We start from the raw sequence: 57671 nt of genomic DNA on the forward strand, positions 1-57671 counted from the left end.
ATATTATAACATAAATATGACAATCCGATAAATATCATTTTAAAATTATAAAAGGGATAGATAAATCTATCCCTTTAGGCTGACTTTGTCAGCCGGTTAGGTGGCGCTATGGCGCCACGCCGCAGTCAAGAGGACACGAGTCCGGGGTCTCGTTCTGGGAGCAGAACAGATCCCCGCACACTTCCCCGCAGTCGGCCGGGCACGAGTTCGTGGTCTCGCTCGCCCGACAGACGGAATCTCCGCAAACGACGCCGCAGTCGGCTCGGCAAGAAACAGTATCTTCACCGAGGCCGCAGAAGCCGTCGCCGCAGGACGAGCCACAGTCGCTCGCGCAAGTGACCGGCGTTTCAGGCGCCACGCACGCGCCGTCTCCGCAAATCACCCCGCAATCGGCCGGGCAGTTGATGGTGTCCTCGCCGACTCCGCAGAAGCCGTTGCCACACGGTTCTCCGCAATCAGCCGGACACGTTCTGGTGTTTTCGTTCGCGCTGCAGAGTGTGTCGCCACACTCCCAGCCGCAATCGGCTTCGCAGTTCACGGAACTCTCGAAGCCGTTGCAAATGCCGTCTCCGCAGAGCGACCCGCAATCCGCGGCGCAGTTGATCGAGGTTTCGACCGCCGCGTCACAGAAAGCGTCGCCGCAATTTTGGCCGCAATCGCCGGCGCAGTTCGCCGACGTCTCGCCTCCATTGCAGACATGGTCGCCACATCGGGTACCGCAGTCTGCTGGGCAATTCAGCGTGGTTTCGCCGGGAGTGCAGTCGCCGTTGCCGCAGACGCTTCCGCAATCTGCCGGACAAGTGGCGCTGTTTTCGTTCTGCGAGCAGTAGGCGTCGCCGCATTCCTGTCCGCAGTCCTCCTCGCAGATGGACGAATCCTCGCTCGCCCCGCAGGTCGTATCGCCGCAAGCGTCGCCGCAGTCGGCGGGACAGCTGGTCGTCGTTTCCGACTCCCCGCATGTACCGTCGCCGCAAGCATTGCCGCAGTCAGCCGGGCATGTCACCTGCGTTTCCGCGCCGTTGCAGGCATCATCACCGCAAACATATCCGCAATCGCTCGGACACGTCACCGTGTCTTCGCCGACACCGCAGATCTTGTTGCCGCAATTCTCGCCGCAATCGGCCGGGCACGTCCGGGTGTCTTCGTTCGGCGAGCAGTATGCGTCTCCGCATACCGCGCCGCAATCGCTTTCGCAGCTCACCGAGTTTTCCGACTCGCCACATACCATGTCACCGCAGGAATCCCCGCAGTCCACGGCGCAGCTTGCCGAAGTCTCGCCGGCCGCGCAGAAACCATCGCCGCATTCCAGGCCGCAGTCGGCCGGGCAATTCAGCGTGGTCTCGGTCCAGTTGCAGGCACCATCCCCGCAGGACGAGCCGCAGTCAAGTGGACAAATCCACGTGCCTTCGCTCATCGAGCAGTAGCCGTCACCACAGGATTCCCCGCAGTCCGGCAGGCAGGTGGCGCTGCTTTCGTTCTGCGAACAGTAGGCGTCGCCGCACTCCTGTCCGCAATCCGGTTCGCACGAGGACGAATCCTCGTTCCTGCCGCACGCGCCGTCCCCGCAGATATCGCCGCAGTCATCGGGGCAGCTCGTCGAGCTCTCGCTCGATCCGCATGTCCCGTCGCCACAGCTGTCTCCGCAGTCCGCCGGACACGTCGCGGAATTCTCGGCGCCGTTGCACGACGTATCGCCGCAGGTCGAGCCACAGTCCGCCGGACAAGAGGACGTATCCTCTCCGTTGCCGCAAACGCCGTTTCCACAACGCTCACCGCAATCGTCCGGACACCTGACCGTGTTCTCTCCGCTACCGCAGAAGCCGTCACCGCAGTTCACGCCGCAATCGCTTTCGCAGCTCGCCGGAGTCTCCGACGATCCGCACACCGTATCACCGCAGGCATCCCCGCAATCCACGGCGCAGTTCGTCGAAGTCTCGCCGGCCGCGCAATAGGCGTCGCCACACTGCGCCCCACAGTCCGTGAGGCAACTCCAGGTGGTCTCGCCCCAGTTGCACACGCCGTCTCCGCAGCTCGGCCCACAGTCGGCCGGGCAGTTCATCGAGCCTTCGCTCGAAGAACACCACCCGTCGCCGCAGGATTCCCCGCAGTCCGTCATGCACGTAACCGTGGTTTCGGTCCCGTTGCAGGTTCCGTCACCACACTCAGTGCCGCAATCCAGCGCGCACGTCACCGTGTCCTCGCTGGTATCGCATGCCCCGTCTCCGCAGTACGGCCCGCAGTCCGCGGGACAGCTCGACGTCGTCTCCGACGCTCCGCACGTCCCGTCGCCACAGGCGTCGCCACAGTCGCTCGGGCAGCTCGCCGGAGTCTCGGCTCCGTTGCATGCGGCGTCCCCGCAGTTCGTCCCGCAGTCATCCGGGCACGTCACCGAGCTTTCACTCGATCCGCACGCCGAATCTCCGCAGAAGTCACCGCAGTCCGCCGGGCAACTTCCCTCGTCCTCCGTAGCCGTATCGCACTGACCATCGCCACACTGCGTGCCGCAATCGGTCGCGCAGGTCACGCTGGTCTCGCTTCCGTTGCACCTGCCGTCTCCGCAGGTGACCCCACAGTCAAACGGGCAGCTCCACGTGCTTTCGCTCGTCGAGCAGTAGCCGTCGCCGCAGTAGTCCCCGCAGTCCGCCGGACAGGTCGCGCTCGTCTCCGAGTCCGGCGAGCAATACGCATCGCCGCACTCCACTCCGCAGTCCGCCTCGCAGCTTGCGCTGTCCTCGGTCGAACCGCAGGTGCTGTCTCCGCAGACGTCGCCGCAGTCCGCCGGGCACGTGGTCGAACTCTCGCTCGATCCGCATGTCCCGTCGCCGCAGGCGTCGCCGCAGTCCGCCGGACACGTCACGGACGTTTCCGAACCGTTGCAGGCGCTGTCGCCGCAAACAAATCCACAGTCCATCGGGCACGTAATCGTGTCCTCCTCAGGACCGCAGACCAGGTTGCCGCACGGCTCGCCGCAATCTGCCGGGCAAGTCAGCGTCGTTTCGTTCGGGGAGCAGTAGTTGTCCCCGCACTCAACGCCGCAGTCCGCCTCGCAACTCGCCGAGGTCTCCGACGATCCGCATGTCCCGTCGCCGCAGCTGTCGCCACAGTCATCGGGACACGTCGCCGAGCTCTCGCCGTTGTCGCAGAAACCATCGCCGCACTGCGTGCCGCAATCGGCCGCGCAGCTGATGGTGGTCTCCGCTCCGTCGCACCGGTCGTCGCCGCAGCTGGTGCCGCAGTCAGCCGGGCAGCTCGCCGTACTCTCGTTCGCCGAGCAATAGGTATCACCGCATGCCTCGCCGCAATCGGCGGGGCAAGTCAACGTCGTTTCGGAGCTCGACGAGCAATACGCATCGCCGCACTCCACTCCGCAGTCCGCCTCGCAGCTTGCGCTGTCCTCGGTCGAACCGCAGGTGTTGTCTCCGCAGACGTCGCCGCAGTCCACCGGGCACGTGGTCGAACTCTCGCTCGATCCGCATGTCCCGTCGCCGCAGGCGTCTCCGCAGTCGGCCGCACACGTCGCCGGGGTTTCCGCCGTCGGGTCACAGTACGTGTCCCCGCAGACGAATCCGCAGTCGCTCGGACACGTCACCGTGTCCTCGCCCACTCCGCAGACCCCATTGCCGCACGGCTCCCCACAGTCAGCAGGGCAGCTCACGTCGCTCTCCGTCGGGGAACAGTAGTTGTCCCCGCACTCAACGCCGCAATCCGCCTCGCAACTCGCCGAATTCTCAGACTCGCCGCACAGGCCGTCACCGCAGGCATCCCCGCAGTCGGCCGGGCAGCTGATCGTGGTCTCGGATGCGCCGCAGTAACCGTCGCCACAACCGTCCCCGCAATCGCCGGGGCAGCTGGCGAACGTTTCGAGACCGTTGCAGGTCCCGTCACCGCATTGCTGACCGCAGTCAGCCGGGCAGTTGATGGTGTCTTCGCCGACGCCGCACACCGTGTTTCCACACGGCTCGCCGCAATCGGTCGGACACCTCACCGAGTTTTCGCTCGGGCTACAGTAGTTGTCGCCACAGACTTCGCCGCAGTCCGCCTCGCAGCTCACGCTGGTTTCGGAAGCGCCGCAGGCGCCGTCAGCGCACACATCGCCGCAGTCCGCGGGACAGGTGACCGTCGTTTCCGACGCGCCACAAGTACCATCGCCGCACGTGTCGCCGCAATCGGCCGGACACGTCGCGGGAGTCTCGGTATCGTTACAGGCGCCGTCGCCGCAGAAATGGCCACAGTCCACAAAGCACGAAACCGTGTCCTCGTCCGGACCGCAATAGCCATCGCCACAGGAGTCGCCGCAATCCTCGGGGCAGTTCGAGAAACTCTCGCCGCCGTTGCACGCGCCGTCGCCACAGCTCTGTCCGCAGTCAGCGGGACAGGAAACCGTGGTCTCGGCGCCATCGCACCGGCCATCACCGCAGGAAGTCCCGCAGTCGGCCGGACAGCCCGACGTTGTTTCCATGGTCGAGCAGAAGGTGTCTCCGCAGGCCGTGCCGCAGTCAGCCTCGCAGCTGACCGTGTCTTCGGACAGGCCGCAGATGCCGTCGCCGCAGTCATCGCCGCAGTCGAGCGGGCAGTCCGTGCTGTCCTCGTTGGTCGCGCAGAAGCCATCACCGCAGAGCTCGCCGCAATCTGCCGGGCAGGTCACGGAGCTCTCGGTGCCGTTACAGGTCCCGTCGCCGCACTGCATGCCGCAGTCGGCCGGACAGTTGATGCTGGTCTCGCCGACGCCGCAAACCGTGTTTCCACACGGCTCACCGCAGTCGATGGGACACCTAATAGTGTTCTCGTCCGACCCGCAGTACCCGTCGCCGCAGGAATCCCCGCAGTCCTCCGGGCAAGTGGCCGAGGTCTCGGTGCCATTGCAGGCGGTATCGCCGCAGGCAGCGCCGCAGTCGGCAGGGCAAGTGACCGAATTCTCATCCGGCCCGCAGTACCCGTCGCCACAGGCGTCGCCGCAGTCCTCTGGACAGCTGGCGGGATTCTCAGCGCCGCTGCACGCGTTGTCGCCGCAGTCGTCGCCGCAATCCGCGGGACATTTCGCCGCGGTTTCATCGAAACCGCAGTAACCGTCGCCGCAGGAGTCCCCGCAGTCTTCGGGACAACTGGAGTAGGTCTCCGCGCCGTTGCACGTGCCGTCGGGGCAGAATTCCCCGCAGTCCGCGAAACACGACGAAGAGCTTTCCTCAGGCCCGCAGTACCCGTCTCCGCAAGCGGAGCCGCAGTCCTCCGGGCAATTCGCAGTGGTCTCGGCGCCGCTGCAAGCGTTGTCGCCGCAGTCGTCGCCGCAATCCGCGGGACAGCTGGCCGCGGTTTCGTCGAAACCACAGTAACCGTCGCCGCAGGTATCCCCACAATCCTCCGGACACGTCGCCGGCGTTTCACCGCCATTGCACGCGCCGTCGGGACACAGCTCTCCGCAGTCCGAAAGGCACGTCACCGTGCTTTCGTCCGGACCGCAGACGCCGTTACCGCAAACCTCGCCGCAATCGCTCGGACACTTGACCGTGTCCTCGAGACTCGGCGAACAGAATGCGTCACCGCAGGTCGCCCCGCAGTCGATTTCGCAGCTGGTCGTGGTTTCCGACGCGCCGCAAACTCCGTCACCGCAGTCGTCCCCACAGTCGGCCGGACAGACACCGGAATTCTCACCGGGTCCGCACGTGCCGTCGCCGCAGTTCTCCCCGCAGTCGGCCGGGCAGCTGGCCGTCGTCTCGAGCCCGTTGCACGAGCCGTCGCCGCAGCTGTTGCCGCAATCGGCAACGCACGAAGCGGTGGTCTCAGTCAGGGCGCACACCGTGTTGCCGCAGTACTCGCCGCAATCGGCGGCGCACTTGACCGAATCCTCGTCCGCGGAGCAATGGCCGTCTCCGCAGGACTGACCGCAGTCAGCCTCGCAGATGGCCGAGCTCTCCAAGGCGCCGCACGAAGCGTCGCCGCAGACGTTGCCGCAGTCGGCCGGACACGAGATCGTGTCTTCGTCCGGGCCGCAGAAAACGTCGCCGCATTCGTCCCCACAGTCCTCAGGGCAGGCCGCGTTGGTTTCCGTGCCGTTGCAGGCGCGGTCGCCACACTGCATGCCGCAGTCCTGGGGACAGGACACGGTGGTTTCGCCATCTCCGCACACGGTGTTGCCGCAAGGCTCGCCGCAGTCGGCCGGACAACTGACCGTGCCCTCGTCGGGAGAGCAGAAGTCATCGCCACATACCACTCCGCAGTCCTGCTGGCAGTTCCAGGTACGCTCGGTGAGGCCGCAGAGGCCGTCACCGCAGTCATCGCCGCAGTCGAGAGGACAATTCGTCGTCCCCTCGCCCGGGCCACAATCGCCGTCACCGCAGTACGTGCCGCAATCGGCAACACAGTCCAGAGAGGACTCCGTGCCGTTGCAAACTCCGTCGCCGCAGAGACTGGCGCAGTCTGCCGGACAACTCATGGTCGTCTCGGCATTGTTGCACGTCCCATCGCCGCAGGCCGTGCCGCAATCGTACGGACAGCTGGCCGTGTTCTCGACTCCGTTGCAGGAGCCGTCGCCGCAGGCCGTGCCGCAGTCGTGCGGACAGTTCTGCGATGTCTCGTGCGCCGGGTCACAGAACCCGTCGCCGCAGTAGCTCTGGATCGGGGGCGCGCAGCCCTCGTCCACGAAGCCGTCGCAGTCGTTGTCCAGTCCGTCGCTGCAGACCTCGGGCGCGCCGGGGTAAACCGACGCGTTCAGGGGCGCGCAGTCGACGTTGTCGGGAGAGCCGTCGCCGTCCTGATCGGGCGGAGGCGGCTGACCGCAGTCGGCCGGACAGGTCACGGTCGTCTCGCCGTTGTTGCACGTGCCGTCGCCACACCACATGGTGGGCTGGCCGCCGCAGTCGGCCGGACAGCTCATTGCCGTCTCGCCGTTGTTACAGCTGCCATCGCCACACCACACGGTGGGCTGGCCGCCGCAATCGGCCGGACAGCTCATTGCCGTTTCCGTGCCATTGCAGCTGCCGTCGCCACACCACACGGTGGGCTGGCCGCCGCAATCGGTCGGACAGCTCTGCTGGGTCTCGCCGTTGTTGCAGCTGCCGTCGCCACACCACATGGTGGGAGACTGGTTGCAGTCGGCGGGACAGTTGACGGGGGTCTCGATGGCGCTACAAACGCCATCACCGCAGACCGCCGGATTCGAACCTTGGGAGTTGTCGTACTCCCAATCGTTCGGCACGCACCGATGATCATCGGTGCAGTAGTGCCCTTCCGGGCAATCCACTCCGCCATTGCACTGCTTGTTGTCATCGCCACAACCGGCGAGAAGCAGCGCGACCAAGGCCACCAGGAACCAGAAACGTGCCTTCATGGTTTTCCTCCCGTGTTCGGCACTGTAAAGAAACGCGAAACTCAACTCTTGAGTTTTCGGTTGTCAAAGGTCAGCCAATTTGGCTGGAAGCAATGAAAAAGCAAAAAATTTTTCACTATTTCCAGCCAAATTTCATTCCCAAAGACGCAATTTTTGCACCTTATTAGGACAGCTAAACTTAACAAAAAAACATAGTTTTGTCAAGTTTTTTGGGCTATTTTTTAAATACACAATTTTTTGCCAATTTGTCAAGTTTATTTTTTAATAAATTTAGCCAAAACTTCCACTTATGAAGTCGATTTTAAACGGATTAACTTACAATCAGAAAAGCGGCTCCAAACATGTTGGAACCGCTTCCTTTCCACCCGCATTGCGGGTAAATAAGTTAACGATTACTGATTTCCTCCGGCGGCCGTGGCCCCGGGGAGGTACATTTTCAAGGCCGCCCCGGTGCCGGTGCACCAGAGGTAGCCGCCGGCGACGGCCTGAGGATCGGACTCGTCGCAAATTGCGCCGTAGTCCGCCCAGTCGATCGGGTGGCCGGAGTTTGACGAGTCGTACTGGACGTACGTAAACTCGCAGACTCCGGAGTAAAGGATGTCGCTCGGCTGGAATCGAAATTCGATCCAGCCATCCATGTCACCGTCGTAGAACGGCCCCATCCTGCCGTCCCAGACATACGTGATGCCCAGCTGGGGACAATCCCCCAGGATCCAGACCTCCGTGTCGTTGCTCACGTATTTACGATTGAGCTTGACACAGTTGGCCTCGTACGGGCAGGGCTCGGCCACGACGTCGTCGCCGGTCTCAGTGGGAGCAGACGACCCGCTGCATGCCTCCCAGTGGAAGGTGCAGTCGGCGTTGCACCACAGCGTCCCGGTCCAGCCGTGCTTGGCGCACGACTCGCCGTTCAGCTTGGTGTAGTCGCACTCCTCGCCGGCGTCGATGACATCGTTGCCGCAGGTCGGCGACGAGTCTCCCCCGCTGCATGCCTCCCAATGGAAGGTGCAATCGGCGTTGCACCACAGCGTCCCGGACCATCCGTGCTTGGCGCACGACTCGCCGTCCAGCTGGGTATAGTCACATTCCTCGCCCGCGTCGAGTACGCCGTTGCCGCAGGTCGGCGACACCTCCCCGCCGCTGCATGCCTCCCAATGGAAGGTGCAGTCGGCGTTGCACCACAGCGTCCCGATCCAGCCGTGCTTGACGCACGACTCGCCGTCCAGCTGGGTATAGTCACATTCCTCGCCTGCGTCGAGTACGCCGTTGCCGCAGGTCTGCGACACGTCTCCACCGCTGCACGCCTCCCAGTGGAAGGTGCAGTCAGTGTTGCACCATAGCTCTCCCGACCAGCCGTGCTTCGCGCACGACTCGCCGTTCAGCTTGGTGTAGTCACATTCCTCGCCCGCATCCAGGATATCGTTTCCGCAAACCCCGGAAGGGTCAGGATCGGGGTCGGGCATGGGATTTGGCGAACACGACTCGTCGGTCAAGCCGTCGCAGTCGTTGTCCACTCCGTCCCCGCACTCCTCGTTGTAGTACTGGCACGCCCCCCACTGCCTGTTCTGGCAATGGGTGATGCCGATCTTGCAACCGGTCGGGGTGTAGCACCAATCGACTTGATTGGTCTGGCACTCGACCGTCGACAACGGCCGCTCGTTGACGTTGACGTCCACGTCGTTGTTGTTGTCGACATTGACGTTGTCAACGGCCTCGCACACGCAGGCGTTGACCGTGACGTCAACGTGCGTGCCGTCCGGACAAGTGACGGTCGCTTGCCCGTCTCTCGCGGGCGCGCTGGTCTGCTCAGCGAAGCAGAACTGCTCCGCCTCGCTCCAGCTCGCGCCGGTCGGACAGAAAGCGCACTTGCCCGTCGCGGTCAGGTGAGCCCCGACCGGACAGGTCTTGCCCGCGCCGCTCTCGTATGGCGGCGCGTACGCATTCTGGCCGGTGACTGCCGGCTGGTACTCGTAGCCAGCTTCCACACAAGCGCCGTCTTCGGCGCAGAAGTGCCCCGAAGGGCAACTGTTTTCGAAACACCCCCCCGCGTCTCCGCAGGAGGCAACCAGGAAACAGACGAAACCAAGAAAAATCAACCGTTTCATGAAACCTTCTCCTTGCCGCGATTGCGGCTCCGTCTTGAACTTTTAGGCAACTTGCCTATGGCTGAAAAGTAAACAAAAAGCCTCTCAAATCTACCTTTCAATCACAGGCAAATTCCGCTAAATTAACATATAAGTATATCATATTTAATCAAAAAAGTCAATAGTAAATAGAAAAAAACTCCAATTTTAACTTATTTTAGACAAATTTTTAAAATTAGAAGACGCTCTCGGTAAAGACCAAGAGCGTCAGTTGTGCATCCCCTCGTTGAGGGGGGTTGTTTTGATTCTTGCTAGAAGTGCAACTCGCCGTCGAGCCAGCAGCTGGTGGCGTCGCACTCCACCTGGAGCCCGCACTTGAAGACGGTGCAGTATAGCCCCTGGCCGCAGCACGCCAGAGGATTCGCGTAGTTCGCGCAGTCTCCGTACTGCGCGAAGTCGAACGGATCCCCGTCCATGCTGTTGTCCGGCTGGACGTAGGTGAACCGCAGGGTTCCCACGCCGGCCGGGACGATGAATTCGTAGTACCCGTCACCATCGGTATCCGTGAACGGACCGAGGCGATCGTCCCAATCGTAGCTAGGGCCACCGAACTTGGTCGAGCCCTCGACCACATGTCCGGCTTCGTCGATCTCATCGCCCAAGACGTAGATCTCGGGCGAGTTGCTCGTCGGGAATCCCTTGTACAGACCGATGACTCGGCCTCCCAGGGACTTCACGATCTCCGTGCACTCGAAGTTGACCGGGCCCGGACAGGCGCCGCAGTCAACCGCGCAGGTGGAGCATGTCTCCGTGCCCGCGCAGAACCCGTCTCCGCAGATGACGGGATCCTCGGAACCGCACGCTTCCAGGTGGAAGGTGCAGTCCGGGTTGCACCAGAGCTCACCGGTGTCAAACCCCAGTGACTGGCAGGTCTTGCCGTTGAGCTGGTAGTTGTCGCACTGCTCCGTGCCCTCGAGCACGTTGTTGCCGCAGATCTGAGTCGGCGTGGGCGGCGTGTTGGAACAGCCGCTCACGTCGAAGTGACACGACTCCAGGCACCCGAGGGCGCCACCACCGTTGTAGCCGAGCGTCAGGCAGGTCGCCCCGCCGAACGCCAGGCCGTCGCATTGCTCGCCGCTGTCGAGGAACCCGTCCCCGCAGTGGCTGACCGGCGGCTGCGCGCACCCGTCGTCGGGCACACCGTCGCAGTCCTCGTCGATGCCGTTGCCGCAGACCTCAACCGCGCCCGGGTGGACGCTGGCGTTGAGGTCGTTGCAGTCCTGCGACGCCGGCGACCCGTCGTGGTCGCGGTCCGGGTCGCAGTCGGCCGGACAGTTGTCGAAGCTCTCGCCGAGCTCGCACTGCCCGTTGCCGCAGATCGGTCCGCCCGACGGCGGGCAGTCCTGCGGACAGTTGGCATTGTTCTCGCCATTGCCGCAGGTTCCGTTGCCACAGATCTCTGTGGCCGACAGCGGCGGGATGATGTTGTTGACGATGACGGTACTTCCGCCCTCAGGCTTGTCCGCGCAAACGCCGTTGTTGTTCGCGGACACGCCGTCCTCGTCGCAGTGACCGACCTCGGCGCGCGCGTCGTCGAAGACGCAGCGCGTGCCGGGCAGGCACTCGTCGTTCGTGATGCACCCGGGAACGCACTTGAACGCGTTCTCCGGACACGCCAGCTCCTTGACCTCTCGACAGACAGTGCCGCAGGAGCATTGCCCCTGATCGGCTCCGCTGACGTTGGTCCCGCAATCGGGGTAGTTCACAGCCTCACAGCTGGGGACTACGGTGTAGTTTTCGTCCGTGCCGCAACCGCTCAGCGCGGCCGCGACGACCAGAGCCACCAGACACAACATGCTCTTCATGTCTCTCTCCTGTTGGGTTGCAATTTCGCGTGTTGTCAAGGTTCGTGCTGCCTCACTCGAGGCATTTTAATGACTCGCATTGATGCGGGGCATGAAAATGATTCAAGTGAAAGGAAAAGATTTCTCCACTCCGTCGTCCTTCGCCAAAGCTTCGGACGACTTCGGTCGAAATGACAAGAGTGTAAATCCTGAACTGCGCCTGCTTCTTTTCAGAAACAAACGCGGTTCAGGAGACCAACGAATAAGTGATTCGCTGGCTCCACTCCACTCCTTTCCGCCTTCAGTTGAAGGCCACGATTACGGCTAGTCGCCTAGTCGCCGTAGCCGTAGTAGGACTTTTTTGTCCCAGCGACGTGATGGCAGTGGCCAGTGCCGCAGACGATTGCGGTAATCAGTAGCCCAAGGCCGGCAGCGCTCCCAGCGGTGATACCGAAGATCTCCCAGCCCGTGAGCTTGCGCCCCTCCACGATAAACGTTGTGTCGTCGTGGTACTCGAGCGTCTGGTTCTGGTCGCTCTGCCCCTTGACCGCTCCGCTCTGCCGTCGCAGAAGCTTCTGCGGATCGGGCGGGACCAAGATGTTCTTGCCGTCCGAGCAGGTTACGCTCAGACTCTGGTTTTCTGCGGCGACGACCTTCGCCGCCGGGCACACAAGAGTGCTCCCGTCTTTGCAGGAGAACACCAGGCCTCCATCGGAGGTCGGCGTCGGCTCCTTGACGATCGGGCAGACCATCTGCCCGCTGTCCGGCTGGGGCGACGCGGCCGTCGCCTCGTTCGAGGAACGGCGCGTCGTCGTTCTCGTCGAGGTCGTCGCGCAGGACGCCATCAGAAACGTGACGCACGTGAACATTGACGCCATTCTCGCGAACCTCTTCATTTCGAATTCTCCCCCGCCGCTCGTTGCGACGCGTGGAATGTTTCCGATTCTCATTCTCAGAATCTGGGAATCTCCCAAACTGTACTCGCTTCAGAGCGAAACGCTTACGGTTTGAGAGCCGAAAGGATTTACCTCTCGGCCGCTCCTCCTTGTTGATGTGATGTGATGCAGCTTCGCGGAAGCTACTGGGACTTGCCCTTGTGCAGGTACAAGTTCCAATCGACCTTGCGCTCGGCCGCGGCGGTCTCGGGAGCGTCTCCGCCCCCCATGACCGTCACGTTCGCGTCCTCGGCCTCGACGTTCACGGTCTTGTAGACCACGATCGTCTGCCTACCGGCGGAAGGAATGTACTCCGGCCGCGGCAAGGGCATGGGCCGCGCGATGAGCTGCGTCTTCTGACGGGGACGCCGCGCGACCTGCGTGACCTTCACGCAGTCACTCTGACAGCCATCCGCCGTCGGCCGACACCGGAGCCGGTACCCTGGAAGGCACTGGCTCGGCGGGGCCGCGGTGAGCTGCACGGGTCGCTCGCCGCAACCGTCGCCGAAGCATTTCTGCTCCAGCGCGTCGAGCCGCCGTCCGTGCTCCTCGATCTCCGGCTGGACGACGCCGATAGCGTCTGCCAGACGCCCCACCTGGCTGGGCAGAACTTCCAACGAATGGTTGAAGTCCTGCCGCAAGGAATCGACATCGGCCATGTTCTGGGCAGCCAGCGCCGCCGTGTCTCCGACCACAGGAATCAATCCCGCAATCGAAGCGGCATTCTGGCCGCCCAGCGACCTTGCCTCCTCCGCCTTGACCCAGGCGGCGCCGCCGGTCTCGCCAACGGCAGACACCCTCTGGCTGTTGTAGAACAAGTAGACCAGGACGGCGACCGAAGCCGCCGCCACCACAGCCGCCAGAATCTTTCGTCCCATGATGAATTCCTCCTTTCATGGGTTCGTAGGTTTCGTCCGTAAACTCGCCACACATCGCTTTATTCTTACCTCTAAAAATAAAACGATTTAAGGCGAGAAACCCCTTGTTTTAGCCACGATTCTGGCTATTTTATTTAACCGTTCAGTATAGCATGCTTTTAATTTTTTGTCAATACTTTAAACTCCCTTTTAAAAAACTCCAGGCGCGTTCATGGAACGCGCCTTTTAAGGTGAAAAAACTACTAGATGATCATCGCCAGGAGAGCCCCGAGACCCATGGCGATGATGGAAAAGGCGATGACCTTCACCAGCAGGTCGCTGTCGCCGGAGCGATCATCGCCCTCCCCGGCCTGTCCGGCGGAGCCTTTCGGACCTTGCGGACCGACGGGACCCTGCGGACCTTCCGGACCGGCGAGTCCCTGCGGACCTTCCGGACCGACGGGTCCCTGCGGGCCTTCCGGACCGACGGGTCCCTGCGGGCCTCGGGGTCCTTCCAGACCCTGCGGGCCGGGCACGGGTTCCGGCCTCCCCGAATCGTCTTCGACGATCGGCGGAGGCGCTTCGGGTTCTTCCGGCGGCTCCACCACACGGGTGGTGAGAGCCGCCGGATCCACGACCGCGATGAGGCGGTGGCACCCGGGACAGATGAGCTCCTGCCCGGGCAAGGCCTGCTCCCGCGCGACCTCGATCTGCCGGTCGCAGGCCGCGCAGACGAGAGGAACGAACTCTTCGCCCTCCTCGTCGTCGCCGTCGCCACCATCCTCGTCATCGGTGGCGTCGTCGCCGTCGCCGTCGTCGTCGTCGGCTGCGTCGCCGTCGTCGTCGTTGTCCGGAGGCGGAGCATCCGCCCCCACCGGCATGTCCAAGCCGCAAACGTTGCACTGCGACGCGCCCGCGGGCACGGCCGCGCCGCACTCGCACTTACGGCCGGAGGGCTCGGGTACGGACACGATCTCTCCTTTCTCGTTGATGCGAAATACCTGCCCGCACGTCTCGCAAATCCCCTCCGCGCCGGCGACAGCCGACTCGTCAGGGATCTCGCCCACCGCCCCGCAATCGGGGTTAGGACATTTGATCTCCATCTCTGTTTCCTTTCCCCAAATCCCATGGATTCGGGTTTTTTTATCATCCAAGTCCAACACGGAAAATCATAATATATTATCACATTAAGTAAATTCTGTCAATAGATAAAAGAACTCATTTCAATTAAAAAAAGCTATTTCCCTTGGGAAAATAGCCTTTGCTAGTAGTTCAACGCATTAACCTGATTGACGAGCGCTTCGAGCTGAGCCGAAATCCCATCAATCTTTTGCTCAGTCGACGGCGTCTGCCGCTCCACCTTCGCGGCCACCACAGCCTCCTTTGGGGGGGCAATGATTTTGTCCGCGGGGAGCGGCGAGAATTCGCACTGAAGCGCGGCCGAGGAGACCGATTCCAGCCGTTTTTGCGTCTCCTCGATTTGCCGAGAAAGCGCGGCGATCCGAGCCTCGAGACGAGCAAATTCTTCTCGCGACCCATTTGAATCACCGGCCTTTTCGAGCGCCTTTTGCGCCCGCTTCAGCTGTTTGCCTTGCTCTTGCAGGGTCTCGCCTTGGGCTTTCATTTCTTTCGAAATTCGAGCCAGTTTCTTGCTCATATCGCCTGCCGCGTATTGCCGAGCCTCCACAGCGGTGAGGCGTCTGCCGAGATTCCTGCCGAGCTTACGAAACGGTTCAGCCCATTTCTTCCCGGCCGCGGCAAGAACGGCCAGAGCCTTTTGCGTCGCGTTCTGGATTTCAAGCCGAGCCGCGGCCGCTTCCTTCAACGCCTGGTCGACGGCCTGCTCCTTCTTGGCATACTTCTCCGAGAAAGAGCTCATGCCTTCAACCACGCGCATAACCTGCGGCAAGCTTTTTTCCAGCGCGCTCTGCGTGGCCTGACTTTTCTTGACGCTGATTTCAGCCTGCTTGCCGATGTCTCTGACCTCGATCAAAGACTTGTCGAGGTCTTGTCGCTTGATCGCGCTCGCGTCAAGCGCGGTAATCCTCCAACCCAGCTCAGAATAGTGCCTTTCCTGCAGGTAGAAAGCCACAATACCCGGGCTGCCAAGCACGACGGCGATGAGGATCGCCAGGGCTGGTCGCCAGTCATAGCTGACGCCACCATCAACGATCTTGTCCGGGTGGGATTCCACTCCGCCGGGCACAATATTATGCCAGTCATTCTCTGCCGGCAAAGCCCCCGACGGCGCGGCCGGCTGATCTTCAGCCGACTCTCCAGGAGGCTCAACAGTCTCTTCGTGTTGGAGAGCCGCCGCCGCAGGTGCCTCGGCATGAACCTCCACTACGAAATCCGCCGGCTGAGCATCCTGATGGATCAAGCCGTATTCAGCTATCGCAGCAGCCAGATCATCCGTGACGGACTCCTCATCATCGGTCTCAGACGCCGCGGCCGCGTCAGCGGACACCGGAACCAAGTCCCGATCCGTCGGATCCGGCGCTTGAGCAGGGCGACGCTGAACCGGTGTCGAAGTCGGCATCTGATCAAATGCCTCGAACGTCCCCTCTCCGTCAACCAAGCGTAGCATTATGCCGCAGTTGGGGCATGGTTCTTCATGCCCCTGATTCAGGTTTTCCACTTCAGCGGGTTTGACTTGCAAAGTCGCCTCGCAAATGGGGCACTTCCATGGCGTTTGCATGATACCTCCAGAAAACGGTTGCGGGTTTGCTGATTTTCCGACATCTTAACTTAATACAAAAGCTAAATTTAATCAAGCACAACAATAAAAACACCGAGAGTCATCCAACTCTCGGGTTTTTAAATATATAATTTTTTTTAATGTTTATTGCGCGTTTTCTTGATGAGTTTTGGGCATAATATCGATTTCTTCTTCCGGATAATATGAATAAGTTTCGATTTCCGCTCGTTTTTTGGCGGCGGATTCCAAAGCCTCTTCCTCCTCAACATTTTCGATTATTTTAATCGGCCGTCTCTTTTTTTTGCCGCGACCGGTCGCGTTCGGCGAAAGAGCCACATAAGAGATGCCGATAATGGCGCCGATCAATATTCCCAAAAACGCGTTCAACACGAAATTGGGCTTGACCGGATATCTCGAAACCAAAACATTATCAACGATTTTAATACTGACATTGGAGGAGCCGATATACTCTTGGCCTTGCTTGGCCAAAACATCGGCCACGGCATTGGCCAATTCTCCCGCTTTGTATTGACTGCCGTCATAAACGATAATTTGCAAAATGCCCGTGCCTCTTTTTACCTGAGTTTCCACGGTTCTGGCCCATTCTTGTCGTCTTTTGTATTCCAAAGGATCAAAAGAACTTCTCGAGACATCATAGCCCGAATTCATGACTTTATCGAAAAAAGTCGAAGTATAAACCAATTGAGACAAACTGTCGGCCACTCTTTCCGCGGAACGCGAAGCGCTGTAAATATCGTAATTCACGTCCCCCGTTTGAATAATCAAAAGACTGATTGAAGCCGAATATTTAAGAGGTTGAAATAAACTGAAAATCAACGTTAACAACAACACAAAAGAAGTTATGAGAATGATTACCCCTTTTCTTTTTGAGACTTGAGATAAAATTAAAATTTCATTTGATTGCATACCTCCTGATTATAACACAATATCGCATTCTTGGCAAGGTCGATTTATTTTTACTCTAAAATGACGGTTTTTTCAATATTCTCAACTCCTCGCAAAATTTTCATCACAATCTCCTGCCCGGGCTTGTATGATTGAACCAATTTCGTCAAAGTATCGCTCGAAGTGATGGTTTCACCCTCGATTGAAATTATTATATCTCCCGGCAATAAACCCGCTTTCTGAGCCGGACTTTGCGCCATAACGGCCGGCCACAAATCGGAAGCGAAAATTAAGGCGCCGTTTTTCACATCAGCATATTTGTCCCAGCCGATTGATTCGCTCAAATCAATGAAATGAACGCCCAAAACCGGCCGAACTATTTTTTTCTCCGAAACGGCTTGCTTGATCACCATTTGAATATTATCGATGGCCAGAGCCGTGTTTTCGGAAGTGACAATGCCAAAAACCTGGCCGTCCAAATTAACCAAAGGCGCGCCAAGCCATTTCTTATCGAGCGTCTCAATCAATTTTATTTCTTGATAATGAATTTCCGAAGAATGTATTAAGTCGCCCTTTTTCTCGGCGGAAGAAAAATATAAACGTTCTATGTTCGTCGGCAAAATATTATTTCCGGAAATAACCAAAGCCGTCTGGCCGCTGGATAAATATTCCCGACTTATCAAATTGACCACGGGCAAATCCTTGGCGTCAATTTTTATAAAACACGCCGTCGTGCCGGAATCGCAAACGGTCTCTTCGATCGAATAAACTTTTTTATCGAAAGAAACCGCCACTTCCTCGCCGCTTCCGCCCAAAACGCTTTTGTCCGTCAATATCCAACCGTCCGCGGTCATGATCGCGCCGACGCCCCGCGCGTCGTTTTCCAATAAAATATCATCGTACGAATTTGATTTTCTGCGAAACGCGTAAAAATCAACAATGGCCGGCCTGACGCTTTCAATGGTCGAATACACGGACAAATCTTTTTCGGACAAAATATCTTTTAATTTTTTATCCTGCTTGGCGGTCAACTCGTCCAAACGCTGACTCAAAGTTTGAATTTTTTGTTCATCTGGAACTCCACCGGAAAGGAAAGAGTCCAGCCATAATTCCCCCAAGACTCCGGAAATGAAACCGAAAATCACGGACACGATTATCACGGACAAAATTTGCGCGTAAAACTTGGAAAAGAATTTTTTCATATTTAATTATATCCACTGAGCAGTCAACAAAATCACTGCAAAGCAAACTGCGCTGATTATTACAAAATTAATGATTCTTTTTTTATCCAAACTGCCGAGCAGAAAAAATCTCGCCAAACCGGTCATCAAATAAAAAGCGATGGTCATCACCAAACCGTTGACGAAATAGCTGGTCGGCAAATAATACAAGGCGCCGAAAAGCTCCACCAAAATAAACGAAATCGAAAAAACAAAAATCCTGCCATCGGAAAACTTTATTTTGTTAACCCAGAAAAGTTGATACGTCAACAGACAAGAAACCAACAAGACCGTCAGCGCCAAGAACAACGAATTGATTTTCAAAAAAACCACCATGGCGTAGACGAACGAACAAAACAGAAAAACCGTCAAAATATTCAAGTACCAAGAAAAATTTTCCAATGAATACGGCTGGTATCTGGCCGGATAAAATTTAAAATCCAATATTCTGCCCAAATACAGGAACAAAACAATCCCTGAAAAAACAGCAAAAAGATGCAGAGTCCAACCTTTATTTAAAAATAACGAAAAACTGATTGATGAAATCACGTAAATCAACGGACTGATTACCAGCCCCCAAAACCCGGGACGCAACTTCCAGCGATTGAACATCAATAAGGCGAAGAAAACGAGAACCGCGCTGAGCGAGCCGAAAATCCAGAGCAGATTTTCATTCAACATGATAATCTCAATGGTCAAGACAAGCATTATGGACGTCAAAAATTGCGCTAACTTGTTGATTAAAAACATAAATTATTCAGTCGCCCTTTGCTTCATCCTATCCAAGGCGTCTCTTTCTTCAAATAATTCCTTAATCAAAATACTGATGGCCGTGGCCACGGGGATGGCGAGCACAGCGCCGATCACCCCTCCCACTTTCGCGCCGATAAGCAAAGCGATCACGCTGATGATCGGATTTAAGCCCACCGCCTTTTGCATTATTTTGGGCACCAGCAAATGATTTTCCAGCTGTTGAATAATTACGAACAAAATCAGTACGAGCAAAGCCTTGAGCGGCGATTGAGCGAACGCCAGAAAAATGGCGGGAATCGAGCTGATGATCGGCCCGATGTAGGGAATAAATTCTCCGATGGCCGCTATCAAAGCCAAAATCAATGCGTACTTCACGCCCAAAATCAACAACCCTATGTATGAAAAAATTCCGATTATCAAACTCAAAATCAACTGGCCTTTAAGCCAAGCGCCAATTTTCTTCTGGATCTTATTGATTAGCATCACGACAAAATCTTGGTATCGAGATGGCAAAACGGCTCGCAAAGTTCGTTTGATGGCGTCTTCTTCCACGGTCATGTAAAACGTGATCACCAAAATCACCAAGAACGAAAACAGCCCGCCAAAGATGCTGGCCACCGTTGAAAAAATACTGCCGGCCGCTTTGGTCAGGGAAGAACTGATTGATGACGCGTTGTCAGCGGATTGCTCAAATCCGAATTTGTCGGAATATTCTTTGACAAAAGAAAAAGCTTGCGTGACTTTTTCATAATATCGAGGAAAATTGTCCGCCAACTCGCTTACCTGATGGGCGATCGGCGGAATGATCAAAACAACGGCGGATCCGACGATGGCGATGGCCACCAAATAAACCAACAAAACGCTGACGCCTCGAGGAATTTTTTTGTTTTCCAAATAATCAACCCAAGAATCTATCGCCGAGGCGAAAATCAAAGCCACGAAAATCAGAGCCAGCACGTCTTTGATCAAATACAGAAAATACAAACTCAAAACAACCAAAAAAAACTTAACAATCGAAACAAAGGAGATATTTATCGTCCTGTGATTTTTCATATTTTTGATAAATGAAATGATGTTATCATTATACAATAATTTTTAAAAAACAGCTAATAACGCCGCGGCGGCAACCGAGCTTGACAAATTTCGTCTTTTTTGCTACTATAATCAACTCTGCGATAAATTCGCGGAATTGTTCATTAATATCGCTCCGCTAGGACGCACATTTGGGCGTTATTTCAAATAAAATCCAAACGTGTGCCCTAGAGGGGCAAAAGGCCCCCCTCGTGGGGGACGAATGCTATTAATTACTAACATCAACCCACAAGGTTGACGTTGGATTTAGCCTTCCCTCATGAGCGCACTATAAAAAGGACAACAAGACAAACAGGAAAAAAATAAGAAAAGAGAAAGAGAAGAAAGCAGTACAAAAGAAGAAAGAAACCCCAGACGGTCCAACCCGATGTTGAAAAAACCCATGCAACCCCACCCACCCATGCTTACCCCAAACCTTTTCAACATTACTCCCGTCCCGCCCCAACCCACCTTGTACCCGCTTCTCTCAACCTTTCTCACTCCTGACAATGCACCTATTGTCCTTTTTTCTTTTTAAACGTATTATTTATAATATTGAATATGAAACCCGTCTATAATAAACAAGCGCATTTCGATTATGAAATCCTGGAGAAATTCGAGGCGGGTTTGAAATTGACGGGCGCGGAAGTAAAAGCGGTCAAAGCCGGGGGCATTAACTTAAAAGGTTCCTATGTCACGCTCAAACAACAACCCAAAACCGAGGTTTTTTTAATCAACGCTCACATTTCAAAATATAAACCGGCCGGCGAGCAACCGGAATACGACCCGACAGGGTCTCGCAAACTGCTTTTGCGCAAAGAAGAAATCAATAAATTAACGGGTATTTTACGGCAAAAAGGCTTGACATTCGTCCCTCTTCGGGTGTATACTAAGCACAACCTCGTTAAATTGGAATTCGGCGTCGGCCGAGGCAAGAAACGATTCGAGAAAAAAGACAGCATCAAAAAAAGAGAGAATGATCGAAAAATTGAACGAGCGATGAAGCAATATTAATGATACGTGTTACGTGATGCATGATACGTGGATAACGGGGATGATCGGCTTCGACGGGAGTCCTGAAATCAAAAGCGCGAAATGAGCTGTCAGCCGCTCATTAAACTGCTGGCAAATCCAATAAGTGCAACAAATGTACTGGCGAAAGTCAAAAGCTTATTTCAAGCTCCGGCTTTTGCTCCCGTTCTTGCCTAAAAGTGAGAACCGTCCGCTTGCCGATACTCGATGAGCAAACCGGACGTCAATATCGAGTTAGGCCGTCGCCATGCCAAAAGCGCCGACTGAAATAAAACGGCTCGGCCCGCTCGGAGTTTCGTTTATCTTTAATCCGGCGGTCTTAAATGATAAGATAAACTATTTTCGTAGATGCTTTTTATTTCAACTTCCAGACGCGGGTTCGATTCCCGCCATCTCCACCATTCGACTCGCTCCGCTCGCTCATGGTGTTCCACCACCTGCAAATCAAATTAATTACATTATTTTCTAAAAAAATGAGAAGGTACTATAAATTCGGCAGAAAGCCGCAAAAGCAAAGAGTCAAATACCCGATCAACGAGGCCATCAAGGCTCTCGAGGTGAATGTCATTGACGAAACGGGCAAACCGCTCGGCATCATGCCGACCGCAAAGGCCATTTCCGATGCCGCGGAACGGGGATTTGATCTGATCGCGGTGTCGCCCAAAGCCGTTCCGCCGGTGGTCAAATTCGCGGATTACGGCAAACTGCAATACCAACAAGAAAAATTGTTAAAAAAACAAAAGACTCTACAAAAAAAAGCTGACCTCAAGGGCATACGGCTATCGGCCAAAATCAGCGACCATGACGCGGAATTGAAAAGAAATCAGGCCAACAAATTTCTGGAAAAAGGCCACAAAGTGAAAATAGAAGTGATTGTTCGAGGCAGAGAACACAATCATCTGCCAATGATCAAAGAAATGATTTATAAATTTATCAATAATTTATCCGTTGAACACATAATCGAACAAGATTTGGCGAAACAGGGCAGCAAATTATCAGCCGTTGTGGCTCCAAAATCTTAAAATTATATGGCAAAAATGAAAACAATTAAAGCGGTCAGTAAAAGAATCAAAGTGACTAAAAATGACAAGTTGATCATCCGCAAAGGAGGACAAGATCATTTTAATTCCAGAGAAAGCGGCAAGACCGGCAGAAACAAGAAACGAGACATCCAGATGTCCGGCGTCAACAAAAAAAATGTCAAGAATTTTATTCCGTACAATAAATAAACTTAATCACTAATCATCATTTAAGATCATATGCCTAGAGTAAAACGCGGGAAATCGCATTTAAAGAAAAGAAAAAGTCTGCTTTCCAAGACCAAGGGTTTTAGACATGGGAAAAAGAAATTAATCAAGCAAGCAAAGACTGTCGTACTCAAGGCCGGCAAATCAGCGTTCAAGGACAGACGAGCAAAAAAAAGAACGGCCAGAGCGCTCTGGCAAATCAAATTAAACGCGGCCGCCAGAGAACACGGGCTCAGCTACAGCCAATTCATCAAAAAATTAAAGGACAAAAAAGTTGAGCTCGACAGAAAAGTCTTGGCCGACCTGGCTGAGAATCATCCGAAAATATTCGAAAAGATCATCAAAGAAATTTCATAAAACCATAAAAAAATCAGCTGCTAAGCTGATTTTTTTATTATCGTTTGATATTCTTCGTATAATTTCTTGAATTCCTCTGAAATCTCCAACAAATTTTTTATCGCTTCCCTTTCTTCGGCCGAAGGCTTCGAAAGATCAATGTAAAAATCTTTGGCAATCTTCTTTTCCAAAATCTTCTTGCGCTTTTCCGGCCGCGCCGCTTTGTCAATGAGCGGAGCAGTACGCTCATCTCCCGACGGCCGATGCCTGTTTTTTATTTGGCATGACGCGGGCAAAAGTTTAAAATAACCCGGCAGCAATTTTTTTACAAAAAAAGGATTGGACGGCCGCTTGTCTTTGGTCAAAGATTGCGCCAAGGCGAAATATTTTTCCAAATAAGGGAAATGTCCGAGTTGGACGACCAAACGGCTCAAAACATGTTTTTTGATTCCTCTTATGCATTCCGCCAAATTATTTATTCTCTCTTTTTCTGTTTCAGCTCCAATGGCGTCCATCATCTCATTTAATGCCGCTTCTTCCTCGGGCGTCATATTTTTCAAAAAATCTTGAGCGTAAACATCCATTTCTTTTATTTTGCCCAAAGCTTTTTCTTTTTCACCCCTTTCCTTCTCCATTCTTAAACATTTCAAGCGAGCGGCTGATTGTGAGAATAAACGCGACTCCCCTTTTTCCATCTCTACGGTCTCTTCTTTTTCACCGGCTTTGCCGGTCCTGATTTTTTCCAAAATCTCATTGACCAAACTCTCATCGTCATTAAGTTGTTTTTTGTTTTTGTTCCGCATAAATATTGATTGGGAAAACCGATGCTTCCTTAAAACATTATAGCCGATTTTGGCAAAAGCATAAAGCCGAATGTGTTTTTTTTCACTAAAACGGACTTGACCGATTAAAGAAGTTTGGCTATAATGATAACGTCTTTGACGCAAAATTCAGGCTGTTGGATCGGTGGTGTAGCTGGTTAACACGCCGCCCTGTCACGGCGGAGATCGCGGGTTCGAGTCCCGTCCGATCCGCCAGCCTGAATCTTGCGTTTTAAGCAAATGAAAAACCATCGCCCAAGCGATGATTTTTTTATGTCCGCAAATTTGGGTTCAATCGATTGAACCCAAATTTGCGGCAACGAAACTTCATGGAAGCATCGCCGCCTACTGCCTTCTTCCTTTCCTTTGACAGTAATAAAAGGTCAAGCCGCCGGCCATCGCGGAAACCGCCCAAATGCCGAGACAAATGGCGGCAAACCGCTGACTAGGCAACGCTGACGCGTCAGCGATTCCCTTGATCAAGATGCCCCAGATCAAGAGAAACATGACCGTCAAGCCGACAAGCCACCCACGAACCGCGCCTTTCATGACTCCTCCAGGGTTTTGTCCACGATTCTGTATTATATCATGTTTTATCAAAAAAGTCAATACCACAAACAAAAAAATCCCCTTCGTGAGGATTTTGCATAATTTGACAATCACCCTGAAAACAAATAAGCTTTTCGAGAACCGCCAAACAGGAGGACGACCGTGAAACCAAACTCCAACAATGGAAATGGCTCGCCGCGCGATCCACAAGCCTGTTTTTCACAGCGCATTTTCGGAAAACGCAATGCTTGGGCCATTGTTGACCCAAGGGCACGCGATGTGTATTTGATAAACGTGGGAAAACGATCCGCCGCGGAAGCTCGCTGGTCTTCGACTCGCCAGCTACTCGAGAAAAAAGCGCCGGATTTCCCCGAATGGGCTAAAAGCAAAACCATCCGGTTGTTCAAGGACTATGGCTTTCACAAACCGCGATGATCGGAAATTAATCAATTTCCGATTTTAAAATTCTTTTTTGATCCGCTCTATTTGTTTATCAATTTTTTTCTTAATTTCCGTTCTTTGCCCTTTTCGAAGGGACATAAAAATAATGAAAAACACTGAGATCAACGCGACCAAAACGCTGAAAAGCTGAGCCCAACGAACGCCGAAAACAATCGGGCTATAGTCGACTCTCAAAAACTCCATATTGAATCTGATGATCGAATAGCCCAGAAGATATGAAAAGAAAATTACGCCATTTTTTATCGAGATATTTTTTTTAAATCTCAGCCATACCAAAAGCAACAACGCTCCGAGCAAAACGATGTTAAGCAATGACTCATACAAAAACGCGGGATGGAAATATTTATCGGCCAAATATTCGACCGGCCGAAAGGCGGACAAAATCGGAATGCCCCAAGGCAAATCGGTTGGCTGGCCGAAAAGCTCCTGATTGAAATAATTGCCCCAGCGTCCGATAATCTGCGCGCACACCAAGCCGATGGCTGATAAATCGAAAAGGTCTTTCCAATTAACTTTTTTCATTCTGGCAAAAAAATAAGTCGCTAAAAAAGCTCCGATCATGACGCCATGCACCGCGAGTCCTCCTTGCCATATTTTCAAAACATCAAGAGGTCTGTCTTTATAAAATTCAAAAGCGTAAAGCACGTAATAAATTCTGCCTCCGACAAGACCGGCGATGGCCCACCAGAAAACAAGATCAAACAGCCAATCTTTTTTTATTTTAAAATATTTCGCCAATGCTCTGGCCAAAAACAATCCGGCCAAGCCTCCGAGAACCATGAGCAAGCCGTACCAATGGACGTCCAGCGGTCCAATGGAAAAAGCGATCGGCTTGGGAGAAAATGTGTGCAAAAAAATATTCATAAAAAATGGATTAATTCAATTGATTGCATTATAGCACAACAAAATATTTTTTTTAATTTAAAAAGCCTTTGGCGTGGCCAAAGGTCTATGGGCGGCAGTCGCGAAGGCTCGCCTGCAGGATCGCGAACGGCGATTGCATCAGCGGCGGTGGATCCGCCTGCGAGCGCGGGCGCGCGGCGCTTGTTCGAGCCGGTTGCCAGTCCGGATCAGGGACCTCATCGTAGCGAGGCCCGCGACCGAACTCGAAATCCTCAGGGATCGTCCGGAGCCGCTTGTTCGTCAGATCCTCTCGATAGTCTCTCGGCATGGATTCCCTCCTTGGGTTGCCGGGTTGCGGGAAACAATAACAATAAAATATCAAATGGGAAGAGGCCTGTCAAGAGACAAAAAGAAAACCCCGCTTAATCGCGGGGTCTTCTCTCTTTAGGCTTTTGCCGTTGCAATACGCAACATTTATTGTAATAACAAAGGAATCACTTCCCTTGTTTATTATAATTTACTAAAAATTGTTTTTGCCGTCAAGATCTTCAATTATCAATGTGGATAACTACTTCATTTTCAGCTCTTTTTGAACATCTCGCCAGCGAGCCTTCAATTCTTTGTTGATTTCATCCAAAGTCTTGTTGGCGGTTTTCTTTTTCTTTTTGTATTCCGCGACCACGCCATCAACGATTTTCTCATACTTGTCTTTGGTCATGCTTTTCGCTTTTTCCACTTCGCCGATGATTTTACCGCTCATTTCTTTGGCCAAATTTTTAATGTCGGCTCTCGTTTGCTTGCCTGACTTGGGAGCCAGCAAAATAGCCGCGGCCGCGCCGATCACCGCGCCGATGGCGGCTCCGGCCAAAAATGTTTTCTTTTTCATATTTGTTTGCTCTTTAAATCACTCCCCGGCAACGGCCGTAAACGGCCTCGCCGATGAATGAATTTTTTATTTATTCTTTATGTCTTAATTATATCACATTTTTTAATTCATCATAACCAATGACTCAACAATTCGGAAAATGCCCGCTTGATTCTGGCGAAAAAACCTCTATTCTTCCAACGATACTTGGCGAACGGCTCGGAAAACTCCTGCCAGCCGTTCAATATTTTTTCGACATCGCCGACCATCTTCTTATCGCTGATGTACGCATTGGCTTCTCGGTTGCGATAAAAACTGCCCTGGTCGATATTGCTCGAGCCTACCATGGCTTCGCGGCCGTCAACCACGAAAGCTTTGCCATGCATCATTTTCGAAGTGAAATGAAGTTTGACGCCGATCTTGTCCATTAATTCATAATATTTAATCGCCGTCCAATTAACGATTCGCAAATCAGTTCGAAACGGCAAAATCAAATCTATTTTCACTCCCCTCTTTCTGGCTCGAGAGATCGCTTTGATCAATTTTCTGTCAGGCAAATAATAAGGCACGGCCAATTTCAAATATTTTTTGGCGTGGTTGATCGAACGCAGAAAATTCGCTCGAATGCGGGAACGTTTGGCATTGGGCACCTGAAAAAGAAATTTTATTTTTTTGCTTTTCTCTATTTTCGGATGGAGCAATTTTAAAACGTTCTTTTTATCTCCGCCGGCCTTGATATATGACTTGGCGAAAGCTCTGGTCAAAGACCTGGCCAATTTCCCCACCACCATCAATTGCAAATCCAGCCAATCGGCCATGAAATTCTGCACATTAACGCCGCCGAGAAAGCCCTCATTGCTATCGACCACCAAAATCTTTCTATGCGTCCTCTCCCAAAAGGCTCGCCAAAATCGGATAAATTTACCCAACGTTACTTGATTGTAAATAACCAAATCAACGCCGGCATTTTTCAGCCGGGAGATCGATGAGTTTGAAAAACCGTAACTGCCTATGCCATCAATTAACAATTTCACCTCCACTCCTTCTTTCGCCTTTTTTTCCAGCAAATCGACAAATTCAATCCCGACTTCATCGTCAATGAAAGTATACGTTTCCCAATAAATACTGGTCTTCGCCTTGTCCATCGCCTCTCGCATCGCTTGCCAAGCGTCTTTGGAAACGGAAAAAAACTGATATTGAATTTGCTCTTTAAGATGATTCATATGCAATATTTTAACACAAATGGCCGAAAATTAAAGAGCGCGGCCAAAACGGACATTTATCCACTTAACAACCACCCTTCGTTTTGATAACCTTTGTATGACCATATGACCAAAAATTTCATTTCAATCGAAGATTTTAAGCTGGACGAGATTGAGGAGATTCTCGGCGAAGCGGAACAATTGATTCCATTCGCCAAAGCGAAAATCACTCCGCCGAAAGAGCATCCTTTGCACCTTGACTTTGGCAACCATTTAGCCAAAGTTTTAATTTTCATGCTCGAACCGTCCAGCCGCACCGCCGGTTCCAACGACGAAGCGGCCAGGCTCTGGGGATTTGCCAGAGACAAAATCAGCGGACTGGAAGCGACTTCGCTGATGAAAAAAGAAAGTTTGGCCGACGCCATCAGGACTCACGCCGGCACCCAATTGGCCGACATTTTGGTTTTGAGAACGAAATACGAAGGCAGCGCCAGATTCGCCAGTGAAATTTTGGAAAAAACCGATTTTCAAGTGGCCGTGCACAATGCCGGCGACGGCGCCAATCGGCATCCGACCCAATCGCTGCTCAATCTGCTGACCATTAAACAAAAAATAGGAAGAATTCACGATTTCACCATCGGATTTTTCGGGGATTTGAAATATTCGCGAACTCTCAATTCCGATCTGGACACGCTCAGGATGTTAAACGAGCGATACGGAAACATTAAAATCATCACCGTCTCGTCCGCGGAAAACAGAATACCAAGCTACCGAAAAGCCGGATTAAACATCGAAGAATATGATCACTTGGACGCCCTAAAAAAATGCAATATCATCAGCGGCACCAGGATACAAGAAGAGCGATACACCGATGAATTGGAAAAATCCAGAGTTCTCGGCAAATATATTTTGGACAAAGCGGTTTTGGATCAAATGGCCGCGGATGTTGTGATTATGCATCCCGGACCGCGAGGGCCGGAAATAGCGCCGGACATTTCCATTGATCGCAGAAACGTCATGTGGTTTCAGATGTTCATGGGCGTGGTTTTGCGCATGACCATTTTGCGCCGCAGCTTTTTGGCGCGCCACGAGCCGAATCTGGGATTTCAGAACACTTGCGGCAGACTGGAAGTACTCGACGAAGAACCGGCCGAACAAAGATTGAGAAAAAGAGAGGAACAAGGCAAACAAGACAAATATTTCAGACCGATATACAAAAGAGGCATGATCTTGGATCACATTGAACCGGGCAAAGGCGGCTTTATCAAAGAACTGATTAAAAAACACGCCGGTCTCAACGGCACGGGCGCCATTCATTTGATCGAAGGCATTGAAAACAGAAAGGACGTCATCGTCATCGAGGGCAATTTCATCCCCGACTGGTTTTTCAGCCCGGCGACTTTCGTCAGTCCGACAACGACCTTCAACATAATCAGAGACGGCCTATTCAAAAAAGTCAAAATAAAAACCGCGAACACCACCATGCCCAAAGCGTTCAAATGCCCCAATTCGGTGTGCATCACCAACGCGGACAAAGAAGCTCAATCCAGATTCACGGTCGGAGAAAATGAAATAACCTGCGTGTGTTCTTATTGCAATCGCGAATTCACTCAAGAAGAGATTATCGCGGCCACCTCGAAATAATGAATTGCGAGGCTTGCGTATTTTTTTGTTTGTTGATATAATGGAATTCGTAACTATTCATAAAACCAATAACAAGGCTGGCCATGCGGCCGTAAATATTCGTCATCCATAAAATTATATTTGTAACCATTTGTAATATAATTAATAACGCCAATAACCAAGGCTGGCCATGCGGCCGTAAATATTCGTAATGTATGAAGAAAGACATTCATCCGACATATTATAAAGACGCCAAAGTTACATGCGCTTGCGGTAACAGTTTTGTGACGGGCTCAAGCGAAAAAGAAATCAAAACCGAGCTTTGCTCCATGTGCCATCCGTTTTTTACGGGCAAACAAAAAATCATGGATACGGCGCGGCGAGTGGAAAAATTCAAAGACCGCCTGGCCAAAAAGACCACAACTGGCTCGAAAAAGAAAACCGTAAAAAGGAAAGTCAAAGATCAGAAGAAAAAAACCAAAAAGTAGCATATCAAAATCTCCTTCCGATTTTTTGTTTCGCGCAAAATTGAAAGGAGATTTTTGTTTAGATTACATAAAACGGAGAGCGGAGAGACGAGCTCTCCGCTGGATTTGGAGGTGGCGGCCGGCGCCGCCGCGACAGCATCCAACCATTCCCAGCGGAAAGATTGCCTGCCCTGCCTGCCGGCAGGCCTTTCCGCGCTTAGCGAAATAAAGACGCATTTGATATAATAAATATATGAAAGACCAAATTGATAAAATCAAAAAACAATTTCAAAAGCTGGAGCAAGATTTGCAGAATCCGGCCGTGATTAATGATCCTCAAAAAATAAAAAACGCGGCCAGTGAGCGCGCCAAGCTGACCGAAATCATCGAGGTTATCAGCGGCTACGAAAAGTCGCAAAAAAACTTGGCGCAGGCCAAAGAAACATTGGATGACAAAAATTCGGACGAAGAGCTGAAAGAACTGGCGAGAGCCGACATTGAAGACTTGGAAAATAAAATCGCGATCATGGCCGAACAAATCAAGATTCATCTTCTGCCCAAAGATCCGAGAGACGAAAAAGACGTTATCGTGGAAATCCGAGCCGGCGCGGGCGGCGACGAGTCCGCGCTGTTCGCGGCCGATCTTTTCAGAATGTATTCGAAATACGCCGAAAGCAAAAACTGGAAAACATCGCTCCTTAGCGCCAACAGAATCGGCATCGGCGGTTTCAAAGAAGTGATTTTCGAAATCAAAGGAAAAAGCGTTTTCGCCGACATGAAATACGAAATGGGCGTTCATCGCGTCCAAAGAGTGCCGGAGACTGAAAAACAAGGCCGAGTGCACACCTCCACGGCCACGGTGGCCGTACTGCCGCAAGCCGAAGAAGTCGATATTAAAATAGATCAAAAAGATCTGAGAATAGACACTTTTTGCGCCGGCGGACATGGCGGCCAGAGCGTCAACACCACTTACTCGGCTGTCAGGATCACTCACCTGCCCACCAATACCGTGGTCTCCTGCCAAGATGAACGTTCGCAATCTCAAAACAAAGAAAAAGCCATGAGAGTCTTAAGATCAAGACTGCTTGAACTGGGAGAAGAAAAACACCACAAGGAAATTTCTCAAAATCGAAAAATGCAAGTCGGCTCGGGAGACAGATCCGAGAAAATCAGGACCTACAATTTTTCTCAAGACCGCATCACCGATCATCGCGTCAAACAAAACTGGTCGAACATTCAAACCATTTTGGATGGAAATATCGGGCAAATAATTAAAACTCTCAAAGAAGAAGATGTTAAATTAAGGCTGGAAAAACAAAAATAAATCATGGGAATTGGAAAGCGGGAAATGAAAATTGAGGTATGGACATCAAACAAGCGCTGGTAGTCGCCGCGCAAAAACTGAAAACGAAAAAAGTCATCAGCTCAGGACTTGACGCTGAAATTTTGCTGGCCTTTGTTTTAAAAAAAGATAAAGCATTTTTATATACTTATCCGGAGAAAAAATTGACCGCTTGGCAACTGAAAAAATTCAATCAATTGATTTTGAAACGATCAAATCACCGGCCACTCGCCTATCTTGTCGGCCAAAAAGAATTTTACAAATTGAATTTCAAAGTAAATAACCAAGTGTTGATTCCTCGGCCGGAAACGGAACTTTTGGTTGACGAAGTTCTAAAACTCAATAAAAATCTGGTCGTCGCGGACATCGGAACCGGCTCCGGCTGCATTGCGGTCTCTTTGGCCAAAAACGGATTCAAACAAGTCTTGGCGACCGACTCTTCGAAGAAAGCCCTAAAAACCGCCAAGGAAAACGCCAAAAGCAACCAAACGGCGTCAAGGATCAAATTTTTCCCGGGCGACCTTTCCAAGCCTGTCGCCGATGGAAAACCCGAGATCATTTGCGCCAATCTGCCTTATTTATCAAATGAGATTTACAAACAAAGCGTCAAGTCGTTCCCGGAAATAAAAAAAGAGCCGAGAACGGCGCTGATTGCCGCCGAAAAAGGTCTGTATTTTTATAAAAAACTGCTATCGCAAATCGCGATTGCCAAACATCAACCTCAATACCTGTTTTTCGAAATTGATTCCGGCCAAAGCAGGGCGATCAAAAAAATTATTCGGTCTTTTTTAGAAACGAAATCAATCTTAATTAAAAAGGATTTATGCGGCCTCGATAGATTGGTTATAGTGAAACTCAAATAAACAAAAGACGGCTCGCCGCTCTCGAGCGACGGGCCGTCTTTTTATTTTCAGAAAGCTGAATTTATCTGATTTTGCCAAAAGCTTTGGTTCCGTTAAAAACGGGATGCGTTTTATTGGCAAAATTATCAGCCAATTTGCTTTTAAGCAACTCCGAAACCCTATCCGCCTGATCGCTTGAAATTACGTTCTGATCCACCAATTCCTGCAAATCCGACCTGAAATCAATCGCGAAATTATCGCGAGGACCTTTCATTTCGCCTATTTGCGGAGCTGAAGATATTTTATCGTATTGCTCCCGCGTAATGGACCCTGATGAAAGCAAATCCTGCAAATGCGCGGTTTGAATGGCCTTTCTTCTCTCGGCCATTTTGTCATGAAACTCCTGAGCCGTGAAGCCCGCTTGTTTGACCAAATCCGGCAATTTGGAGCCATTGTCAAGCGCGTCTTTTAATTCAACAACGGAAATGTCCAGCAATTCAGCCTGAGCGGCTAGAATTTTGTCCTTAAGCTCCGTGTCCCACTTGGCGGCTTGCTCCATTTTAGCCAATTTATCAATCATCTCTTGCTGAGTAATTTTTCCGGCCGTCACCATGTCTTCAAGTTTTGCTTGAAAACCTTCCAATGTTTGATCACCCAAATTCTTATTCAATCTCATGCCCAGGCCATCTTTGGAATCCTGCGCGAACATCATGGCGTCATCGAACGCCAAAGCGTTCGTTGAAAAAAGCAAGACGAAAAGCACGGAAGATGAAACGACCAACTTAATTTTTTGTTTTTTCATAAATCCATGACGAACCGATCTGAACGCTTCGAGAATTATTATCCGCAAAGACGCGATCAGCCGCCAATTTTTATTATTAAACATCTCGAGATTTTCGCAACTGTTTAATAATACAAAAACGCGGCATTTTTATTTCACCCGCGTTTTTCCGCCATATTTTGATTTATCTTTGAATCTTGATGACGTCGCTGTATGTTGATTCCAATTCGCTTAAAAAACTCTCCGACCAATCCCCTTCCGCTTTGGCGATATAGACCGTTTTTTCTTCACTCTCCGCGAAATTTATATCATAAGAAGCGAAGGATTGCGATAATTGCTCCGGATAATACGCCGTCTTGTAACAAATTCGCCAAATCGGCGGCTCCATGGCATTCAATTCTTTAACATCATCTTCCGCCTTTAAAAAAATCAGCGTTTTTTCTCTGTCTTCCACGCCGATATTTATGTCAAAACAATTTTTTGCGGCCAAATCCGATATTTTAAGATCCGCGGACGCGTCGATATCCGATAAAAAGTCTTTGATATTATTATAAGTCTCGGCGGGATTTTCTTTTAAAAAGTATTCCGAAAAATAAATACCCGGCGCCAGCGCTTCCTCGGCCGGCGCCTCTGACGCTTTAACCTTGACCTTGATGGCCTCGGCCAATTGCATTAGTTTGAATCTATAAAAAGGATTGTTTTCCTGATTCGTGGCGAATTGATAAAATTGCTCGGCCGGATCCTCGGCATCGGGATTTTCAGGTTTATTGAGATTGGCGAAATAAATCACAAAACCGGCGATAAAAATCACCACCACACCGATCAAATAAATATTGTCTCTTTTTCCGTCGTTTTTTTTATCTCTTTTTGACCACATAAAAATCATTGATACTCCGCCTCTTGATAATTATCGGGAACTATATTAATCCATGTTCTGCCGCGATTCATTTGAAATTCTTCTCCACTCTCATCGAAAAAGCTCAAACGATCCTGATTTGATTCTTTTTTCCAAACGCCGGGTTTGGCCAAACCGTCTTGGAACAACACCGCTTGTCCGCTCCCTACGGTTTGAGTGCGCAACCGGCCGTAATCGTCAATGACGGCAACCTCCGCGTAAACCACGACCACGTTTTTGGCGCTAAGGCTTTGACCGGCAAGCGTCCGATATATTTTTCCGGATTGAAATCTCAAATAACCGTTATCCAAAGGATCATATTCCCAAATCACGTCATAATTGTAAGCGTTGTAATGCACTGTCACCGATTGCGAAATCGGACGATCGTTTTTATCCGCATCGTCTTTGAACGGCCAAGCGTCGAATTCTTCTCCGTCATCCCATTCGTTGTTTCTGCGCGCGTCCCTTAAAAGCTCCGTCGAAGTATAGACGTTATGCGGCGCGTATCTATCCGCTGAGCGCCAAAAGTATCTGCCATTATAAAATTGATCCAAATTTTTCACCTCAGCCGAGCCGAGCTGATCGAGCGCTTGCGGACTGCCGCCGACGTGGGCATAGACCGCGTCGAACTCTTCCGCCCAATTTATGTAATAAGGCCGCGCCGACCTGACCGGACCGATTTGGGAAACTTCGGCCATGCCCGGAAATATCGCCAAAAACCTGGTAATCGCGCCCTCGGCCACCGCTTCGAAAACAATGCTGGCTTGATCGATTCCGGACACGGGACGGGCATCGATATTATTTTCCACCATGACGCCGAACGGACGAAGTGTCATCGAATCTTTATTTTCCAAACAAACTCCATCGAGCGGACTTTGGTACTCGCAATCCGCCGTCAAATCAGCCTTTTCTTTTTTTTCAGACGGCTCAACGGATTCCGTCGAAGACAACGCCGGCGGAATCAAATAAAAAACGCCGATGGCGATCAACAGCGCTCCGCCGTATACCAACAACCAAACAATATCTTTATTTCGATACCATTTTTCTTCCGATTTTTTCATATGCAAAAAATAAAAGCGTCCATTAAAGACACTTTTATTCTATCATATTTTTTTAAATAACGCATTGGGTCAAACGTTTCAATTATTTACCGGACGATCCTTTTTCTTTTCCTTTCTCATTTTCTTTCTCCCCTTCCTCTTCCTTTTCCTTTTCACCGGCCACTTCAACCTTCTTCATTTCATCTTCCAAAACAGCGGCAGTTTCAACTTTTTCTTCTTCAGGCTCGGTGACAAACACAACGACATCATCCATTTTGTCCAAAACCTCTATTTCCGCCGGCAGATTCAAATCTTTAACGTAAATCAAATCGTCAAAATTTTTCAACCCGCCAAGATCCACCTTCAACTCAGCCACCTTTTCAAGATCCGCGGGCAAACAACGGATCGAAAGACGATCGATATTTTTAATCACAATGCCGCCATAAGCTTTAACGACCGGCGCTTCATTGATAAATTCAATTTCAACCTCCGCTTCAATTTTTTGTCCGCGTTTGGTTTGATAAAAATCAACGCTCATCGGCGCGTCGCTCACCGAATCATAACTGATGTGTTTGATCAAAACTTCAATAGGCTTCGCTGAACCGGCGATATTGAGTTCGATCAAACCGCTTTCTCCGATCTTGTCGTACACTTTATCCAATTCCCTTCGATCGATTGAAACCAGTTTGTTCTCTTTTAATTCCGGTCCATAAATAACGCCCGGAACGAGATTATTCTTCCTTAATGATTTGACTTTTTTACCCGTCAATTCTCGATTTTCGACGGCCAGCGCGTATGGCATAATTATTTCTTTATTATTTCTAAAAATTTGTTCGAATTATTAATCTTCTCTCTGATATCCAAAACCTCATCGGCGCTCACCGGATTGCCCCGCAAATATTTCAGCGCCTCTTCACTATCCAATTCAGTGACCAGACCGACACTGCTTATACCCTTGGCTCCGGCGATAATCAACACCAGCAAACAATTTTTACATTTCCTGCATTGCAAATGAAGCAAATGCGCGTTTTCCTTTTCATCGACAACATTTATCTCCGAAGGGTAATAAACCGCTTTGCAAACCGGGCAATTGCTGATTATTTTTAATGAAGAATTTTGTGATAACATACTCTCCTTATTGAACAAGCATAACTTAAAAAAATAAATCAGTCAAGCGAATAATTACTTATCGCTGCGCACGATAATGCTCTCGCCAACGCCCAAAATTGCCAAACTTATCAATAAAAAGCTGCCTCCGGAGCTCAGCAAAGGCAAAGAAATTCCGGTCACCGGCACCATGCCCATATTCATGCCTATATTAACGAAAATATGAAAAAAGAATAATACGGTGATTCCGAGCAACGCGAACATGGCAAAGTCATTCGGCGCTTTTTTGGCCGCGATAACCAAACGGTAAAAAATCACGCCCCACAGCCCCAACACCAGAAAAACTCCAAAAAAGCCAAGCTCTTCGGCAATAACCGCAAAAATGAAATCCGTCTGGCTCTCGGGTATAAAACGCAATTGGCTTTGCGAGCCGAAACCCAGCCCCCTACCCAAGAATTGCCCGGAACCGACGGCGATCATTGACTGAGCCACATTATAACCGCTGCCGAGCGGGTCGTTCTCCGGATGCATGAAAGTGAAAATCCTGTCTTTTTGATAATCCTTTAAAACGAAAAGCCAGCTCGACATAGAGATAACGCAAACAGCCAAAAGCAACACGGCAATATATCTTTTCTTCACTCCGGTCGTCAAAAGCAACACGAACCAAATGGCGACAAGCACCATCGCCGAGCCCAAATCCGGCTGAAGCAATATCAACATCACAAAAATCAAAACGCCGGCCAAACTGACGATCACATGTTTTAATTGATTGAAATGCTGGTATCGATTGCTGAAAAATTTAGCCAAGAAAAAAATCAAAGCGATTTTCGCCAGCTCGACCGGCTGAAAACCGAAATTGCCAATGGCGAACCAACCGGTCGTGCCTCTGATATTCTCTCCGAAAATCAAAACCAAAAACAACAAAATCAAGGTTAAAATGTAAATCACGCGGCTGTATGAACGAAAAAAAATATAATTAAAAAAACTGAAAAAGAAAAAAACCGCCAAACCGATGCCCACGAAAATAAGCTGGCGATTGAATGCGGCCGCTCCCTCGCCTTCCTGATTCAAACTAACGCTGTAAATGGCGCTAAGCCCGAGCACGAGCAATAAAAAAATCGCCGTGAACAAAATCCAGTCGAATTTTTTCAATTTTTGAATGATTCCGTACATAATAACATCTTATGGCATCGGCGGCATTTTATCAATATTAAAAAAAACGCCTCAAAGAAAGCGTCGACTCAAAGTCAATTCGGCCTTATTTTTGCTCGCCGATAATTTCCTTAAACCCTTTGAAGGAATCCGGATTCAAAATATCGAGCTGGGGAATCACGGACACTTTGTTTACGGCCGGCAAAATGCCCGGCCAATTTATGGTAATGTCCCGCTGCTCGAGCGAGTCCAAACTGTCCAGATGAAAAGTGTTGATCGCGCGAAGCTGCGTGCCGCCATACAATAAAATGATCAAATCCACGTCCCAATAATTTTGAGGAGAAGAATTTTTTATTTTGAATTTGACCTGATTGATCGGCTGGCTGCCTTCGATTCCCGATTGACCGGACGGCACGTACTCGACATCGGTGACATCAAATCTGAGCAACTCGTCTTGCAACAACTGGAAATTCGGTTCTTTTTTCCATTTGAGACTATCAATCACCAATTCAGCCGCCAGCCCGGACGCCGGCCGGCTTTGATTGAGTTCGGCGATATAAGTGACCGAACCCGGTAAAACAAAAGCTGTTTTCGTTTCCGTATTCTCATTGCCGAAGACAAAATGATATCTTAACTCTCTGACATACCAATTGTCGTTTAAGTTCGATACTTTCGACAGCAAGTCATAATTATCTTTCGCTTTAAGCACCTTAACATCATCTATCTCAATGCCGGAAGGAGTGCTTATCTGATCAATATAATTCCAATTCAAACTGACGGCTCTGGGCTGATACAATCTTTTATTGGCAGAATGACTTAACACATAATAATCCAGGACGCCCCACATTCCGTACAATAAAAACGCTCCGGCCACGGTTAAAAAGAAAATCAGAGCGATATTTTTTACCGTTGATTTGTTGCCGACCCACCAATAGCCGAATTGCAATCTCGAATCAACCTGTTGCCGGGGACTTTTGGAATCGGCGATAACCTCTTTTTTTCCGGAGACCGCCATTGGCGGTTGTTTTTGCTTTCCGTTATTCACGAAAAATGGCATATCAAATTTATTATAACATAATTTTATGTGAATGGTAATTGGTAATGGGTAATTTATAAGGCGGTAGCTTGTAGCTTCTTAGCTGGTTACAACCTAATAAGCTAAAAAGCTACAAGCTCTAATTCATTCTCCATCACAAAGCTCTTAACAATCCTCTCAATCTCTGCTATAATGTTCTTGTAGTAATTTTCATAAATCAGCATATTTATGCCCCTAAAAAAACCTCCGGTAAAAACCAAAAACGACAACCAGAAAATATCCTATACGGCCGAACAAATCACTGTGCTTGAAGGCCTGGATCCGGTCAGAAAAAGACCGGGCATGTACATCGGCAATACGTCCAGCGAAGGTCTGCACCATTTAATTTGGGAAGTGGTGGACAATTCCATCGATGAAGCCATGGCCGGCTATTGCGATCATATCATCGTCAGGATTTTGCCCGACAATATGATCGAGGTGACGGACAACGGCCGCGGCATTCCGGTTGATATTCACAAACAAACGAAAAAATCAGCGCTGGAAACCGTCATGACCGTTTTGCACGCCGGCGGTAAATTCGGCCAAGGCGGGTATAAAGTATCGGGCGGCTTGCACGGCGTGGGCGTCAGCGTGGTTAACGCTCTTTCCAAATGGACCAAAGCCGAAGTAAAACGAGACGGTTATTTGTACGAGCAAGAATATAAAATCGGCAAACCGCAAAAAAACGTAAAGAAAGTCGGAGCCATAAACAAACCATCCAAAATGGATCCCCTGGATCCGGGAGAATCTTTCGACCACGGCACGCGAATCACTTTCCAACCTGACGACACCATTTTCACGGAAACCGAATTTAAGTGGGAAAAAATACTGAGCCATTTAAGACAACAAGCCTTCTTAACCAAAGGGGTTAAACTTACGATCATCGACATCAAGGATAAAAAAAATCCCGGGCTTTATAATTTCTATTTTGAAGGTGGCATCGCGACCTATGTCAAAATGCTGAACAGAAACGACGAATCCAAACACGAAAATATTTTTTACGTCAATAAAACCATGGATGAAATAGATGTAGAAATCGCTTTGCGCTATACGGCCGAATACCAAGAAACCGTGCTGGCCTTCACGAATAATATTCAAAATCCGGAAGGCGGCACTCATTTAATCGGCTTCAAAACAGGTTTGACGAGGACATTGAATTCATACGCCAGAAAACATAATATTTTGAAAGAAAAAGACGAGAATTTGACCGGCGAAGACACGCGAGAAGGATTGACCGCCATTATCAATGTCAAAATAAAAGATCCGCAGTTTGAAGGACAAACCAAAGCCAAATTGGGCAATGCCGAAGTGCGGCCCGCGGTTGACACCGTTTTATCCGAAGCCTTGGAAACATTCCTTGAAGAACACCCAAGAGACGCCGAAGCTATTATCGGCAAAGCCTTGCTGGCAGCGCAAGCGCGTCGCGCATCCAGAGCGGCCAGAGAAACCGTTTTGAGAAAAGGCGTGCTCGACGGTTTTGCCTTGCCCGGCAAACTGGCGGATTGCTCCAGCAGAAAAGCTGAAAATTGCGAAATCTTCATTGTTGAGGGAGACTCGGCCGGCGGCAGCGCCAAACAAGGCAGAAACAGGGAATTTCAAGCCATACTCCCCTTGCGCGGAAAAATCATCAACGTTGAAAAAGCGCGGCTGGATAAAATATTGGCGAACACGGAAATCAAAGCCATGATTATCGCCATGGGCACCAATGTCGGCGAACAATTTGATATTGAGAAACTAAGATACAATAAAATCGTCATCATGACCGATGCGGACGTGGACGGCGCTCATATCAGAACGCTGCTGCTCACGTTATTTTATCGATACTTCCCGGAATTAATCACCAAAGGACATATTTTCATCGCCCAGCCGCCGCTTTTCAGCATCAAACGCGGCAAGGAGATGGTCTATGTTTACACCGAACAAGAAAAAGATGCGGCCATAAGCCGCATGGCCAAAACCAAAGTCACGAGTAAAATAAAAGAAACGCCGGTCGCGGAAGACTCCTCAATCAACGAACAAGGCCTGACTATTCAGCGATACAAAGGTTTGGGAGAAATGAATCCGGATCAGCTGTGGCAGACAACCATGGACCCGGAGACCAGATTCATGAAGCAAGTGATGATCGAAGACGCGGAAAAAGCCGATGAGATTTTCGACATTTTAATGGGTTCGGAGGTCGGCCCGAGAAAAAAATTCATTCAAACCCACGCCAAATCCGTGGAAAATCTTGATATTTAAGATAATAAGCCCGTCGTAAAATGACGGGCTCATGCTTATAAAAAACGTTTTATTTGACCACTTGCGCTAATTGATAAATTAGTGTATAGTAAAAGCATCAAAAATAGCCGGTCAAAAGGCTATTTTTAAGACCAAAAAATAATCAAACAACCCAGCCGCGAAAAGAAGTGTCTTTTCCAAGCTGATAATCAACCCATATGGAAAAAACCAATCGACTCGTACAATATTTGAAAGAGTCAAAAACGGAAATGAAAAAAGTATCATGGCCCACCAAAAAGGAAACCATGAAACACACCATGATCGTCATCGGCGTCAGCTTGGGCGTGGCCTTGTTTTTGGGAGCCCTGGATTTTTTATTTTCCTGGGCAATCGGTTTATTCCTTTAATCATCGCGAATAATAAATCATTAAACATATGCCAAAACAAATAGACCGAGGACGTAATTGGTACGTGATTCATACTTACTCCGGGTATGAAGAAAATGTGGCGGAAAATCTTCAGCAAAGAATCGAATCCATGGATATAGAAGACAAGATTTTCAACATCCTCATTCCCACGGAGAAAAAAATAAAAATCAAAAACGGCAAACGAAAAATCGTGACGGAAAAAATATTCCCGGGCTATGTGATGGTGGAAATGATCGTTACCGATGACTCTTGGTATGTCGTCCGCAATACGCCGAACGTCACCGGTTTTATCGGCACTGGCAATACGCCGACTCCGGTTTCTGAAGCGGAAATCAAAGGTTTGAAAAAACGAATGGGCGTGTCCGATCCAAAATATAAAATTCCTTTTTCCGCCGGCGATCCGGTTAAAATCGTTGATGGTCCGTTCAAAGGATTTGACGGCAAAGTCGATGAAATTAATGAAGAAAAAGGCAAGGTTAAAGTTCTGGTATCCATGTTCGGCCGCGAAACTCCCGTGGAACTTGACTCTCTGCAAATAAAGGAGGTATAGTATTTTATCATGGAGCACGTAACACGTATCACATATCACGTAACATGGAGCATTTTTACAAATTACATTCACCTATAGCTTTATACCTAAGAATATTGTAATTCGTAACAAATAACCTGAAAGCTAAATAGAATATTGTAATTCGTAACAAAATTATTAAACAATAAACCAAGGCTAGCTAACTAGCCGCAATAATTTGTAACGCAACGTAAACGTATTTGTAATTATTCGTAATAAAAGATTAACAATAAACCAAGGCTAGCTAACTAGCCGTAATAATTTGTAACGTAAACGTAAACGTATTTGTAATTATTCGTAATAAACGATTAAAAATAAACCAAGGCTAGCTAACTAGCCGTAATAATTTGTAACATATGGCGAAGGAATTAATCACTAAAATCAAACTGCAAATACCGGCGGGCAAAGCCAACCCCGCTCCCCCTGTCGGTCCGGCTCTCGGACAACACGGTTTGAATATCCAAGATTTCTGCAACAGATTCAATGAAGCCACCAAAGAAAAAGGCGGCGACATCATCCCCGTGGAAATTTCCGTGTATAAAGATAGAACTTTTGACTTTATCCTGAAAACGCCTCCGGCCTCCACTTTAATCATGAAAGCGGCGGGCATTAAAAAAGGCGCCAAAAATCCGTTGACTGATAAAGCAGGAAAAATCACCAAAGAACAAGTGCGACAAATCGCCGAAACGAAACTGCCCGATCTAAACACAGACAATGTGGACAACGCCATGAAAACCATCGCGGGCACGGCCAGACAAATGGGCGTTAAAGTCGAATAATATAATTAATTAAGTGGGAGTTTCGCCGTTGCGCGAAACGATCGCACCACAACAACAAATATGTCCAGATCAAAAAAATATCTCGCGTTAAAGGAGAAAATCGACATCGACAAAACCTATTCCGTCGAAGAAGGCATGAAATTGGTTAAAGAAACGGCGCAAAGCAACTTCGACTCGAGCATTGAAATCCACTTAAGATTGGGAATCGATCCGAAAAAGGGAGAACAGCAAGTTCGCGGCACTGTGGTGCTGCCTCACGGCATCGGCAAAAAGATCAAAGTGGCGGTCTTCGCCGAAGGAGATGACGCCAAAGAAGCCAAGGGCGCGGACGCGGATTTCGTCTACAGCGAAGAAGATATCAATGAATTGAAAAAAACGGGTAAAATAGAATTCGATATCGCGGTAGCCCCGCCTTCAATGATGAAAAAGCTGGCGGTCATCGCGAAAATGCTGGGTCAAAAAGGTTTGATGCCGAGCCCCAAGAACGAAACGGTCACGCCGAATGTCGCCAAGGCGGTCAAAGAATTGAAAGGCGGCAAAATCGCCTTTAAAAATGACGACACGGGCAATCTGCATCAGCTCATCGGCAAAGCTTCTTTTGACGAAACCAAACTTATTGAAAATTACCGAAGCTTTATGAAAGCGGTGGCAGACTCGAAACCGGATGGAATCAAAGGAATCTTCATCAAAACGGCTTATCTGACTTCGACCATGGGACCGAGCGTGAAAGTGGAATTGAAATAATTTCGAAAACCGGCGCAAGCCGGTTTTTTTATATATCGACAAAGACTATAATCTCGATTTGTTTATAGCTCTGAATCTCTCAATAAGTATTTAAAAACTCTCACACAACATAGCTATGCGAGAGTTTGAACTCTTAAGAGATCAAAATCTCTTACTCTTTGGTTTAATCGACTGCACGCCAGTGTATGCATGCAGGACATCGGGAATGAGCACTGACCCGTCAGCCTGCTGGTTATTCTCAAGAATGGCAAGAACCACGCGAGTAATTGCGACCGCCGTTCCGTTGAGTGTGTGTACGAATTCATTTTTGCCAGTTGCGCTATTCCTGAACTTGATGTTCAGTCGACGCGCCTGGAAATCCGTACAGTTTGATGCGGAGGTTATTTCGCCATACCCGCCTCCCTCGCCGATGCAGGGCATCCACGCTTCGATATCATACTTCCGGTAAGCAGGGGTTCCCAGCTCCCCCATACACATAAGCAACACGCGGTAGGGAATCTTCAGATCCTGGCAAAACTCTTCCTCTATCGAAAGTATCTCTTCATGAGCGGCTGCACTCTTCGAGGGATGCACAAATTGATAGAGCTCCACCTTGCTGAACTGATGCACGCGGTAAAGCCCCCTGCTCTCGCGTCCTCCGCTGCCAGCTTCGGTCCTGAAGCAATGGCTAACACCCGCGACCTTGATTGGCAGATCTTCTTCCGAAATCACGGCATCCGCCATGTAACCACCAATGGTGATTTCGGAAGTCCCGATGAGACTCATTCCCCCTTCAGTCAATGAATAGATCTGACTCTCTGGTCCCCGAGGAGAGAACCCTGAAGCGGTGATAATCTCGTCTCGAACAAGTTCTGGCGTCGTCATTGGAACGAAGTCATACTTGAGCGCAAGCTCAAGCGCGTAACGGATGAGCCCCAACTCCAAGAGCACTGCCTCGTTCTTAAAAAAGTAGAACTTGGAGCCAGCGACTTTCCCCGCAGCCTCAAAGTCCAGGATATCCAGACTCCTGCCGAGTTCGATATGATCGAGCGGCCTGAAGCCGAATTTAGTAGTCTCTCCGACGAATCTGATAGCGACGTTGCCTTTCTCGTCCTTACCTTGCGGCACATCCGAAGCAGCAAGGTTCGGGATTTTCCTTGCCTCCCCAAGATACTCCTTCTCGACAACCGCGATTTCCTGCTTGAGGGAAGCTATGGTTTTCTTGAGATTAGCAACCTCCAACTTGAGCCTTTCTTGAGTTGCACCATCGGCACTCTTGAACTGCCCGGAGATCTGATTAGATCGGTGCAAAGCCTCTTCGAGACTCCGCCTCTTCTGTTTTGTTTGCTCGTAGAGAGCAACAACCTGGTCGACGTCAGCCTTGGCATAACGCTCCTGCGTATTCTGCCTCACCAAATCGATGTTTCTGAGAATGAATCTAATGTCCAACATCATCTATCTCCTTGGTATCGTTGGTGCCCGGAACGGACATCTGACGAAAATATATATTAATAGTAATTAACTGTTTTGTCAACAAATTTCTATTTCATAATTGTAATCATAATATAAAACAGAGCTGCGGTTGACGATAATTTATAAATATTATACGTTGCATTACACCATCATAGTTAGTACATTAACAAAAATCCACCATTGGGAGATAGACCAAATGGATAAGGAAAACGTACATATTTTCTCGGCAGGAACACCCTGTATCGATGATGCGGAATTTGAAGTAGTAGAACGTAAAGGAATCGGCCATCCAGACACGCTCTGCGACACAATCGCTGAAAAGGTATCTCAAGCGTATGCTCAGTATTCTCTGGAACGCTATGGCATCATCTTGCGGCACATGGTTGATAAAATCGCACTGTCAGGAGGGGCTGCGAAGGTCAAATTCGGCGGCGGTGAAATGAATGAGCCAATCAGGCTTTATCTAAATTGTCGCTTCACCAGGAGATACCAAGAAGAAACAATCCCGTATCTGGAGATTGTCAAAAGCACAGTATACAACCATCTCAAAGCTGTGCTTCCATTACTGGATCTTGATCGGTGGCTCATGATTGTTGACAATACTCACTTTTCTCCAGGTCCTGGCGTTGTCTACGAAGCTGACGGATCAACGCAAAACGAACGTCAGTTTTTCTTCGAGATCCCGCAGAAAGAATTTGCCATATTTCACGACAACAGCCTTCGTGCCAACGACACATCCACGGCTGTCGCATATAGCCCTCTTAGCACTACGGAAAAGATAGTAATATTAATCGAAACAACATTAAATGGATCGGAATTCAAAAAACGACATCCCTATGTGGGTACAGACATTAAAGTCATGGCTAGACGCATAAAAAAACGCATAGCCATTACGGTTTGCATTCCTTTTGTTGCTATCTACACGCCAACCAAAGAATTCTATACCGAAAAACTCAGATTACTGCAAGATGTGATCAGACAACTGGTAATCTCAAGTTTCGGGCAGTTAGATGTTACTGTCTCGCTCAACACGAGGGATAATCCGAGCAAATCAGATTATTACCTCACCCTAACAGGGAGCGCAATCGAAAGCGGTGACGAAGGAGTGGTTGGGCGAGGAAACCGGTACAATGGGGTCATTCCCTTTACCAGGCACATGAGCATGGAGGCTTGCTGTGGCAAAAACCCTGTCTACCACGTAGGCAAGGTGTACACGGCAATCTGCTCCCTTATCTCCGAGGAAATCTTCAAGCTCATAGGGATTGAGGTGTACGTCTACCTCACTTCACAAATGGGTAGAAGTCTATCAGATCCATGGTTGGCCTGTGTTGAGGTCTGCGGTGGAAACGTAACTTCTGTTCAACGCCAAATGATTGAAGCAATCATCGAGAGCAACCTCGCCAGTGCCAACGAAGTTACTAAAAAGATCGTTAACGGAGAACTCAATTTATACTGAAAATTGCAACTTTCGCGCCTGTGTCACAGATACGGGCTCTTTTTATAGATTAAATAATCCTCCTGAACTAATATCTGTCTTTACCCCAGTGGCAGAATATATCGTACAGAATCGCTCTCCAATACATGATGCGACATTATTTTCTATAATCATACCTGCTCCTTCAGACAAACATACAATAGGCAAATTGTTATTCATTGCCCATGATTTAAAACGATTGTTCTGATTATTCTTAAAATGACATGCGACAGAAAAATCATGTAAAAGGTTTAATCCTGCATTATCTTGTAATCCTATCTTATTTTTGTCATCTTGAGTATCAATTCTTTTCCCCAAAATAATTGCTCCTGCACTTCCTCCATATACTTGCCCTCCTGATTTATAGTATTTAATCAATGCGTCAGCAAAACCTGAGTTTTTGAGTTCATCCATTAAATCCCACGTATTACCTCCGCCTATATAAATGCCGTTAAAATTTATTAAATAATTAAATTTATATTTAGAAGGATCATCAATTACCTCAAACTGAATATCATCTCTCTCATGAAGTTTAATAACGCTATTCATCCACAAGCGCACTGTGAGATAAATCTTAGAATCACGAAGAGCAATTGGCACATATAAAAAACGCCCATTTACAGGCAATGTGCTAAAAAAAAATTTGTCAAGGAGGAATGATTGTTTCTCATTGCCACCCCCCGACAAATATATTCGGTTTTTCTCCTTTATTTTTTGCATGTTTGTATCGCTCTACGTAGCTCGCAAATGTTGATTTTATGAGCATACACCAAGCGATTAAAATAGTCTTCCGTCGTTTCGTCGCGAGGTTGCGGCAGATTTAGCTTCTTGCAAACCCTCAGGTTAATGAACCTTTCAATTTCCAGCCGTGCCAACTGAACGGCGGATTCTCTAGAAACGAACGGGGTAAGGAACTGACCCCAGTAATCGAAATAGTACAACAGGATACGGAATAGATTCTTGTCAAAATACTTCTCACTGAGCATTTTGGCGATACGTCTGAACTGAAGACCAGGCCCCTTGTTTGTCGCTTGTACCCCACACAATACGATGAGTGACAACGTTCGGTACAAGTCGAACATTTCCCTTGCCCCATCTGATGTCCCAGGAATCAACAAATCGAAGTAAGAATCGGTCTTATTTATTGCCCAGGCAATTCTCTCAAGACCAAACCCAACATCGCTAATGGGAATCGACGCTCGATTTGCTTGAGGTATCTGCATGTAAGCAGCGTCCCCAAGCTCAAGTCCTCCATAAGAGAAAAAAAGCTCCAGCGCGGAAAACTGGCCCGTTCCCCAATCATTGGCAGATGTTCTCATGACAACGATGAAATCATTCATGTGAAGGCCAAGCCTTGATAGCATCGTGCACCAGCAATCTACTATCTGCAAATGCTCGTCAAGGGTGGCTCCCATCTTCTCGGTACACACATTTACAAAAGAAGTGGAAGTCCCGTTTTGTGACTCGACATATGGCTGAAATTGCATGCGTACACAGGGCTGGGAGACGAATAGCTTACATTCCCGTGTCTGCTGACCTTTATGTATGACGTCGTCAAACATCTGCACACCAGCCACCACAAGGTCGGTTTGCCCCTCTAAATTTGCTATCTTTAGAGGAGGAGACAGTTTGAAGCCGGACGAAACAAAGTACTCTCTCATCATTGCATTGATTTTTGCAGGGGGCAGCATTTTCTTTCGCTTTGAGAAATTAAGAAAAGCTAATACCCTCTTATCGCACTGATGCCAACCGCAGCTTGAGGTCTCTATCTTGGCTAAACGCTTAAAGAAAAAAGTCCTCCCACAACCTTCGCAAGCACGGACTTGCCACCCTCTTTTCACCATGAATTCGCTTACGACACCAGCAAGATCACAGGTCTTCATCTTTTCAGACATGGATAAATCTCCAGTTATAATTTTAATGTACTACCAATATAATTTAACGACAATTAGCGATTTTGTCAAACGCCACTTTTCCACTTTGCCTTCAGCGATTAATTTGCTAAAATTATACTGCCGATAAAACAGAAAGCCGCCCTTTCTGTTTCTCTATCTATTCACCATAAAAACATATGACTCAATTCGACCGACTCTATCGCGACGGGATTTTAAAAATAATGAACGAAGGCTTTGAAGAGTACAACGAGCGCACCGGACACAGCTGCAAAATCATTCCGGGCCTGACTTTTGAACTCGACAACGGCTTCCCTCTTTTGACTTTAAGAAAAATTCCCATCAAAATTTTCGTGGCCGAACAAATCTGGTTTATCATGGGCTCGAAAAACCCGGACGACTACGTCAATAAATTCACTCAAATCTGGAAAGACTTCACCGAAGAAGACGGCACTATTCCGGCCGCTTACGGCTATCGCTGGCGAAAAGCTTTCGGCAGGGATCAATTGAAATTGTTGATTGAACATTTGGCCGGCCAGCCGGGCTCTCGGCACGGCGTGATCATCACTTGGGATCCGCGAGAAGACGGCCTGGGCAATCCGGAAAGTAAAAAAAACGTGCCCTGTCCCTACACTTTCACGGTCAACATCATCGGCAATAAATTGCATATCCACAGCGTGGTCAGATCAAACGACATGATGCTGGGCTGTCCGCATGACGTGGCCGGCTTTGGAGTTTTGCAAGCCATTTTGGCGGCCAAGCTGGGCGTCAAACCCGGCAAACTCACCCACACCATCAGCAACGCGCACATTTACGACACGCATTATCGGCAAGCCTGGGAATTGGTCGAGAGAGAAAACAACCATCCCAATATCTATCTAGAGGCTCAACCCGATTATTTCGATCGCGCGGAAAAAGGAGACGAATCCTTGGTGGCTGAAATCGCGGGCAAATTGGAAGCGCAATATAATCCGCTGGGACCGATTAAAGGAATGAAAATTGTTTTATAAAGAAAATAGTCGGCATGGCATAAAGTTGTGTTACGAATTACAAGAAACTAATAAGCTTACAGGTTATCTGTTACGAATTACAAGATTCTGTTTAGCTTTTAGGTGATTTGTTACGAATTACAATATTCTTAGGCATAAAGCTATAGGTTCATGTACTTCGTAACAATACAAACTAAGAGCTATTTAGTGAATGTAATTCGTAACAAATCCTCATTGAATATATGAACATAACACTAATGATGGCCATCACGGCTGATGGAAAAATCGCCAAAGACGAATCGCATTTGGCTGACTGGACGTCCGTCGAAGACAAAAAACTTTTCGTTGAAAAAACCAAAGAGGCCGGCGTAATTATCATGGGCCGAAAAACTTTTGAAACCATTGGCAAACCTCTGCCGGGCAGATTGAATTTGGTCATTACTTCTCAAGCCAAGGAAAAACAAGGCCAAGCCATTCCCGGCTCACTGGAATTCACGGATCTATCGCCCAAAGAAATAATCGAAGAATTGAAAAACAAAGGATTTAAAAATGCGATTCTCGGCGGCGGCGCGGCGATCAATTCCCTTTTCCTTGAACAAAACCTGATTGATGAAATAATGTTGACGGTCGAGCCGAAAATTTTCGGTAGCGGACTGAATCTATTCAACAACGTAAAAACCGATTTGAATTTGCGGCTTTTGGAAATAAAAAAAATAAACGAAAACGCGGTGAATTTGCATTATCAAGTCATAAAATAATAACAATATGCTGCTCGACAAAAAAACATTGCTCGATTTGCTCAAAGAAAACAAAATTACCTTCGAACCGAACCTCGATGGTTTTCAGATTCAACCCAATTCAATCGATCTTCGGCTCGGCCATTCGTTTTACATTCCGGTTTCTTGGAAATTAAATGAACAAGGCCGGGTGGCCATGTCAGCCGATTACCTTGATTACCACGCGCCGCAGGATAAACTGCAATTGATCAAATTAAAACCCGGACAATATTTCGAAATTTTACCGCATGAATTCATCATGATTTCCACTTTGGAAAAAATCAGTTTGAATAACGACAATATCGTGGGCAACCTGCAGCCTCGAAGCACGGCCCTAAGACGCGGTTTGCAAATCACGGGCGGCGCGGTCGATGTTCATTACAGCGGACATTTGATCATTCCCATGGTCAATAACACCAACCACATTTTAAGGCTTTATCCGGGCGAGCGCATTTGCCAATTGCAGTTTTTCGAATTAAAGTCGCCGCTCAGCGTCGAAGAAGCCAAAAAGCACGGTCTGCAAGACGCCAAATACAATGAAGCCACTCCTTACGGTCTGGAAGCCAAGTCCGACAGCCAGGAAGAAATCGACTTGATCAAGGCGGGCAAAATCGACGAGCTGAAAAGCAAATATCAAAATCTATGAGCGATTCAATAGTTTATCCTTATCTGCCCGAAGGCAAGAAAATCCTTTATGTTCCCGAGAACAATATTTTTATTCGCGCGGCTCAAGAAATTCGAGACAATGATTCCACTGACTTGATGAATCCCACCGGCGCCGTCATTGTCAAAAATGAAACCGTAATTTATCGCTCGGCGAATAAAGCCAAGCTTGAAAACCCGACTTTGCTTAAACTTCATTCAAAATACTGCGTGAGAAGAATTTTAAGAATTCCCAGCGGCAAAGGCTATTTTCTCTGCCCTGGCTGCGCCGACCACAAACAGCACGCGGAATTCCGCGCTGTATCGCAAGCGATTAAAGAAGGGCTGGACGTTCTCGACGCGGATCTATATTTGTATGGGCATTGGTGGTGTTGCGAGTCTTGCTGGAATAAAATGATTGAGCACGGCATTAAAGACGTATATCTTTTGGAAAACGCTCACGCGATTTTCGCCAGAAAATAATAATCAATATCATCTTATGAACAAAATAATTTTCGGTTTTGTCGGCGAAATCGCCAGCGGCAAAGGCACGGCTTGCGATTATTTGATCAATAAATACGCGGCCGGTTATCATCGCTACTCCACTATTTTAAGAGACATAACGGATCGTTTGTATTTGGAACAAAGCCGCGAAAACCTGCAGGACCTGTCAACCATTTTAAGAAACCGCTTCGGACAGGATTTGTTCGCTCAGGTCATGGCCAAAGAAGTCGAGGACGATCCGGCGGAAATAATCTGCGTGGACGGCATCAGGCGGCCCGATGACATTATTCATTTGAAACAATTGCCCGGGTTTATTCTGGTCAGTATCGTTGCGGACATGAAAACGCGCCATAAAAGAATCGTGGAACGCGCGGAAAACACGGATGACCAAATCAAAACATTTGAAGAATTCAAAAAAGACCATGAGAACGAAAATGAGAAAAGCATTCGCGTTGTCGCGCAAGACGCCAAAGAAAAAATAGACAACAACGGCTCTCATGACAAACTGTTCGAGCAAATCGACAGCTTGGTGGAAAAATATGAAGATAAAAATAAGCAGAATTGATAAAACCCTGCCATTGCCGAAATATCAAACGGCCGGTTCGGTCGCTTTTGATTTGTATTCTCGAATCGACAAGGAAATTCCCGCGCGATCAATCGACAAAGTGCCGAGCAATCTGATTATCGAAGTGCCGGCTGGATTTGCCTTAATCATTGCCAATCGATCAAGTCTGACCGCTAAAAAAGGCCTGACCATGTCAAACAACATCGGCATCATCGATCAAGATTTTTGCGGATCTGAAGATGAAATAAATTTAAGTCTTTATAACATTACAGACGAGCCGGTAAAAATCAAACGCGGCGAACGGCTCTGCCAAGCGCTCTTGGCGCCCGTTGAAAAAGTCGACTTCGAAGAAGTCGAAAAAATTTCCGACAAATCGCGAGGCGGCTTCGGATCTACAGGCGATTCATGAAACATTGTTACGAATTACAATATTCTATTTGGCTTTTAAACGGTTGTTAAAAAGTACATTCACTTATAGCTTTATTCCTAAAAATATTGTAATTCGTAACAGATAACCTAAAAGCTAAATAGAATATTGTAATTCGTAACAAATAACATAGAAGCTAAATGGAATCTTGTAATTCGTAACACCCCCTAATTTAATATTTAAAATTAAAAAAGAGCCAAGTCTGACCTGGCTCTTTTGGGCCTAACGTCGTTATCGCGACGGATCTCTAGCCGATCGCCGAAATCGGCTCGCGGTCGTCGCAGATGGCCTCGACCGCGCGGGAGATTGCCCACGCCCACAACGCGGCATAGGCAGGCAGGATAAGGTGCCGGAAACCCTGGCGATCGCGAATCGGCTGCGGCTCATCCAGATTGTGATTGACAGAAACCACCAACAGCGGGATCTCCTGCCTGATCGCCGCCTGGTGAATCTCCAAGACGAGCGGCGTGAGCATTCGATGCTCCCGCCCCCATTCCGCGAGGATGACGAGATCGACTCCCGGAGGCAAATTGATGCCTCCATTGTCGAGCTGAGCTCGCAGCTCCCGCTCGTCAATGTAGTCGAAATCTTCCTTCAGACACTCTCGACACCATGCTTGCGCGCTTCCGGCCGCGGCCCGATTGTATCCAATCACCAACACATTCGGCATTGTCCACCCCCCTCAGTCATCAATAGTTGCGGTGTTCACCCGTTTTCTCGGGCAATATTATATGTTTACTACGAAAAGATGATTTTGTCAATAACATGAACGGTTAACTAATTAAAGTAGTTAGAGTAGTTTAAACGATTAATGATTATTTATACCAATTCAATTTATAATAAACATAACACCAAGCCAAACTTATCAGCTGCTGTAATTTGTAACGTATTTGTAATTATTGGTAATAAATCAATAAAACCTAAATATAACTTATCTTTTTGAATGCAATTATTTGTAATTTATGATAAAATAAGCTAAACGCATATCTAACATAAAAATATGTCAGGAAAATTCATTGTCTTTGAAGGCGGAGAAGGCACGGGAAAAACCACGCAAATCAAACTTTTGGAAGAACAATTGAAAAACGCGGGCTATCAAACTCTTTTAACCAGAGAACCCGGCGGAACGGATTGTCCGATCGCGGAAAAAATCAGAACACTGCTTAAAGACCCGGCCAATAAAGAAATGATGCCTGAGACCGAATTATTTTTGTTTTGCGCGTCGCGCGCTCAGCATGTCAAACAAATCATCAGACCGAAAATGGATCAAGGAACGATCGTTATTTGCGACAGATTTCAAGGCTCCTCTTTCGCCTATCAGCATTTCGGCAGAGGCCTGTTCGATTTGAATAAAGTCAAAGAAATAAACGGCTTTGCCACGGGCGGCCTGAATCCCGATCTGACCATACTTTTGGACATTGACCCGAAAATCGGTTTGGCCAGAGTGGAAAACGGCCAAGATAGAAATAATTTAAAAGACGACCGCTTTGACGCGGAGAAAATCGAATTTCACGAAAAAGTCAGGCAAGGTTATTTGTCTTTGGCGAAAACCGAAGTCAATTGGGTAGTCATTGACGCGGATGATACGATTGAAAATATTCAGAATAAGATTTGGCAAGAGATTAAGAAAATTCTAATGGTATAAACAACAATATTTTGTCATTTCGACCCCTCGGCCATGCTCGGGGCAGGCTGGAGAGAGCGAAGTGAACGGAATGGAGAAATCTTATTAAAGCCGCCGCTTATGCTTCCACTGCTATTTTGTGGATTCCCGCTTTCGCGGGAATGACAATCGTCGCGGCGGATCCTCATTCGTAATTATTTGTAATATGTAATTATTCGTAATATGAAATATACTCCAATAATCGGCCTCGAATTTCACATTCAGCTGAATACTCGCAGCAAAATGTTTTGCGATTGCGATAATTTGAACGAAGATGATTTGCCGAACACGGCCATCTGCCCGATCTGTCTGGGCCAGCCGGGAGCCTTGCCGACTTTGAACAAAAAAGCGATTGAATCCGCGGTCAAACTCGGTTTGGCGCTGAATTGCGAAATAGCTTCATTCACCAAATTCGATCGCAAAAATTATTTTTACCCTGATCTGCCCAAAGGTTATCAAATCTCGCAATTTGATTTGCCGATTTGCTCGGAAGGAAATTTTATAATCAATGCGGGCGCCAAAGACGGCCTGGCCGGCAGACTGGACAAAGAAGAAGAATTGAAAAGAATCAGAATCGTGCGCGCGCACATGGAAGAAGACACGGCAAAAATGATTCATTCGAAGGAAGAGTCAAAATCGCTTTTGGATTTCAATCGCAGCGGTTCGCCTTTGCTGGAAATAGTCACCTATCCGGATTTTCGAAATCCGAGCGAAGCCAAGACCTTTGGCCAAGAATTGCAACTGCTGGTGCGGGAACTGGGAATTTCAGACGCTGACATGGAAAAAGGGCATCTTCGCTGCGACGCCAATATTTCGCTATTGCCTGAAAACGACACGGAATTAAATCCCAAAACCGAAATCAAAAACATCAATTCGTTCAAATCGCTGGAAAAGGCGCTGGAATTTGAAATCAACAGACAGACCTTGCTTTGGGAAAAAGGCGAAGCGCCCAAAGAGCAAGCGACTCGCGGCTGGAACGATAAAATTCAAGAGACGGTGGAGCAACGCTCCAAAGAAGGCGCGAAAGATTACCGCTATTTTCCGGAGCCGGATATTCCTCCGCTGACCATTGGCAAAGAATACGTGGCGGAAATAAAAGCGCTCTTGCCCGAATTGCCGCAAGCCAAGCGCCGACGATTCATGGAAGAATACGGCTTTCCCGGCGAAGCCGCTAAAATTTTAACTTCAAACAAACAAATCGATGACTTTACCGAGCGAGCGATTTCAGAGCTGAGCGAATGGGTGTCCACTCTCGAAGAGGTCGAAGGGTCAAAAGAAGAAATCTGGGAAAATTCGAAAAAGAAATTGATTAAAACTTTAAGCGACCGGCTAATCAACGGACTTTTGCCGATATTGGAAAAAGAAAATATTGATTTGTCCGAAAGCAAAATCAATCCTGAAAACTTCGCTGAATTGATTACCATGATTTTTGAAAGAAAAGTAAACAGCGCGGCCGCCGATAAAATATTGGAAGCCATGGTAAAAACCGGCATTGGCCCGTCGCAGGCCGTTGTGGAATTGAATTTGGAACAAGTGTCCGATGACGAAACCATTGAAGCCGTGGTTGATTCGGTGATCAAACAATGTCCGGATCAAGTGGCCGAATACAAATCAGGCAAGGAGCCGATAATAAAATATTTATTGGGCCAAGTCATGAAACAATCCGGCGGCAAGGTTGAGCCGAAAAAGGCGGAAGAAATTTTAAAAAACAAATTGAAATAAACGCGCGGCAACGGACGAATGTCCGTCGTAGAGACGCGCCGCGGCGCGTCTCTACACGGCGGCGAAATCGCCGCCGGCCGCGCGTTTTTATTTTTTAAAATAGAAGAACGCCGTCTGGATTGACCAAACGGCGCTCAAGAACTGCAGGAGGCGCCCACTCCCCTAGTACGGGTAGCAGGCGCCATCGTTGTCGCAGTACGTGCCGGTCGGACAGTCGTTGTCCGATCCGCAGGTGGCAGGCCGAGGCTCGGGCGCGCTCTGGTAACAGAGCCCGTCCGAGGAGCAGAAGGTTCCGACCGGACAGTCGCTGGCCGACTGGCAGCCGGTCCGCGTGAGCGGGACACAGCTACCATCCGCGGCGCAGAAGTTGCCGACCGGGCAGTCGTAGTCCGAGATGCAACCGGCCTGCATCGCATAGCAGGCACCGTCAGCACCGCAGTAGAAACCGATATGACAGTCGGCATCCACGCGGCAGCCTCCGACCGGACCGTCTTCGACCACGACCGCGACTTGCGAGACGCTGCAATAGCCGTCCCAGTCGCAGAACATGTCGGACCGGCAGTCCCAGTCGCTGGCACAGGGGTACAACCACTCACAGTAGTTGACCCCCGGGACAGCCATCGGCTGACAGTACATGTTGAACGGACAATCATCGTCCGTCCAACAACCACCGTCTGTCGCGACCGCCTCGTCCACGTAGCCGGGCTCGCCGATGCAGGTGTTTCCCACATCGGTGCCGGTGCAGACCGTCCCGTACGGACAGTCGTAGTCGCTGTAGCACTGATCGTCGATCGGCTCGTGGTAGCCGACCGAGCCGAAGCAGCCGTTGAAGAAAGCGCACAGGACGCACAACGCCGCAAACATCATGCTTTTCATGATCTCTCCCCTTTTCTTTTCCCGCCTTGGCGGGATTTTGAAGTTCTTGCAATTCCAGTAAATCATTATATTATATCATATTTAATCAAAAAAGTCAATGATTGTAGTCTTTTTTTATCTAATTTTGGATAAAAAAAGCGAAATGCAAACATTCCGCAAACAAATAGAAATGGATAATGTATTATCAGCTTAAAAACGCGTTAATAAGCGGTTTGGCGTCCTTTGGTCCATTGACCCATTTAATTGATTTATCGCGCAAAAACCAAGTATTTTGGCGCTTGGCGTAGTGTCTGGTGTTGATCTTAAGATCCTCTTTGGCTTTGGCCAGATCCGTTCTGCCTTGAATGAATTCGCAGACTTCCTGATAGCCGATGGTGTTCTTCATAATCGGCAAATCGCAAGTATAACCGCTCTTATTAAGCTCCTTTATTTCTTCGACCAAACCCTGCGCAAACATCTCATCCACTCGATGATTTATTTTTTCATACAATTCTTCCTTGTCGACTTTCACTCCCAAAGTCAAAAATTTATATTTTTTAGAAACACCGCGTTGCTGAAATTCGGAAAACTTCTTGCCCGAGCTCATGACCACTTCAAGCGCTCTGATCACTCGGCGCGGATTTTTCAAATCAATCAATTCCTCGGCTTCGGGGTCGAGCTTCAATAATTTTTCAACCAAATATTCAAGTCCTTTTTTTTCAAATTTTTTATTGAGCTTGTCTCTTAATTTTTGCGAGGACGCGGGCGCCAATGAAAATCCTTGCGTCAGCGCTGAAATATAAAGTCCGGTGCCGCCGACAATGATCGGCGTTTGATCCGGATTCTCGGCGATAATGCGATCAACTTCGGACAACCAATCGGCTACGGTAAAATCGTTTTTCGGATCGATTATGTCAACCAAATATTCGGCAATGCCGTTGACATAAAAGACGCCATCCTTCCATTCTCCTTGGTCTTTATTGGTGCCGATATTCATGTGTTTATAAATTTGGCGAGAATCCGCGGCAATCAAAAAACCGTCATGCTCTTTGGCGATTTGCAGAGCAAGACCAGATTTGCCCGAGCCTGTCGGACCGCAGATGATAATTATCTTTCTTTTCTTCATAAAATTCTAAATTCTAATACCTAAATCCGAAACAAATTCCAATTTCCAAAATCCCAAATTCTAATATTGACGATTCGAACCAAACAAGCCCGTGGGGGTCTGGGGGAAAATGCTGAGCCGTGGCGAGATCATTAACATTTAATCGACGCTTTGCGAATCATTTTCCCCCAGCGCTTTTTGCCCACTTTTTGGCGCCAAAAAGTGGGTCGGCGATGCCCCAAATGGGCAAGCCGAAACCAAGCCTTTCTTAAACAACCCCTCCTATCAAAATCCACTCCTTCGCCTCTTTGACTTTAACATCAATGATTTTTCCCAGCAAATCTTTGTCGCTTTCAATTCTGACTCTTTTCATTTCCAAACTATTACCTTCCCAAATATTTTCAGCCACTTTCTTATCAATCAAAACCGAAACGGTTTTGCCCAAATATTTCTGATTGTTTTCCAAGGAATATTTCACGTTCAATTTTTGCAATTCTTCCCAGCGCGATTTTTTTTCTTCGCGGGAAACATCATCGGGCAATTTAGCGGCGGCCGTGCCCGGTCGCGGAGAAAACCGCGCGAGATAGGCTATATCAAATTTCACCTTGTCATATAAATCAATCGTATCCTGAAAATCTTTTTGCGTTTCACCCGAAAAACCGACGATGATATCAGTGGCCAGCGCGATATCCGGCTTTACCTGCCTGACTTTTTCAATAATTTTCAAATAATCTTCAACGGTGTATTTTCTATTCATGCTTTTTAAAATTTCATTCGAACCGGATTGAACCGCCAGATGCAAAAAATTCATTTGCTTTGGCAAAGTCAAAGCGTTAATCAAATCATCGGACATGTCTTTGGGATGGCTGGCCGTAAAATTGATTCTCTTCAAACCGTCGAGCTTGTTTAATTCCCACAACAATTTGGCGAAATTATTTTCATAAGGATTTTCAACGGAAAAGGAATCCAAATCCTCCGGCTTGTATGAATTCACGTTTTGGCCGAGCAAAGTGATTTCTTGACCGCCGCTCGCAATGAAACTTTTTATTTGCGAAATCAAATCTTTAACCCGCGCGCTTTCTTCCCTGCCTCGAGTCAGCGGCACCACGCAGTAAGAACAAAAATTATCGCAGCCGGTCATAATCGGGATAAACGCCTGAAAAGAAGATTCATATTTAGGCGCGACTTTCAAATAATCTTTGGGTAAAGTTTCCTTTTCAAATAAAAACTTTTCCAGCTGCCATAAATTTTTAATATTGAAAATAAAATCGAACTTGTTTTCGAATTTTTTTCTGTCCGATTCGGCCACGCAACCCGTTAAAATAGTCATGGCTCCTTTTTTTCTGTTTTCCTGCCATAGACGCGCTTTGCCGAAAACCCTGTCCACGCCTTTTTGCCTGACCGAGCAGGAGACAATCAATAAAATGTCGGCTTTATTTTCATCTTCAATCTCAACATAGCCTGATTTTCGCAAAACCGCGGCAATTCTCTCAGCG

52 protein-coding genes, 1 tRNA gene and 1 other RNA gene (1 of these 54 only partly in view) are annotated in these 57671 nt (G+C 48.9%); 24 read left to right on the forward strand and 30 right to left on the reverse strand.

What is annotated here, in order from left to right; translation table 11 throughout:
- Positions 1–106: 106 nt before the first annotated feature.
- From VMX18_01635 to VMX18_01685, 11 genes are all read right to left on the reverse strand, one after another.
- Positions 107–7324, reverse strand: coding sequence for a hypothetical protein (locus VMX18_01635; protein HUT22092.1), 7218 nt, complete (start codon positions 7322–7324; stop codon positions 107–109).
- Positions 7325–7716: 392 nt separating this feature from the next.
- The gene (locus tag VMX18_01640) at positions 7717–9429 is read right to left on the reverse strand and encodes a hypothetical protein (protein ID HUT22093.1); all 1713 of its coding nucleotides are present in this window, start codon (positions 9427–9429) and stop codon (positions 7717–7719) included.
- A gap of 290 nt (positions 9430–9719) precedes the next feature.
- A complete protein-coding gene (locus VMX18_01645; GenBank protein ID HUT22094.1) occupies positions 9720–11273 on the reverse strand; it encodes a putative metal-binding motif-containing protein in 1554 nt (517 codons plus the stop codon).
- 311 nt (positions 11274–11584) lie between these two features.
- Positions 11585–12226 (reverse strand): hypothetical protein, encoded by a 642-nt coding sequence (locus tag VMX18_01650; GenBank protein ID HUT22095.1) that lies wholly within the window; start codon positions 12224–12226, stop codon positions 11585–11587.
- A 104-nt stretch (positions 12227–12330) separates the two neighbouring features.
- Positions 12331–13065, reverse strand: coding sequence for a hypothetical protein (locus VMX18_01655; GenBank protein HUT22096.1), 735 nt, complete (start codon positions 13063–13065; stop codon positions 12331–12333).
- 242 nt (positions 13066–13307) lie between these two features.
- Positions 13308–14147 carry a hypothetical protein gene (locus VMX18_01660; GenBank protein ID HUT22097.1) on the reverse strand — a complete coding sequence of 280 codons (840 nt, stop codon included), beginning with the start codon at positions 14145–14147 and terminating at the stop codon, positions 13308–13310.
- 161 nt (positions 14148–14308) lie between these two features.
- Positions 14309–15742, reverse strand: a complete 1434-nt coding sequence (locus VMX18_01665; GenBank protein HUT22098.1) for a hypothetical protein — start codon at positions 15740–15742, stop codon at positions 14309–14311.
- Positions 15743–15886: 144 nt separating this feature from the next.
- Positions 15887–16669 (reverse strand): hypothetical protein, encoded by a 783-nt coding sequence (locus VMX18_01670; protein ID HUT22099.1) that lies wholly within the window; start codon positions 16667–16669, stop codon positions 15887–15889.
- Positions 16670–16719: 50 nt separating this feature from the next.
- Entirely contained in the window at positions 16720–17850 is a 1131-nt protein-coding gene (locus tag VMX18_01675; protein HUT22100.1) for a PDZ domain-containing protein, read from the reverse strand.
- Between the two features lie 6 nt (positions 17851–17856).
- The gene (locus tag VMX18_01680; GenBank protein HUT22101.1) at positions 17857–18618 is read right to left on the reverse strand and encodes a hypothetical protein; all 762 of its coding nucleotides are present in this window, start codon (positions 18616–18618) and stop codon (positions 17857–17859) included.
- Between the two features lie 3 nt (positions 18619–18621).
- Entirely contained in the window at positions 18622–19674 is a 1053-nt protein-coding gene (locus tag VMX18_01685) for an AI-2E family transporter (protein HUT22102.1), read from the reverse strand.
- 579 nt (positions 19675–20253) lie between these two features.
- Here VMX18_01685 and smpB point away from each other — a divergent pair.
- The 5 genes from smpB (at position 20254) to rplT (ending at position 22328) form a co-directional block, all read left to right on the forward strand.
- Positions 20254–20706 carry an SsrA-binding protein SmpB gene (gene smpB / locus VMX18_01690; GenBank protein ID HUT22103.1) on the forward strand — a complete coding sequence of 151 codons (453 nt, stop codon included), beginning with the start codon at positions 20254–20256 and terminating at the stop codon, positions 20704–20706.
- A 36-nt stretch (positions 20707–20742) separates the two neighbouring features.
- Positions 20743–21125, forward strand: a transfer-messenger RNA (tmRNA) gene (gene ssrA, locus VMX18_01695).
- 72 nt (positions 21126–21197) lie between these two features.
- A complete protein-coding gene (infC, locus tag VMX18_01700) occupies positions 21198–21746 on the forward strand; it encodes a translation initiation factor IF-3 (protein ID HUT22104.1) in 549 nt (182 codons plus the stop codon).
- Positions 21747–21752: 6 nt separating this feature from the next.
- A complete protein-coding gene (locus tag VMX18_01705; GenBank protein ID HUT22105.1) occupies positions 21753–21953 on the forward strand; it encodes a 50S ribosomal protein L35 in 201 nt (66 codons plus the stop codon).
- Positions 21954–21983: 30 nt separating this feature from the next.
- Positions 21984–22328 (forward strand): 50S ribosomal protein L20, encoded by a 345-nt coding sequence (gene rplT, locus VMX18_01710; GenBank protein ID HUT22106.1) that lies wholly within the window; start codon positions 21984–21986, stop codon positions 22326–22328.
- A 20-nt stretch (positions 22329–22348) separates the two neighbouring features.
- On the opposite strand, the gene VMX18_01715 is transcribed toward rplT, so the two are convergent.
- Positions 22349–23110 (reverse strand): hypothetical protein, encoded by a 762-nt coding sequence (locus VMX18_01715; protein HUT22107.1) that lies wholly within the window; start codon positions 23108–23110, stop codon positions 22349–22351.
- A 157-nt stretch (positions 23111–23267) separates the two neighbouring features.
- Here VMX18_01715 and VMX18_01720 point away from each other — a divergent pair.
- Positions 23268–23344: transfer RNA gene (locus VMX18_01720), tRNA-Asp, on the forward strand.
- Positions 23345–23473: 129 nt separating this feature from the next.
- Here VMX18_01720 and VMX18_01725 read toward each other — a convergent pair.
- The 4 genes from VMX18_01725 to VMX18_01740 all read right to left on the reverse strand — a co-directional run bounded on the left by VMX18_01725 (position 23474) and on the right by VMX18_01740 (position 27070).
- Entirely contained in the window at positions 23474–23677 is a 204-nt protein-coding gene (locus tag VMX18_01725) for a hypothetical protein (GenBank protein HUT22108.1), read from the reverse strand.
- Positions 23678–24136: 459 nt separating this feature from the next.
- A complete protein-coding gene (gene lgt / locus VMX18_01730) occupies positions 24137–25003 on the reverse strand; it encodes a prolipoprotein diacylglyceryl transferase (GenBank protein HUT22109.1) in 867 nt (288 codons plus the stop codon).
- Between the two features lie 547 nt (positions 25004–25550).
- Positions 25551–25868 carry a YtxH domain-containing protein gene (locus tag VMX18_01735; protein HUT22110.1) on the reverse strand — a complete coding sequence of 106 codons (318 nt, stop codon included), beginning with the start codon at positions 25866–25868 and terminating at the stop codon, positions 25551–25553.
- Between the two features lie 110 nt (positions 25869–25978).
- On the reverse strand, positions 25979–27070 hold the full coding sequence (locus VMX18_01740; protein HUT22111.1) for a phosphatidylserine/phosphatidylglycerophosphate/cardiolipin synthase family protein: 1092 nt from the start codon (positions 27068–27070) through the stop codon (positions 25979–25981).
- Positions 27071–27175: 105 nt separating this feature from the next.
- On the opposite strand from VMX18_01740, the gene VMX18_01745 reads away from it, so the two are divergent.
- The 4 genes from VMX18_01745 to prmC all read left to right on the forward strand — a co-directional run bounded on the left by VMX18_01745 (position 27176) and on the right by prmC (position 31344).
- Positions 27176–28693 carry an aspartate carbamoyltransferase regulatory subunit gene (locus VMX18_01745; protein ID HUT22112.1) on the forward strand — a complete coding sequence of 506 codons (1518 nt, stop codon included), beginning with the start codon at positions 27176–27178 and terminating at the stop codon, positions 28691–28693.
- 194 nt (positions 28694–28887) lie between these two features.
- Positions 28888–29160 carry a 50S ribosomal protein L31 gene (gene rpmE / locus VMX18_01750; protein ID HUT22113.1) on the forward strand — a complete coding sequence of 91 codons (273 nt, stop codon included), beginning with the start codon at positions 28888–28890 and terminating at the stop codon, positions 29158–29160.
- A gap of 232 nt (positions 29161–29392) precedes the next feature.
- Positions 29393–30463, forward strand: a complete 1071-nt coding sequence (prfA, locus tag VMX18_01755; GenBank protein ID HUT22114.1) for a peptide chain release factor 1 — start codon at positions 29393–29395, stop codon at positions 30461–30463.
- A gap of 38 nt (positions 30464–30501) precedes the next feature.
- Positions 30502–31344 (forward strand): peptide chain release factor N(5)-glutamine methyltransferase, encoded by an 843-nt coding sequence (gene prmC / locus VMX18_01760; GenBank protein HUT22115.1) that lies wholly within the window; start codon positions 30502–30504, stop codon positions 31342–31344.
- 61 nt (positions 31345–31405) lie between these two features.
- On the opposite strand, the gene VMX18_01765 is transcribed toward prmC, so the two are convergent.
- The 7 genes from VMX18_01765 to VMX18_01795 form a co-directional block, all read right to left on the reverse strand.
- Entirely contained in the window at positions 31406–32125 is a 720-nt protein-coding gene (locus tag VMX18_01765; protein HUT22116.1) for a hypothetical protein, read from the reverse strand.
- Positions 32126–32288: 163 nt separating this feature from the next.
- Positions 32289–32981 carry a hypothetical protein gene (locus tag VMX18_01770; GenBank protein HUT22117.1) on the reverse strand — a complete coding sequence of 231 codons (693 nt, stop codon included), beginning with the start codon at positions 32979–32981 and terminating at the stop codon, positions 32289–32291.
- 5 nt (positions 32982–32986) lie between these two features.
- Positions 32987–34060 carry a DUF3048 domain-containing protein gene (locus tag VMX18_01775; protein HUT22118.1) on the reverse strand — a complete coding sequence of 358 codons (1074 nt, stop codon included), beginning with the start codon at positions 34058–34060 and terminating at the stop codon, positions 32987–32989.
- 82 nt (positions 34061–34142) lie between these two features.
- Positions 34143–34841, reverse strand: a complete 699-nt coding sequence (locus tag VMX18_01780) for a 50S ribosomal protein L25 (protein ID HUT22119.1) — start codon at positions 34839–34841, stop codon at positions 34143–34145.
- Between the two features lie 2 nt (positions 34842–34843).
- A complete protein-coding gene (locus VMX18_01785; protein HUT22120.1) occupies positions 34844–35167 on the reverse strand; it encodes a hypothetical protein in 324 nt (107 codons plus the stop codon).
- Between the two features lie 54 nt (positions 35168–35221).
- On the reverse strand, positions 35222–36319 hold the full coding sequence (gene rodA, locus VMX18_01790) for a rod shape-determining protein RodA (protein HUT22121.1): 1098 nt from the start codon (positions 36317–36319) through the stop codon (positions 35222–35224).
- An 85-nt stretch (positions 36320–36404) separates the two neighbouring features.
- Positions 36405–37355 carry a hypothetical protein gene (locus VMX18_01795; GenBank protein ID HUT22122.1) on the reverse strand — a complete coding sequence of 317 codons (951 nt, stop codon included), beginning with the start codon at positions 37353–37355 and terminating at the stop codon, positions 36405–36407.
- 207 nt (positions 37356–37562) lie between these two features.
- Between VMX18_01795 and gyrB the strand changes: the two genes are divergently transcribed.
- The 5 genes from gyrB (at position 37563) to rplA (ending at position 42109) form a co-directional block, all read left to right on the forward strand.
- Positions 37563–39611: a DNA topoisomerase (ATP-hydrolyzing) subunit B gene (gene gyrB / locus VMX18_01800; protein HUT22123.1), complete on the forward strand. Its 2049-nt coding sequence runs from the start codon at positions 37563–37565 to the stop codon at positions 39609–39611.
- 197 nt (positions 39612–39808) lie between these two features.
- Entirely contained in the window at positions 39809–39997 is a 189-nt protein-coding gene (gene secE, locus VMX18_01805; protein HUT22124.1) for a preprotein translocase subunit SecE, read from the forward strand.
- Positions 39998–40025: 28 nt separating this feature from the next.
- On the forward strand, positions 40026–40568 hold the full coding sequence (gene nusG / locus VMX18_01810; protein ID HUT22125.1) for a transcription termination/antitermination protein NusG: 543 nt from the start codon (positions 40026–40028) through the stop codon (positions 40566–40568).
- A gap of 374 nt (positions 40569–40942) precedes the next feature.
- The gene (rplK, locus tag VMX18_01815) at positions 40943–41365 is read left to right on the forward strand and encodes a 50S ribosomal protein L11 (GenBank protein ID HUT22126.1); all 423 of its coding nucleotides are present in this window, start codon (positions 40943–40945) and stop codon (positions 41363–41365) included.
- A gap of 60 nt (positions 41366–41425) precedes the next feature.
- Positions 41426–42109, forward strand: a complete 684-nt coding sequence (gene rplA / locus VMX18_01820; protein HUT22127.1) for a 50S ribosomal protein L1 — start codon at positions 41426–41428, stop codon at positions 42107–42109.
- A 141-nt stretch (positions 42110–42250) separates the two neighbouring features.
- On the opposite strand, the gene serS is transcribed toward rplA, so the two are convergent.
- Positions 42251–43543 carry a serine--tRNA ligase gene (gene serS / locus VMX18_01825; protein ID HUT22128.1) on the reverse strand — a complete coding sequence of 431 codons (1293 nt, stop codon included), beginning with the start codon at positions 43541–43543 and terminating at the stop codon, positions 42251–42253.
- Between the two features lie 214 nt (positions 43544–43757).
- Here serS and VMX18_01830 point away from each other — a divergent pair, with 214 nt between their 5' ends.
- Positions 43758–45017: a methionine adenosyltransferase gene (locus VMX18_01830; GenBank protein ID HUT22129.1), complete on the forward strand. Its 1260-nt coding sequence runs from the start codon at positions 43758–43760 to the stop codon at positions 45015–45017.
- Positions 45018–45059: 42 nt separating this feature from the next.
- On the opposite strand, the gene VMX18_01835 is transcribed toward VMX18_01830, so the two are convergent.
- Both VMX18_01835 and VMX18_01840 read right to left on the reverse strand, forming a co-directional pair.
- Positions 45060–45755 carry a Type 1 glutamine amidotransferase-like domain-containing protein gene (locus VMX18_01835; GenBank protein ID HUT22130.1) on the reverse strand — a complete coding sequence of 232 codons (696 nt, stop codon included), beginning with the start codon at positions 45753–45755 and terminating at the stop codon, positions 45060–45062.
- Positions 45743–46930, reverse strand: coding sequence for a hypothetical protein (locus VMX18_01840; GenBank protein HUT22131.1), 1188 nt, complete (start codon positions 46928–46930; stop codon positions 45743–45745). The genes VMX18_01835 and VMX18_01840 overlap by 13 nt, the downstream gene beginning before the upstream one ends.
- A gap of 176 nt (positions 46931–47106) precedes the next feature.
- Between VMX18_01840 and VMX18_01845 the strand changes: the two genes are divergently transcribed.
- The 6 genes from VMX18_01845 to dut all read left to right on the forward strand — a co-directional run bounded on the left by VMX18_01845 (position 47107) and on the right by dut (position 50812).
- Positions 47107–47937, forward strand: a complete 831-nt coding sequence (locus VMX18_01845; GenBank protein HUT22132.1) for a thymidylate synthase — start codon at positions 47107–47109, stop codon at positions 47935–47937.
- Between the two features lie 221 nt (positions 47938–48158).
- On the forward strand, positions 48159–48674 hold the full coding sequence (locus VMX18_01850; GenBank protein HUT22133.1) for a dihydrofolate reductase family protein: 516 nt from the start codon (positions 48159–48161) through the stop codon (positions 48672–48674).
- Between the two features lie 7 nt (positions 48675–48681).
- Complete coding sequence (gene dcd, locus VMX18_01855; protein HUT22134.1) at positions 48682–49338, forward strand: dCTP deaminase; 657 nt, start codon at positions 48682–48684, stop codon at positions 49336–49338.
- The gene (locus VMX18_01860; GenBank protein HUT22135.1) at positions 49335–49817 is read left to right on the forward strand and encodes a deaminase; all 483 of its coding nucleotides are present in this window, start codon (positions 49335–49337) and stop codon (positions 49815–49817) included. The genes dcd and VMX18_01860 overlap by 4 nt, the downstream gene beginning before the upstream one ends.
- A gap of 16 nt (positions 49818–49833) precedes the next feature.
- Positions 49834–50403 carry an AAA family ATPase gene (locus tag VMX18_01865; GenBank protein HUT22136.1) on the forward strand — a complete coding sequence of 190 codons (570 nt, stop codon included), beginning with the start codon at positions 49834–49836 and terminating at the stop codon, positions 50401–50403.
- A complete protein-coding gene (gene dut, locus VMX18_01870; GenBank protein ID HUT22137.1) occupies positions 50378–50812 on the forward strand; it encodes a dUTP diphosphatase in 435 nt (144 codons plus the stop codon). The genes VMX18_01865 and dut overlap by 26 nt, the downstream gene beginning before the upstream one ends.
- Positions 50813–51077: 265 nt before the next feature.
- On the opposite strand, the gene VMX18_01875 is transcribed toward dut, so the two are convergent.
- A complete protein-coding gene (locus tag VMX18_01875) occupies positions 51078–51491 on the reverse strand; it encodes a hypothetical protein (GenBank protein HUT22138.1) in 414 nt (137 codons plus the stop codon).
- A gap of 339 nt (positions 51492–51830) precedes the next feature.
- On the opposite strand from VMX18_01875, the gene tmk reads away from it, so the two are divergent.
- Positions 51831–52475: a dTMP kinase gene (tmk, locus tag VMX18_01880; GenBank protein ID HUT22139.1), complete on the forward strand. Its 645-nt coding sequence runs from the start codon at positions 51831–51833 to the stop codon at positions 52473–52475.
- 201 nt (positions 52476–52676) lie between these two features.
- Positions 52677–54215 carry an Asp-tRNA(Asn)/Glu-tRNA(Gln) amidotransferase subunit GatB gene (gatB, locus tag VMX18_01885; GenBank protein HUT22140.1) on the forward strand — a complete coding sequence of 513 codons (1539 nt, stop codon included), beginning with the start codon at positions 52677–52679 and terminating at the stop codon, positions 54213–54215.
- A gap of 162 nt (positions 54216–54377) precedes the next feature.
- On the opposite strand, the gene VMX18_01890 is transcribed toward gatB, so the two are convergent.
- The 3 genes from VMX18_01890 to miaB form a co-directional block, all read right to left on the reverse strand.
- A complete protein-coding gene (locus VMX18_01890) occupies positions 54378–55157 on the reverse strand; it encodes a Dickkopf N-terminal cysteine-rich domain-containing protein (GenBank protein HUT22141.1) in 780 nt (259 codons plus the stop codon).
- A gap of 118 nt (positions 55158–55275) precedes the next feature.
- Positions 55276–56196 (reverse strand): tRNA (adenosine(37)-N6)-dimethylallyltransferase MiaA, encoded by a 921-nt coding sequence (gene miaA, locus VMX18_01895; GenBank protein ID HUT22142.1) that lies wholly within the window; start codon positions 56194–56196, stop codon positions 55276–55278.
- A gap of 247 nt (positions 56197–56443) precedes the next feature.
- A protein-coding gene (gene miaB / locus VMX18_01900; GenBank protein HUT22143.1) for a tRNA (N6-isopentenyl adenosine(37)-C2)-methylthiotransferase MiaB crosses the window boundary here: on the reverse strand, positions 56444–57671 show its 3' portion. It continues 53 nt past the right edge of the window; the window shows 1228 of its 1281 coding nt (coding positions 54–1281); the start codon falls outside the window, past its right edge — the gene reads right to left on this strand; its stop codon occupies positions 56444–56446.

The sequence above is a fragment of the Candidatus Bipolaricaulota bacterium genome (assembly GCA_035528115.1).
GTDB lineage: Bacteria > Patescibacteriota > Patescibacteriia > UBA11705 > DATKZF01 > DATKZF01.

Coding starts and splice junctions, on each gene's coding strand:
- VMX18_01635 (HUT22092.1), bottom strand. CDS start 7,324: ATGAAGGCACGTTTCTGGTTCCTGGTGGCCTTGGTCGCGCTGCTTCTC.
- VMX18_01640 (HUT22093.1), bottom strand. CDS start 9,429: ATGAAACGGTTGATTTTTCTTGGTTTCGTCTGTTTCCTGGTTGCCTCC.
- VMX18_01645 (HUT22094.1), bottom strand. CDS start 11,273: ATGAAGAGCATGTTGTGTCTGGTGGCTCTGGTCGTCGCGGCCGCGCTG.
- VMX18_01655 (HUT22096.1), bottom strand. CDS start 13,065: ATGGGACGAAAGATTCTGGCGGCTGTGGTGGCGGCGGCTTCGGTCGCC.
- VMX18_01660 (HUT22097.1), bottom strand. CDS start 14,147: ATGGAGATCAAATGTCCTAACCCCGATTGCGGGGCGGTGGGCGAGATC.
- VMX18_01665 (HUT22098.1), bottom strand. CDS start 15,742: ATGCAAACGCCATGGAAGTGCCCCATTTGCGAGGCGACTTTGCAAGTC.
- VMX18_01670 (HUT22099.1), bottom strand. CDS start 16,669: ATGCAATCAAATGAAATTTTAATTTTATCTCAAGTCTCAAAAAGAAAA.
- VMX18_01675 (HUT22100.1), bottom strand. CDS start 17,850: ATGAAAAAATTCTTTTCCAAGTTTTACGCGCAAATTTTGTCCGTGATA.
- VMX18_01680 (HUT22101.1), bottom strand. CDS start 18,618: ATGTTTTTAATCAACAAGTTAGCGCAATTTTTGACGTCCATAATGCTT.
- VMX18_01685 (HUT22102.1), bottom strand. CDS start 19,674: ATGAAAAATCACAGGACGATAAATATCTCCTTTGTTTCGATTGTTAAG.
- smpB (HUT22103.1), top strand. CDS start 20,254: ATGAAACCCGTCTATAATAAACAAGCGCATTTCGATTATGAAATCCTG.
- infC (HUT22104.1), top strand. CDS start 21,198: ATGAGAAGGTACTATAAATTCGGCAGAAAGCCGCAAAAGCAAAGAGTC.
- VMX18_01705 (HUT22105.1), top strand. CDS start 21,753: ATGGCAAAAATGAAAACAATTAAAGCGGTCAGTAAAAGAATCAAAGTG.
- rplT (HUT22106.1), top strand. CDS start 21,984: ATGCCTAGAGTAAAACGCGGGAAATCGCATTTAAAGAAAAGAAAAAGT.
- VMX18_01715 (HUT22107.1), bottom strand. CDS start 23,110: ATGCGGAACAAAAACAAAAAACAACTTAATGACGATGAGAGTTTGGTC.
- VMX18_01725 (HUT22108.1), bottom strand. CDS start 23,677: ATGAAAGGCGCGGTTCGTGGGTGGCTTGTCGGCTTGACGGTCATGTTT.
- lgt (HUT22109.1), bottom strand. CDS start 25,003: ATGAATATTTTTTTGCACACATTTTCTCCCAAGCCGATCGCTTTTTCC.
- VMX18_01735 (HUT22110.1), bottom strand. CDS start 25,868: ATGAAAAAGAAAACATTTTTGGCCGGAGCCGCCATCGGCGCGGTGATC.
- VMX18_01740 (HUT22111.1), bottom strand. CDS start 27,070: ATGAATCATCTTAAAGAGCAAATTCAATATCAGTTTTTTTCCGTTTCC.
- VMX18_01745 (HUT22112.1), top strand. CDS start 27,176: ATGACCAAAAATTTCATTTCAATCGAAGATTTTAAGCTGGACGAGATT.
- rpmE (HUT22113.1), top strand. CDS start 28,888: ATGAAGAAAGACATTCATCCGACATATTATAAAGACGCCAAAGTTACA.
- prfA (HUT22114.1), top strand. CDS start 29,393: ATGAAAGACCAAATTGATAAAATCAAAAAACAATTTCAAAAGCTGGAG.
- prmC (HUT22115.1), top strand. CDS start 30,502: ATGGACATCAAACAAGCGCTGGTAGTCGCCGCGCAAAAACTGAAAACG.
- VMX18_01765 (HUT22116.1), bottom strand. CDS start 32,125: ATGAAAAAACAAAAAATTAAGTTGGTCGTTTCATCTTCCGTGCTTTTC.
- VMX18_01770 (HUT22117.1), bottom strand. CDS start 32,981: ATGTGGTCAAAAAGAGATAAAAAAAACGACGGAAAAAGAGACAATATT.
- VMX18_01775 (HUT22118.1), bottom strand. CDS start 34,060: ATGAAAAAATCGGAAGAAAAATGGTATCGAAATAAAGATATTGTTTGG.
- VMX18_01780 (HUT22119.1), bottom strand. CDS start 34,841: ATGCCATACGCGCTGGCCGTCGAAAATCGAGAATTGACGGGTAAAAAA.
- VMX18_01785 (HUT22120.1), bottom strand. CDS start 35,167: ATGTTATCACAAAATTCTTCATTAAAAATAATCAGCAATTGCCCGGTT.
- rodA (HUT22121.1), bottom strand. CDS start 36,319: ATGTACGGAATCATTCAAAAATTGAAAAAATTCGACTGGATTTTGTTC.
- VMX18_01795 (HUT22122.1), bottom strand. CDS start 37,355: ATGCCATTTTTCGTGAATAACGGAAAGCAAAAACAACCGCCAATGGCG.
- gyrB (HUT22123.1), top strand. CDS start 37,563: ATGCCCCTAAAAAAACCTCCGGTAAAAACCAAAAACGACAACCAGAAA.
- secE (HUT22124.1), top strand. CDS start 39,809: ATGGAAAAAACCAATCGACTCGTACAATATTTGAAAGAGTCAAAAACG.
- nusG (HUT22125.1), top strand. CDS start 40,026: ATGCCAAAACAAATAGACCGAGGACGTAATTGGTACGTGATTCATACT.
- rplK (HUT22126.1), top strand. CDS start 40,943: ATGGCGAAGGAATTAATCACTAAAATCAAACTGCAAATACCGGCGGGC.
- rplA (HUT22127.1), top strand. CDS start 41,426: ATGTCCAGATCAAAAAAATATCTCGCGTTAAAGGAGAAAATCGACATC.
- serS (HUT22128.1), bottom strand. CDS start 43,543: ATGATGTTGGACATTAGATTCATTCTCAGAAACATCGATTTGGTGAGG.
- VMX18_01830 (HUT22129.1), top strand. CDS start 43,758: ATGGATAAGGAAAACGTACATATTTTCTCGGCAGGAACACCCTGTATC.
- VMX18_01835 (HUT22130.1), bottom strand. CDS start 45,755: ATGCAAAAAATAAAGGAGAAAAACCGAATATATTTGTCGGGGGGTGGC.
- VMX18_01840 (HUT22131.1), bottom strand. CDS start 46,930: ATGTCTGAAAAGATGAAGACCTGTGATCTTGCTGGTGTCGTAAGCGAA.
- VMX18_01845 (HUT22132.1), top strand. CDS start 47,107: ATGACTCAATTCGACCGACTCTATCGCGACGGGATTTTAAAAATAATG.
- VMX18_01850 (HUT22133.1), top strand. CDS start 48,159: ATGAACATAACACTAATGATGGCCATCACGGCTGATGGAAAAATCGCC.
- dcd (HUT22134.1), top strand. CDS start 48,682: ATGCTGCTCGACAAAAAAACATTGCTCGATTTGCTCAAAGAAAACAAA.
- VMX18_01860 (HUT22135.1), top strand. CDS start 49,335: ATGAGCGATTCAATAGTTTATCCTTATCTGCCCGAAGGCAAGAAAATC.
- VMX18_01865 (HUT22136.1), top strand. CDS start 49,834: ATGAACAAAATAATTTTCGGTTTTGTCGGCGAAATCGCCAGCGGCAAA.
- dut (HUT22137.1), top strand. CDS start 50,378: ATGAAGATAAAAATAAGCAGAATTGATAAAACCCTGCCATTGCCGAAA.
- tmk (HUT22139.1), top strand. CDS start 51,831: ATGTCAGGAAAATTCATTGTCTTTGAAGGCGGAGAAGGCACGGGAAAA.
- gatB (HUT22140.1), top strand. CDS start 52,677: ATGAAATATACTCCAATAATCGGCCTCGAATTTCACATTCAGCTGAAT.
- VMX18_01890 (HUT22141.1), bottom strand. CDS start 55,157: ATGATTTACTGGAATTGCAAGAACTTCAAAATCCCGCCAAGGCGGGAA.
- miaA (HUT22142.1), bottom strand. CDS start 56,196: ATGAAGAAAAGAAAGATAATTATCATCTGCGGTCCGACAGGCTCGGGC.